This is a genomic window from Streptosporangium sp. NPDC048886 (genome assembly GCF_055586905.1).
This window is the reverse complement of record NZ_JBVJHH010000033.1, coordinates 1-57392: the sequence shown is the minus strand read 5'-3', so window position 1 is coordinate 57392 and position 57392 is coordinate 1. Positions and strand designations below refer to the sequence as shown.

Here is a 57392-nt window from a genome sequence, read left to right as displayed (position 1 = left end):
AGGGTCGCGTCACTGGCCGTGCCGATACCGGCGTCCAGGATCACCGGCACCTTCGCCGACTCCACGATGAGCTCGATGTTGTGCGGGTTGCGTACGCCCAGCCCCGAGCCGATCGGCGCGCCCAGCGGCATTACCGCCGCGCAGCCGGCCTGCTCCAGCCTGCGGGCCAGGGCGGGGTCGTCGCCGATGTAGGGCAGCACCACGAACCCGTCGGCCACCAGCCGCTCGGCCGCGTCGAAGGTCTCGATCGGATCCGGCAGCAGGGTGCGCTCGTCGGAGATGACCTCCAGCTTGACCCAGTCGGTCTCCAGGGCCTCCCGGGCCAGCCTGGCGGTCAGCACGGCCTCCCCGGCGGTGAAGCAGCCCGCGGTGTTCGGCAGGACCTTGATGCCGCGCCTGCGCAGCACGTCGAGGACCGAGCCCCGCGCCGACGGGTCCAGCCGCCGCATCGCGACCGTGGTCAGCTCGGTGCCCGACAGGGCCAGCGCCTGGTCCAGGACCTCAAGTGAGGGCGCGCCCCCGGTGCCCATGATGAGGCGGGAGGAGAACTTCTCCCCGCCGATGATCAGATCGTCGTCCATGCCCGTCAACCTCCCTGTACCGCGGTGAGCACCTCGACCCGGTCGGCCTCGGCGAGCGTGGTGGAGTCCCACGAGCCCCGCGAGACGACCTCGTCGTTCACCGCCACGGCCACGCCGCCGCTGAGCTCGGTCAGCGTCCGTACGGCCTGCGTCACGGTCGCCCCGGTGGGCAGTTCGCGCGCGGTGCCGTTGATGGTCACATTCATGGGTGCTCCTGGAAGCGCAGTGGCGAGCAGATCGTCGACAGTTCCCCGTCCGCCTCGTCGTCGCAGAGCTCGGCGGTGAGCGGGGCGAGCAGCACCCCGCCCCGGTGGTGCCCGGTCGCCATGGACAGGCCGGGCAGGAGGGTGGGGCCGACCAGCGGCAGGTTGTCGGGGGTGCCGGGGCGCAGCCCGGCGACCACGTCGGCGAGCTCCAGCTCCGTCACGCCGGGGACCAGCTCCCGGGCGTCGCGCAGCAGCTCCCACAGTCCCCCGGCGGTCACCCGGGTGTCGAAGCCCATCTCCTCCTGGGTGGCCCCGACGACGAGCTCCCCGTCGCCGCGCGGCACCAGGTAGACGTGCGCGCCGTGCACGACGCCCCGCACGCACCGCTGGAGGATCGGCGCGGGGGAGCGCAGCCGCATGATCTGCCCCTTGATCGGCCGCACCGGCGGCAGGACCTCGGGCGGCAGGCCCTCCAGCGATCCCGACCAGGCCCCGGCCGCCAGGATCACCCGTGCCGCCCCGACGGTCTCGCCGGTCGCCAGCCGTACGCCCGTGACCGCGCCGGCGGCCGTCTCCAGCCCCGTCACCCGGGCGCGCACCAGCGCGCCGCCCCGCCGTTCCAGGGCGGTCAGCAGCGCCCCGGTGACCCTCCTGGGGTCCACCCACGCGTCCGCGCCGGCCAGCAGGCCGCCGCGGACGGACGGCGCGAGCATCGGCTCCAGGCGGCGGCACTCGCGGCCGGTGAGCCGCTCGGCGGGCAGGCCCAGCTTGTCGACGAACACGGCGAGGTCGTCGAGCACCGCCAGGTCGTCGGCGCCGAAGGCGACCTCCAGCGTGCCGTCGGCGCGGTAGTCGAGGTCGTGGCCGCTGTCGGCGGTGAGCTCGGCCGCGAACGCGGGCCATTGCGCCAGGGAGGCCAGGCCCAGCCGGAGGAGGGGCTCCTCGGTGTAGGTGGCCTCGCTGACCGGGGCCAGCATGCCCGCCGCGGCGTGTGAGGCCCCCGAGGCCGGGGCGGGGTCGACCACCGCCACCGTCCGCCCCCGTTTGGCCGCCCGCCAGGCCACCGACAGCCCGACCACGCCCCCGCCGATGACGAGGACGTCGAAACCGTGCGCCATACGTGCTCCGCTCCCTTCGCCGGCATGATCCGGATCAGGTCCGTGGCGGTCGAGGGCCCGCTCGCGGTCGCGTCGGAACGCCGGCGGCCCCGTGCCGTGCCCGCCCGCGCCTGCTGCGCGAGCTTTCCGCACCTCACCTGGCCTACCGCGGTCCTCGTCGCCCGCAGCCCTCCTCTCAGCCCGGTGCGTCCCGGGCTCCCGCGCGTCTTGTAACTCCCACCCTAAGGGCTTCGACAACTCCCTCACCGCGCCGAATGTGCGGTAAATACCGTTTTCGTTATCAAACCGCGTTGGTAGCGGGTCGGCCCGGCCGCTTAGGCTCGTGAGTTGTGAATCATGTCGTGGTGGTTGGCGCCGGCCTGGCCGGCGTTCGGAGTGTCGAGGCGTTACGGGCCCGCGGGTTCGGCGGCACGATCACGTTGCTCGGTGAGGAGGCGCACCGGCCCTACGACCGCCCGCCGCTGTCGAAGAGCGTCCTGCTGGGCGAGACCGACTCCACGATCGTCGACTCCGACCTGGACGCCCTGGAGGTCGACTTCCGCGCGGGCGTGGCCGCCAAGGGGCTGCGCGAGGGCGTGGTGGAGACCACCGAAGGGGAGCTGGCCTACGACGGGCTGGTCATCGCCACCGGGGCGCGCCCGATCCGGCTGCGCGGCGACGGCGCCCAGCACGTGCTGCGCACCATCGACGACGCGCTCGAACTGCGCGCCCTGCTCACCGCCGGCACGAAGGTCGCCGTCATCGGCGCGGGCTGGATCGGCGCCGAGGTCGCCACCGCCGCCCGCAGGGCCGGCTGCGAGGTGACCGTCGTCGAGGCCGCCGCCGTCCCGCTGAGCGCCGCCCTGGGCGCCGTGGGCGCGCACACCGCCTCCTGGTACGGCCAGGCGGGTGTGGACCTGCGGCTGGGCACCGCGGTCGCCTCCGTGGACCAGGGCGGCCTGACCCTGGCCGACGGCTCCGCGGTCGAGGCCGGCGTGGTCGTCGCCGGCGTCGGGGTGCGGCCCGCGGTCGAGTGGCTGGCCGGCTCCGGCGTCGAGCTCGGCAACGGGGTCGTCACCGACGAGCACCTGCGCACCTCGCTGCCCGGCGTCGTCGCCGTGGGCGACTGCGCGGCCTGGTGGTCGCGCCGCTACGGCCGCCGCATGCGGGTCGAGCACTGGGACACCGCGCTGGGCGCCCCCGACGTGGCCGTGGCCGCGCTCCTGGGCGAGGAGGCGGTCTACGACCCGGTGCCCTATTTCTGGTCCGAGCAGTTCGGCCACATGGTGCAGTACGCCGGCCACCACGACGGCGAGCGGCTGGTCCTGCGCGGGGACCCGGCCACCGACGCCAGGTGGGGGGTCTGCTGGGTGTCGGAGGACGACAGGCTCACCGCGGTGCTCGCGGTCAACCGCCCCCGGGACCTGGTCCAGGGCCGCCGCCTCATCGAGCGCGGGCAGCGCCTCGACGTCGGCCGGCTGGCCGACCCTGCGGTAGCGTTGCGCGACTGTACTGCGGCGTAACCTCGCCGCCGGTGTTTGGCGAAAGGCCCGATGTGGTAGTGGTGGATTCGTGACGCTTTCTGTTGCGCAGATCGACCGGGAGACCGACGAGCTGGTGGGCGAGTGGCTCACCCTGACCGAGGTGGCCAGGCGGCTCAACCTCAGTGCCGGTCGTGCCAAGCAACTTCTCAAGGACCGCAAGCTCATCGGAGTGAGACGGGGAGGTGGCGAGCCCCAGGTCCCCGCCGCCTTCCTCGGCGCCGACGACGTCGTCAAGGGCCTGCCGGGCACGCTCACCGTGCTGCTCGACGCCGGATACAACGACGTCGAGTCGCTCCGCTGGCTGTTCACCCCGGACGAGACCCTGCCGGGTTCACCGGTGGACGCGATCGTCGCGGGCCGCCATACCGAGGTCAAGCGGCGTGCCCAGGCCCTCGGTTTCTGAGGCCCGCCTCTACCTGTGCACCGACGGGCGCCGCGATCGGGGGGATCTCGCCGATTTCCTCGACGCGGCCCTCGCGGGCGGGGTCGACATCGTGCAGCTCCGCGAGAAGGGCCTGGAAGCGCGCGAGGAGCTGGAGCTCCTTGAGGTCTTCCGCGCGGCCTGCGACCGCCACGGCAAGCTGCTGGCGGTCAACGACCGGGCGGACATCGCCTACGCGGCCCGTCCCGACGTGCTCCACCTCGGCCAGGACGACCTGCCGGTACCGGTCGTGCGCGACATGCTCGGCGACGACATCCTCATCGGGCGTTCCACTCACGCCGACGAGGAGGCGTCCGCCGCGGCGGTCGAGCCCGGCGTCGACTACTTCTGCTGCGGCCCGATCTGGCCCACGCCCACCAAGCCCGGGCGGCCGGCCCCGGGGCCCGGCCTGCTGCGGCACGCCGCGTCCCTGGACACCGACCGGCCCTGGTTCGGCATCGGCGGCATCGACCTCACCAACCTGGAGGAGGTCATGTCGTACGGCGTGCGCCGGGTCGTGGTCGTGCGGGCGATCACCGAGGCCGACGACCCGAAGGCGGCCGCCGAGGAGTTCCAGCGGCGGCTGACCGCCTCGGGCTGACCGTCCCGGGCGGCCGGGGTCAGGTGCGGCGCGCCGTCGCGGCCACGGCCAGATCGGCCAGGGCCGCGCGGGCCTCCGCGGTGATCGGGGCGTCGTCCAGCGACTCCAGGGCGTCTTCGAGGTAGCTCTTGATCATGTCCTCGCAGGCGACGAGCGCCCCGGTCTCCTCGATGATCTGGCGCAGCCGGTCGACCCCGGCCGAGTCCAGCGCCGGGTCGCCGAGGGTGGCGCGCACCGTCTCGGCCTGCGCCGCGGAGGCCGCGGCGAGCGTGCGGGCGATGAGCATCGTCCGCTTGCCCTCCCGCAGGTCGTCGCCGGCGGGTTTGCCGGTCTCGGCCGGGTCGCCGAAGACGCCGAGGATGTCGTCGCGGAGCTGGAAGGCGATGCCCACGCACCGGCCGTACTCCTCGCAGAGGCGGTCGATCCACGGGGCGCGCTCACGCGCGGCCAGCACCAGGCCGAGCCGGAGCGGCTGCTCCACCGAGTATTTGCCGCTCTTGAAGAGTGCGACCCGCAGCGCGCTGTCGAAGGTGTTCTCGCCGTGGGCCTGCTCCAGCAGGTCCAGATACTGGCCGCACATCAGCTCGGTGCGCATGTGGTCGTGGACCTGCTGGGCCGCCGCCAGCGAGGCGGGCGGCAGGCCGCTGCCGCGCCACATCTCGCCGGACCAGATGAGCATCAAGTTGCCCAGCAGGATGGCCGCGCCCTCGCCGAACTGCTCCGCCGAACCGTGCCAGCCGGCCTTCTCGTGCAGCGCCTGGAACCTGCGGTGCGCCGACGGCATGCCCCGGCGCAGGTCGCTGGCGTCCATCACGTCGTCGTGCACGAGGGCGCTGGCCTGCAGGAGCTCGAGCGACGCGGCGGCGGTGAAGAGCGCCGGGTCGTCGCCGCCGCCCGCGCCGCGCCAGCCCCAGTAGCAGAACGCCGGACGCAGCCGCTTGCCGCCCGCCAGGAACTCCTCGGCGGCGGAGATGAGAGGAGCCAGCTCGGGGGCGCTGACCTGAGGTCGCTGCCGCTCGACGAACTCTTTGAGAGAACGATCCACTTCAAAGCGGATGATGTCGAGCGCGGCGGCGGAAGTGGTCATGCACTGACATTATCTGGCCCGACCGACGGCTCCTATCTGTAGAGGTGGGTGTTTCGTCCCATGAGCATGATTGCGGGGGGTCAGCCGGCCGGGTGCCCAGTACCCTAGGGACATGGCTCTGGGTCGCCCGTCAATCCTTCCCGACCGCGTGCCCACCGTCCGCGAGCTCCTCGCCGCCGGTGGCCGGTCGTTCTCCTTCGAGTTCTTCCCGCCGAAGACCGACGAGGGCGAGCGGCAGCTCTGGCGCGCCATCCGGGAGCTGGAGGCACTGCGCCCCACGTTCGTGTCGGTCACCTACGGCGCCGGCGGCGGCACCCGCGACCGCACGGTCGAGATCGTCGAACGGCTCGCCCACGAGACCACGCTGACCCCGGTCGCCCACTTCACCGCCGTCAACCACTCCATCCGCGAGCTGCGCCACCTGGTGGGCCGCTTCGCCGGGGCGGGCGTGCGCAACATCCTCGCCGTGCGGGGCGACCCGCCCGGCGACCCGACGGGGGAGTGGGTGCGCCACCCCGAGGGCGTGCTCTACGCCGAGGAGCTGGTCCGGCTGATCCGCCAGGCCGGCGACTTCTGCGTCGGCGTGGCCGCCTTCCCCTACAAGCACCCCAGGTCGGGATCGGTGGAGACCGACACCGAGCACTTCGTGCGCAAGTGCCGGGCGGGCGCCGACTACGCGATCACCCAGATGTTCTTCCGGGCCGACGACTACCTGCGGCTGCGCGACCGGGTGGCGGCCCGGGGCTGCGACACCCCGATCATCCCCGGCATCATGCCCGTCACGCAGATGAGCACGATCGTCCGCTCCGAGCAGCTGTCCGGCGCGCCGTTCCCGGCCGAGGTGGCGGCGCGGTTCGAGGCCGTCGCCGACGACCCGGCCGCGGTGCGCCGGCTGGGCGTCGAGCACGCCGCCGAGCTCTGCCAGACGCTGCTCGACGAGGGCGTGCCCGGCATCCACTTCATCACCTTCAACCGCTCCAGTGCGACCCGCGAGGTCTTCCAGGCCCTCGACCTGGCGCCGGAGCGGAGCAGGCTGGCCGTCTAGCGCCGTGACCGGGGGCGGCGGGCGCCCCGGCGTGCCCATGGCGCGCGGCCGCCGTCAGGAGTCCTCGGCGGTCTGTTCCCTGAGCGGGAGCACGGCCCCGAGGATCGCGTAGCGCTCGTAGCCACCGGGGAAGACGAACTGGGTGAGCAGGTCCACGAAACCGGCGCTGCGGTAGAGGTGCCGGGCCGCGGTGGGCTGGTCGCGGGTGGACAGCACGGCGGTGCGCTCCGGCCGGCCGGCGCACATGCCGACGACGAGCGCCCGGCCGATGCCCTTGCCGTGATGGTCGGGGTGGACGTGGATCTCGGCGAGCTCCAGGGCGTCGCCGAGCCAGCCACGCGCGCTCCCCTCGCCGTTGCGCTCCGCCATGGCCCGGTGGACGACGTCGTGCCACCACTGCCCGGGGACCCCGTGGAAGCCGTAGGCCAGGCCCACCGGAGTCCCGTCGGAGCGCTCGGCGAACAGGCAGGCGAATCCCGGATGGAGGGCGTGGTTCCCCATGATCGTCCTGCGGCCGGGGAGCTGGTCGACCGGCGGGTTCATCGCCGCGGTGTAGATCTCCAGGACCGCGTCCAGCCGAGTGGTGAACTCATCGGGGCCGACCCGTCGCAGTCCGATCACGCCACGCACCCTAGCAGGGCAGACGTCGCCGAGGATGTCGAAAGGGGCGTAAGCGGTGTTTAGTATTTTTCATAAAATTACTAGAGCGCTTTTTGCCGGAGAACCGGCCGCGGGGCCCCGGGCGACGGTCATCGCTCCACCTCCACCGGGGTGCCGCCGGTGATGCGGACCAGCTCGGCGAAAGTGATGGGGAAGACCGTGTGCGGGTGGCCGGCGGCGGCCCAGACGGTCTCGTGCCGGTCGAGCCAGACGTCGACCAGGGTCCTGAGCGGTGCGGGGTGGCCGATCGGGGCGACGCCGCCGATGACCTGGCCGGTGGCGGCGCGCACGAAGTCCGGGGCGGCCCGCCGTACCTTCGCCGCGCCGACCGTCTCGGCGATCAGGTCGGTGTCCACCCGATGGGCGCCGCTGGTGAGCACCAGCAGCGGGTCCCCGTCGGCGTCGAAGACCAGGCTGTTGGCGATGGCGCCGACCTCGCAGCCGAGCTGCGCGGCGGCGGTCACGGCGGTCGGGGTGGCCTCGGCGAACACGACGATCTCGCCGGTGACGCCGTGCTCCTCCAGGACCGCGGCGACCTTCTCGATGTTGGGATGCAACTTTTCTGGCACGCGGCCACTCTAAACAGATTGACCATTGATTGCCGCTTCATCACCTCTGGCTGAGACAGGCGGTTCATACGCTATGGTCCCTTGGTTCGGGCATCGGTGATATGAGGGGATGATTTCACGTGGGGGTTGAACGGCAGCTCGGAGTGGCTGCGCTTATGACGGCGGGGGCCGTGCTCGTCGCCTCGCTCGGCTCGGTCGGCGTCGCGAACGCCCAGCCCGTGACCCCGGCGGCCCCGGCCGTCGTGGCGCAGGCCGGCGCGCAGGCCGCGGCGCCCGAGTTCGTCGCGCCCGGCAAGACGCTCAAGATCGGTGCCAAGGGCAACGAGGTCAAGGTGCTCCAGGGCCGGTTGAAGGAGCTCGGCTACGCGCCCGGCAAGATCGACGGCCGCTACGGCGGGGCCACCCAGGCCGCGGTCTGGGCCTTCCAGAAGGTCAACGGCATCTCGCCGACCAGCACCGTGGCGAGCAGGACCTGGAACGCCCTGGAGGCGCCCAAGGCGCCGAAGGTGCTGGTGCCCGGCGGCAAGCCGACCCGGGTCGAGATGAACCTCGCCAAGCAGGTCATGGTCCTCTACGTCAACGGGCAGGTGAAGCTGATCAGCCACACCTCCTCCGGCAGCGGGATCCCCTACTGCGAGACGGCGAACTGGAACGGCAAGGTCCAGCGCTTCTGCGGCGACGCCCGCACGCCGACGGGTGACTACAAGACGACCTGGCGCAGGAGCGGCTGGCACAAGTCCTACCTCGGTCAGCTCTACAACCCGATCTTCTTCAACGGCGGCATCGCCTTCCACGGCGCGCTGTCGGTGCCGCTGGCCCCGGCCTCGCACGGCTGCGTCCGGCTCCCGATGAACGTGGCGGGGATGCTCCCCAGCCTGCTGGGCAAGGACGTGCCGGTGCACGTGCGCGGCAAGTTCGTCCGATAGCCGCAGGTCGAAGCCCCGGGAGATCCTGATCTCCCGGGGCTTTGCCGTCTCCGCAGGGATCGAACCTTTGTTCGTCGCTTTACTTGACACTACGAGTGATCGAATTTATGTTCGATGTAATGACGTGAAACTCGCGGATCACGTCCAGGGTGGTCGATCGTGCCCACGCCGTCGTCGCGGACGGCCGGGCCAGGTCGGGACGGACGGGGAGAGGGGAAGCTCCTCGTCCGGCCGCCCGGGGAATTTGTCGGTGGGGTCTGCGAGTGTTGACACCACCGGTGAAAACGCCGGGAGCCGCTTGCGACCTAGGAGGCTGAAGCACATGACCCCTCGGCCCAGCGATCCCGGCGGGCCCCGGCTGTCGACCACAGCGCGGGCGCACCTGGCCGATGCCCGTGACTGCCTGGAAGAGGCGGCCGCCGCACGGACCCCCGCCACCCGTTACGTCGCCGCCCACCTGGCGGCCCTCCGGGCGGCCGCCGCCGTCCTCGCCGCCCGGCCGCGCCCCATGGACGGCCGCAGGCGCCGGCTGCGCAGCGCCTGGGAGCTGCTGCCCGAGGCCGAGCCCCGGCTCGCCGACTGGGCGCCCTACTTCGAGATCAGCGCGACCAAGCGGGCCGCCGCCGAGGCCGGGATGACCCGCATGGTCTCGGCGCGGGACGCCGAGGAGCTGATCTCCGAGGCGGAGCGGTTCGTCACCGCGGTGGAGAGCCTGCTCGGCGTGCCCACCCAGCCCACACTCCCCGGCCGCGTCCCCCTGGCCGGCTAGCGCCCCGGCCCGCCGTCCGGCCGGCGCTCCGGCCTGCCGGCGCACCCAAGGGAGGCGCACTGTCTGCGTTCCCGCCGGAGGCACACCCGCCTCCGGCCTGCCGCCCGGCGGTTCTCCTCGCCGTCCGGCGTGGGCCGATCAGGCCGCCGAGGAGGCCGAGGAGGTCGCCTGGCGGGCCGCGCGGTGGCGCAGCAGGAGCATGGCGGCGTCGTCGCCCAGCGGGCGGCCCACATGGCGCAGCAGGTCGGCGCGGAGGGCGTCCAGGGCGAGCTGCGGGTCGGCGCCGTTCAACAGGTGCGCCCTGGCCGGGAGCGGATAGAACTGGCCCGCTCCGTTGCGCGCCTCGATGACCCCGTCGGTGTAGAAGAGGACCTGGTCTCCCGGCTCGAACGGGATCTGGTGCGGCACCGGCTCGCCGGCCTTCAGCGGGCCCATGCCCAGGGGGAGCGCCTCGTCCGGGGGATCGGCGAACCAGTGCCCGCCGTCGGAGCCGAGCACCATGGGCGGCGGATGGCCGCAGTTGATCACAGTGATCGAGGCGCCGCCGGTGATCTCGGCGAGTATGGCGGTGACGAACTGCTCGCCGGACAGCTCCCGGGTCAGGGCGTTCTCCAGCCGGGCCACCAGGCCCTGGAGCTTCGCCTCGTCGTGGGCGGCCTCCCGGAAGGCGCCCAGCACCACCGCGGCGGTCTCCACGGCCTCCAGGCCCTTGCCCTGGACGTCTCCAACGATGATCCGCACCCCGTGCGGGGTGGTCACCACCTCGTACAGGTCACCGCCGATCCTGGCCTCGGCGGTGGCCGAGGTGTAGGAGACGGCCACGCCGATCCCCGGCCCGGCCCGGCGCGGCACCGGCCGCAGCAGCACCCGCTGGGCCGCCTCGGCCACCGAGCGGACGTCGGCTAGCTGCCGCTCGTGGCGGAGCCGTCCGGCGCTGGCCAGCACGCTGGCCATGGTGACGCCGAGGATGGCGCCCATGGTGATGTTGGTGCGGGAGGTCCAGAGGATGTCGTTGTAGAGGCCGAGCGCGACGCACAGCGCCAGGGCGATCACGCCGACCACCGTGGTCCGGGCCAGCCCGCAGGCCACGCTGGCGAAGGCCGGCCCCAGGGCCAGCAGGGGCAGGAGACCGGCCGTCGGACCGGAGCCGAAGTCGATCAGGGCCACCACGGCCATGACGATGAAGGGGAGCAGCTTCAGGGTGTCCTGGGTCCTGCTGCCTCCGACGGAGGTCAGCAGCCTCAGGAACGCGCGGGTCTTGGTCGACCCCAGTGACGCCATGATGGCGTCGAGGCGGCTTCTCGGGCGACGCTGAGAGTGATCGTGCCGACCCTCTCCCCCTGCCATGTCCACCACATCTCGTTAAATGCCATGTTTGCCTTTTCCTACCACAGGGATGGTCATCCGTGGCGCGATGCGGGCGATGTTCTAACGAGAGGGCGAGATTTCCCGGTGGGTGGGTGCGCCGGCCCCGGCGCACCCACAGCCGGACGGATCGTCAGAAGGACTCGACGGCGCGACGCGCCTCGGGGTCCAGGACGCCCCAGTTGATGAGCTCCTCGGTCAGCTCGGTGGGGGACTTGTCATAGATCACGGCAAGGGAGCGCAGGTCCTCCTGGCGGATGGACAGCACCTTGCCGTTGTAGTCGCCACGCTGGCTCTGGATCGTGGCCGCGTAGCGGGCGAGCGCGCCGGCCTTCTCCTTGGGGAGCTGGGCAAGACGCTCAAGGTCGATCACAAGCTTCGGCGTCGGGCCGAGCGGGCTGGGCGCGGCGCCACCCGGCAGCAACTCCGAGACCGGAACCCCGTAGAAGTCGGCCAGTTCGGCAAGCTTCTGCACCGTCACGGCGCGGTCCCCGCGCTCGTAGGAACCGACGACAACCGCCTTCCAGCGTCCACGGGACTTCTCTTCGACTCCGTGCAGGGACAGGCCCTGCTGGGTGCGGATGGCGCGGAGTCGTGCACCCAGCGACTTGGCGTACTCAGACGGCATCGTGTTGGCCCCCCGGCTCTGTTATGTACTGCTTTCACTTGATTGTGCTCCCTCGCAACATATGCCCCAACCACCGGATTGGTGCCTGGGGTAGGCACCTTCGGTGACCGGAGCGCCGGGGTTTACCCGATAACGCCGCGAGGTGTGGTTACGGACAGTGACGGTAAAGCTGTGGACGCCTAAGGTCAAGCTGATTGGAAAAAAGATGCTGAATCCGATCCGGTGTGCTCCTCCTCAAACGCCGTACTTGTCCGCTCCGGACAGTGAATCATCAGGGTTTCCCCTGCTTGTCACCGGATCCGGGCTTCTGGGGCGGGTTTCGGGGCAACATCATCACCGGGCACGGCGCTGCGCGTATGATCTTCGACGAGACGTCGCCGAGGAAGACCCGGCGCAACGGCCCCGTTTCGCTGGAGGCGCAGATCAGCATCGCCCCCTCGCAGTCGGTGCCGCCGAGCGCCGCGGCCACGTTCCGGCCCTCCAGCACCTCCACCTCCACCTGCACGCGCCGGTGCCCGCGCGCGGCCTCCTGGAGGTCGGCCGCGACCTTCTCCCGGAGCCGGTGGAGCATCTCCTCGGCCATCTTCGCCTGCCGCCCGCCGCTGACGACCAGAGTGATCAGGCGCAGCGGCAGGCCCATCTGCGTGGCGATCGTGACGGCCTGCCGCACCGCCTCGTCGGAGGCGGGATCGCGCCGGTAGGCCACGGTCAGCCGCCCGAGCTCGGGCGGGGGCTGCTCGCCGTACCCCTTGGGCGCCAGGGCCACGGGAACGGGGGAGGCGTGCAGGAGCTGGTCGGCGGTGCTGCCCAGGCGGATGCGGCCCCGGACGCCCCCGGGGGCCGAGCCGACGACCACCACGTCGGCCCTGATCCTGCCGGCGAGCTGCACCAGGCCGCGCCCGCTGCCCCGGTTGCCGTGCAGGACGTAGTCGATCGGCACGTCGCGCACCTCCGACAGCAGCCGCCGCGCCTGGGCGAGGGTCAGCTCGGCCTCCTCCAGCACGTACGCCCGCCATTCGGCGTCGATCTTGCCGGGGCCCGGGGTGGTCCAGGCGGGGGCGTGCACGTAGGCCACCGTCAGGCGGGCCCCGGTCTGCCTGGCCAGCGCCAGGGCCAGCATCAGCCCGTCCTTGCCGCGCGACTCGGGGACGAACCCGGAGAGGACATGCTCGATCTTCATCGGAGGCTCCGGTTGAGACGGGAGTGGCGGTAGCCGTACAGGAAGTAGGCCAGGAGGCCGACCAGCATCCAGAGCGCGAAGGCCAGCCAGGTGATCCCCGCCAGCCCGAGCATCACGATGACGCAGAAGATCACGCCGAGGATCGGGGTGATCGGGAAGAGCGGCGTCTTGAAGCTGCGGGGCAGGTCGGGACGGGTACGGCGGAGCACGAGCACGCCGACGTTGACGATGGCGAAGGCGAACAGGGTGCCGATGCTGGTGGCCTCGGCGAGCTGGCCCAGCGGGATGAACCCGGCGAGCACGGAGACGAACAGGGCCACGATGAGCGTGTTGGCCACCGGGACCTGGCGGCGCGGGTCCACCTTCTCGAAGATCCTCGGGATCAGGCCGTCGCGTGCCATCGCGAACAGGATGCGGGTCTGGCCGTACAGCACGGTGAGGACCACGCTGGCGATGGCGATGACCGCGCCGAAGGAGATGACGAGGCCCGGCCAGGTGGCGCCGGTGGCCCGGTCGGCGATCAGCGCCAGGCTGGCCTCGGTGCTCTCGGGGTCGAACTGCTGCCACGGCATGGCGCCGACGGCGGCCAGCGCCACCGCCACGTAGACGAGCGTGACGATGCCGAGCGAGAGCATGATCGCCAGGGGGAGGTCGCGCTTGGGGTTCTTCGCCTCCTCGCCGGCGGTCGAGGCCGCGTCGAAGCCGATGTAGGAGAAGAAGACCTGCGAGGCGGCGGCGGTGATGCCGGCGATGCCCAGCGGGGCGAAGGGCGTCAGGTTGCCCGTGCTGAAGGCGGTGAAGGCCACGACGCAGAAGAACACGAGCACCGCGATCTTGATCAACACGAAGATCGCGTTGGCGGTGGCGCTCTCGGAGGCGCCGCGCAGCAGCAGCCAGGTGGCGAGCAGGACGATCACGATGGCGGTGAGGTTGAACACGCCGCCCTGCTGGCCGGGGGAGTGGGTGATGGAGTCCGGCAGCTGCCAGCCGAACAGGTCCCGGAAGAAGTGGTTGAGGTATTCGCCCCAGCCGACCGCCACCGCCGCGACCGAGACGGCGTACTCCAGCATCAGGCACCAGCCGCACACCCACGCCACCAGCTCGCCCAGGGTGGCGTAGGCGTAGGAGTAGGACGAGCCCGAGACGGGGATCGTGCCGGCCAGCTCGGCGTAGGACAGGGCGGAGAACAGGGCGGTGATCGCCGCCAGTACGAAGGCGGCCACCACCGCGGGGCCCGCCTTGGGCACGGCCTGGCCGAGGATGACGAAGATGCCGGTGCCGAGCGTGGCGCCGACGCTGAAGAGGGTGAGCTGCCACAGGGTCATGGTCCGGCGCAGCTCGCCGCCCTCGCCGTGACCGCCCTCGGCGACGATCTCGTCGGCGGGTTTGGTGCGGAACAGCCGGTGCGCCACGGAAGCCATGTCTCGTTCTCCTTCGACTGGGCCTGTGTGGTGATGATCCGTCGTTGCGGGGGGACCGACCAGCCCCCGGCCGCCCTGCCGCGGGCCGGGCGCCCGATCAGAGTGTGCTGGCCAGCGGCCAGGTGGCGTTGGGGGTGACGATCGTGCCCGCCTTCCCCTCCAGGATCTGCTCGGCCTCGTCCAGTCTGCCGATCGCGGCCATGTCGCCGGTGGTCTCCACGAAGCGGCAGGCGGCCTCCACCTTCGGCCCCATCGAGCCGGCCGGGAACTCCTCGGCGCGTAGCTGGTAGGGGGTGGTGTGGGCGATCTCCTCCTGCCGCGGGGTGCCGAAGTGCCTGGCCACCCGCGGCACGTCGGTCAGCATCATGAAGACGTCCGCCTCCAGCGCCTCGGCGAGCACCGATCCGGTGAGGTCCTTGTCGATGACCGCCTCGACGCCCTGGAGCTGGCCCTTGTCGTTGCGGATGACCGGGACGCCGCCGCCGCCCGCGCAGATCGTCAGGATGTTGTCGCGGATCAGGCGGCGGATCAGCCGGGTCTCCACGACCCGCTGCGGGGCGGGGGAGGGGACGACCCTGCGCCAGTGGCGCCCGTCCTGCTTGACCGTCCAGCCGTACTCGCGGGCCAGCTTCTCGGCCTCGTCCTGGTCGTAGACCTCGCCGACGAACTTGGTCGGGTCCTCGAAGGCGGGGTCCACCGCGGAGACGAGCGTCTGGGTGACCAGCGCCGCGACCTGCCGGCCGGGCAGCGCGTTCTGCAGTGCCTGGAGCATCCAGTAGCCGATCATGCCCTGGGTCTCGGCGACGATCGTGTCGAGGGGGTAGGGCCTGGTCAGGTTGGGGTCCTGGGTGCTCTCCAGCGCCAGCACGCCCACCTGCGGGCCGTTCCCGTGCGTGATGATCAGCTCGTGCCGCTCGGCCAGCTTGGCCAGCGACGTGACCGACAGGCGCAGGTTCTCCTGCTGGGCGTCGGCGTCGGGTCTCTCACCGCGCCGCAGCAGCGCGTTGCCTCCGAGGGCCACCAGGACGCGCATCGGTCAATCTCCCAAGGTGGCCACCATGATGGCCTTGATGGTGTGGAGCCGGTTCTCGGCCTGGTCGAAGACGATCGAGCGCGGTGACTCGAAGACCTCCTCGGTGACCTCCAGCGCCTCCTGGCCGGTCTTCTCGAACAGGTCCTCGCCGACCTTGGTCTCCCGGTTGTGGAAGGCCGGCAGGCAGTGCATGAACCTCACCCCCGGGTTCCCGGTGGCCTTCACCGTCTCCGCGTTGACCTGGTACGGCATGAGCAGCTTGACGCGCTCGTCCCACACTTCCTTGGGCTCGCCCATGGACACCCACACGTCGGTGTAGAGGAAGTCCACGTCCTTGACGCCCTTGGCCACGTCGTCGGTGACGGTGACCGTGGCGCCGGTCCGCGCGGCGAGGTCCCTGGCCGGTTTGACGACGCTCTCCTCATCCGGCCAGAGCTCCCTGGGCGCCACCGTCCGCACGTCCATGCCGAGCATCGCGCCGGTGACCAGCAGCGAGTGGCCCATGTTGTTGCGGGCGTCGCCGAGGTAGGCGTAGGAGACGTCGTGCAGGGGCTTGTCGCTGTGCTCCTGCATGGTGAGCATGTCGGCGAGCATCTGCGTGGGGTGCCATTCGTCGGTGAGGCCGTTCCAGACGGGCACGCCCGAGTAGGCCGCGAGCTCCTCGACGTACGCCTGCCTGCTCCCGCGGTACTCGATGCCGTCGAACATCCGGCCCAGGACCCGCGCGGTGTCCTTCACCGACTCCTTGTGGCCCATCTGGGAGCCGCTCGGGTCGAGGTAGGTGACGTGGGCGCCCTGGTCGTGGGCGCCGACCTCGAAGGCGCACCGGGTGCGGGTGGAGGTCTTCTCGAAGATCAGCGCGATGTTCTTGCCGGTGAGCCTCGGGTTCTCGGTCCTGGCATACTTGGCGGACTTGAGGTCGGCCGACAGCCTGATCAGGAACCTGAACTCGTCGGGTGTGAAGTCGAGCTCCTTCAGGAAGCTGCGGTTGCGCAGGTTGAGTGCCATCGGTGTCCCCCGTAGTGTCCCCCGTGACGATGAAGCGGGTCAGATTCCGTCGCGTTCGAGCGGGCAGCTCATGCAGCGCGGGCCGCCCCGGCCCCGGCCGAGCTCGCTGCCCGCGGTGGTGATCACTTCGATGCCGTTGTCGCGCAGGTAGTTGTTGGTGGTGGTGTTGCGCTCGTAGGCGACGACGACGCCGGGTTCGACGGCCAGGACGTTGCAGCCGTCGTCCCACTGCTCCCGCTCGGCGGCGTAGACGTCCTGGGTGGGGGTGAGGACCTTGATGTCGTCCAGGCCGAGGGCGCGGGCGATGGCCTTGTGCATGTCCTCGGCGGGGTGATCGGTGATCTTGAGTTCCTTCTCGGTGTCGCCGGGCTCGACGGTGTAGGAGGGCAGCATGCCCAGGCCGGCGTATTTGGTGAACACGCCGACGTCCACGTTCGTCATCACGGTGTCCAGGTGCATGAACGCCCGGGCCTTCGGCATGTTCAGCGCGACGATCTTCTTGGCCGACCCCCGGGCGAACAGGCTCCGCGCGAGCATCTCCACCGCCTGGGGCTGGGTGCGCTCGCTCATCCCGACGAGCACCGCGTCGCGGCCGATGACGAGCACGTCGCCGCCCTCGATGGTGGCCGGCGCCGCCGCCAGGCCGGGCATCCAGACGTTGTAGCCGTCCGGTCCGGGCCTGTCGTAGCCGGAGGCGAACATCGGGTGGTAGCGGTAGACGGCCTCGTAGTTCACGGTCTCGTGCTGGCGGGCCTTCTTCTTCATGGCGTTGACGGAGACGCCGTCGTAGATCCAGCACGAGGTGTCGCGGGTGAACATGTGGTTGGGCAGCGGCGGCAGGATGAAGTCGTCGTACTCCAGGGTGTGGAAGGCCAGCCCCTTGGGGTCGGTGCCCCGCTCCAGCAGCTCGCGTTTGGTGATGCCCCCGGTGAGGTACAGCTGGAGCGTCGCGGCGTCCATCGCGTCGAGGGCGTTGCGGAGGGCGTCGACGGCCATCGGCCCGAAGTAGCGCTCGTCGACGACGCTGTCCAGGATGTGCTTGCGGGCGTCGGGGATGTCGATCGTCTCGCGCAGCAGGTCGGCCAGCATGTGGACGGTGACGCCGCGCTCGCGCAGCACCTGCTGGAACTGCTCGTGCTCCTCCAGCGCGCGTTGCACCCACAGCACGTCGTCGAAGAGGAAGTCGTCCTTGTTGGTGGGGGTGAGGCGCTTGAGCGCCAGTTCGGGCTTGTGCAGCAGGACCTGGTGGAGCCTGCCCACCTCGGAGCCGACATGAAAGGTCATCTCTCGTCTCCTTCGCCGTCCGTCGTTGTCAGCGGGGCTGTCCGGACGGCGCCGTCCGGGTCCCGCTCCTGGGGCCGTATTCGCCGCGTTTCGCCTTGGTCCAGATGTAGATCGGGATGCCCACGAGCAGCATCAGGAAGCCGGTGAAGACCGCTTCCATGCCGGCGCCGTACGTCATCCAGAAGGCGAACAGGATGGCCACGGAGGTGATGGCCAGGTCGCGGCCCAGGCGCGCTCCGCTGGTCTTCCTGGCCCCGGTGACCAGCCAGAACAGCTGGGCGCACGCGGAGAAGAAGTAGGGGATGACCGTGGTGAAGGTCGCGATCAGCAGGATCTTGTTGAAGCCCTCGGTGGTGCCGAAGTAGTTGTAGACCGCCACCAGCGAGGTCAGCGCGGTGCCCAGGACGATGCCCACCCACGGGGCGCCGCGGCGGTTCTCCCGGGCGAACGCCCGCGGGAACAGGCCGTCCCTGGCCGCGGCCATCGGCATCTCGGCCACGAGCATGGTCCAGCCGTTGATCGCGCCGATGCCGGAGATCACCGCGCAGGCCGCCATGATGCCGCCCCCGACGCTGCCGCCGAACATGTTGTTGATCGCGTCGGCGAACGGGGCGGGGGAGTCGACCAGCGCGTCGTGCGGGACGGTGCCGAAGATGGCGACGGTGCTGAGCATGTACATCGCGGCGCAGATCAGCACGCCGTAGACGCTGGCCCTGCCGATGTTGCGGGCCGGGTCCTTGATCTTCTCGGCCACGATGGTGACGCTCTCGACGCCGGAGTAGATGAACAGCGCGAGCGCGCCCGCGGTGGACAGGGCGCCGATCCAGTTGCCGGTGGTGGCGTTGAGCGGGCCGAAGTTGGCGCCCCGGACGAAGAACAGGCCGACCACGGAGACGAAGATCAGGGGGATGAATTTCAGCACCGTGGTGATCAGGGTGAACGCGCCGATGTTCCGCACGCCGCTCAGGTTGATCAGCGCCGGGATCCACAGGGCGACCAGCGCCAGCGCGATCTGGGCGGCGGGGGAGTCCCAGTGCAGGAAGTAGTTGGCGTAGTTGACCCAGACGACGGCGATCGCGGCGTTGCCGATCCAGGCGGTCAGCCAGAACGACCAGGCGTTCCAGAAGCCCGGGAACTCGCCGAAGGCGTCCTTGGCGTAGGCGTACGGCCCGCCTCCCGCGGGCACCCGCGCGCCGAGCCTGCCGAACACGACGGCGAGCGCGACGGCGCCGATCGACACCAGGGCCATCGACAGGATGCTGACGGTGCCGTAGGCGGCCAGGGAGGCGGGCAGCAGGAACACCCCCGTGCCCACGATGTTGCCGACGACGAGTGAGGTCGCCGCGGGGAGACCGAGTCTGCCGTGTTCGGCCGCTATCGCCTCGGCCGCCTCGTCACGGAGCACTCCCTCCTCGGCGGTGATCCGTCCTCGCGGACGCTCGCCAGAAGATTCCCCCATTTCGCGCCCCCCGGCACATATCCTCCGTATCGTCACATTTAGTGGCAATACCCAATGAGGTCCCCAGGGGTGGAGGGGATGAAACGCGTGCTACCAGGGCGGACGGCGCCCCGCCCCGGCGGGCCCGGACACGTTCCGTGAGGGCAGATCCGCTCCGGGGACGGCCCCCGGAGCGGCGCGCGCCCGCCTCAGCCGCGGGTCAGCGCGGTGGGGGCGGGACCCGGGTCGGCGCCGGTGCCCGAGATCGGGGGGAGCACCACGGCCATGATCGCCATGAGCGCGGCCAGCAGGACGACGGGGAGCAGGACGCCGGAGAACGGGCGGCGGCGGGCCGGCAGGGCCTCCGCGGTGATCAGGCCGGTGGCGAAGGACGACAGGGACTCCGCCAGGTCCGGATCCTCCGCGTAGAGCCGGTCGGCGATTCCGTCGAGGGTGCGCTTCTCGCGAGTGGACAGGCCCATGTTCTCGATCCCCCGGTGGCTGACGATGACGCGAAGGATTTTAATGGCATTTTGTCCGGTTTTGCCAAGCCGGTGAGGTAGATCTTCACCCCCGTGCCCTGGCCCTGGCCCTCCGGCCGCGCCCCGGCTACTCCTCGCCGCCCGGCCGCGACAGCGCCTCCGCGCCGCTCACGATCTCGGTGAGCTCGGTGGTGATCTCGGCCTGGCGCGCGGAGTTGGCCCGGCGGGTGAGCGCGCCGATCAGCTCGTGGGCGTTCTCGGTGGCCGACATCATCGCCTGCCGGCGGGCGGCGTGCTCGGCGGCGCTGGACTCCAGCAGCATGCTCCAGATCCGGCCCCGGACGTACTGCCTCAGCAGCGGGTCGAGCACGGCCCCCGCGGCCGGCTCGAACTCGTACGGCGGCAGGGGCCTGGGGGCCGAGCCCTCGGCGCCGCCGCCGATCTCCATCTCCTCCAGCTCCAGGGGCAGGATCCGGCGCACCCGGGTCCGCTGGGTCAGCATGGAGACGAACTCGGTGAACACGACGTGCACCTCGCCCACCCCGCCGTCCCGGGTGGGCCTGTCGAAGGCCTCCACCAGCGTCTGGCCGATCTCGGCGGCGACGTCGTAGGAGGGGTGGTCCGACAGCCCGACCCAGTCCCGCTCGCTGCGCCGGTGCCGGAAGCGGTAGAAGTCCACCGCCTTGCGGCCCGCGAGGTAGAACACCGGCTCCTTGCCCTGCCCGCTCAGGAGCGCCGCCAGCGCGTCCCCCTGGCGCAGCACGTTGTTGTTGAAGCCGCCGCAGAAACCCCGGTCGCTGCTCATCAGCAGCACCGCCACGCGCGAGGTGTCGGGCCTGCGGTTGAGCAGCGCGTGGTCCAGATGGATGTCGTGGCTGACGAGGATGGAGGCCGCCCTGGTGATCTCCATGGCGTACGGCCTGGCGGAGTCGAGGCGCTGGCGGGCCTTGGGGATCCGGGAGGAGGCGATGAGCTCCTGGGCCCGAGTGATCTTGGCCGTCGACGTGATGGAGCGGATGCGTGCGCGGATCGCGCGGAGCTCGGCGCCCATGCTGCCTCCCCGGGGTCTGCTGCCGGCCGGGATGCCGTCACGATGGGCCCTCCCCCCGGCGGTCCGCGGCACGGCCGGCGGGGCGAGAGTTTGCCAATTAATGATGCGTGTGTACCTCTGGAGGTCTTATGTAGGCTTATGTCAACGTTTGCCCCCGTTAGGGGATCAAGGGGGCGATTCCGAGTCATCGCCGCACGGCTGCTAACGTGAGGTCGCTGACTTCCTTTAAGACCCGTCCCGTGAGGCGGGAAAGGTGGTGTTTCTTTTGGCTGACGCCATTTCGCATGCCCACGGCAGCGCACGCGCGGTCCTCGAAGGACCCGACATCAACCGCGCGCTGATCCGCATCTCCCACGAGATCCTCGAGCGCACCAAGGGTGCCGAGGACATCGTCCTGCTCGGGATCCCCACGCGGGGTGTCCACCTGGCCCGGCGCCTGGCCGCCTGCATCAAGCAGTTCGAGGGCCGCTCGGTGCCCGTCGGATCCCTCGACGTGACGATGTACCGCGACGACCTGCGCCTGCGCCCGGCCCGCGCGCTGGGCCGCACCGAGCTGCCGGCCGACGGCATAGACGGCAGGATCGTCGTCCTCGTCGACGACGTCCTCTACTCCGGCCGCACCGTCCGCTCCGCGCTCGACGCGCTCAACGACCTGGGCCGCCCGCAGGCCGTCCAGCTCGCCGCCCTGGTGGACCGGGGCCACCGGGAGCTGCCCATCCGCGCCGACTACGTGGGCAAGAACCTCCCGACCTCCAAGTCCGAGATCGTCAAGGTCTACCTGGAGGAGAACGACGGCCGCGACGCGGTCCTGCTGCTGAAGGAGGACGACAAGTGAAGCGGCACCTGATCTCGGCGGCCGACCTGAGCCGTGACGACGCCCTGCTCATCCTCGACACCGCCGACGAGCTGGCGAAGATCTCCGAGCGGTCCATCAAGAAGCTGCCGACCCTGCGCGGCCGTACCGTGGTCAACCTCTTCTTCGAGGACTCCACCCGGACCAGGATCTCCTTCGAGGCCGCGGCCAAGCGCCTGTCGGCCGACGTCATCAACTTCTCCGCCAAGGGCTCCAGCGTCTCCAAGGGCGAGTCGCTCAAGGACACCGCGCTCACCCTGGAGGCGATGGGCGCCGACGCCGTCGTCATCCGGCACGGCGCCTCCGGCGCACCGCACCGCCTGGCCGGCTGGGTGCGCGGCAGCGTCGTCAACGCCGGCGACGGCACCCACGAGCACCCCACCCAGGCCCTGCTCGACGCCTTCACCATGCGCCGCCGCCTGGGCCCGCTGGAGGGCAGGAAGGTCACCATCGTCGGCGACGTGCTGCACAGCCGGGTGGCCCGCTCCAACGTGCTGCTGCTGAACACGCTCGGCGCCGAGGTGACCCTGGTCGCCCCGCCCACCCTGCTCCCGGTGACCGTGGACTCCTGGCCGTGCGAGGTCTCCTACGACCTCGACGCCGTGCTGCCCAAGTCGGACGTGGTGATGATGCTGCGCGTGCAGCGCGAGCGGATGAACGCCGCCTTCTTCCCCACCGAGCGCGAATACAGCCGCCGCTACGGCCTCGACCGCGACCGCGTCGCCAAGATGCACGACGACGCCATCGTGATGCACCCCGGCCCGATGAACCGGGGAATGGAGATCGCGGCCGAGGTGGCCGACTCTCCGCGCTCGACGATCGTCGAGCAGGTCGCCAACGGCGTGACCACTCGCATGGCCGTCCTTTACCTGCTGCTTGGCGGCGCCGACCTCGGGGGAGAGATCCAGTGACCACCATCGTCATCAAGGGCGCGAAGATCCTCGGCGGCGAGCCGGCCGACATCCTGATCCGCGACGGCGTCGTGGCGGAGGTCGGCCAGGGGCTGAGCGGCGACGAGACGGTCGACGCCCGGGGCCTCATCGCCCTGCCCGGCCTGGTCGACCTCCACACCCACCTGCGCGAGCCCGGCCGCGAGGACGCCGAGACCGTCGAGACCGGCACCCGGGCCGCCGCCCTGGGCGGCTACACCGCGGTGCACGCCATGGCCAACACCGACCCGGTCGCCGATACCGCCGGCGTCGTCGAGCAGGTCTGGCGCCTGGGCCAGGAGGCCGGCCACTGCGACGTGCGGCCGGTCGGCGCCGTCACCGTCGGTCTGCAGGGCGAGCGGCTGGCCGAGCTCGGCGCGATGGCCGACTCCGCCGCGCGGGTCCGCGTCTTCTCCGACGACGGCAAGTGCGTCTCCGACGCGGTGCTCATGCGCCGCGCGCTGGAGTACGTCAAGGCCTTCGACGGCGTGGTCGCCCAGCACGCCCAGGAGCCGCGCCTGACCAAGGACGCGCAGATGAACGAGGGCGCGGTCTCCGGCAGGCTCGGCCTGACCGGCTGGCCCGCGGTCGCCGAGGAGGCGATCATCGCCCGCGACTGCCTCCTCGCCGCGCACGTCGGCTCCCGCCTGCACGTCTGCCACCTGTCCACCGCGGGCTCCGTGGAGATCGTCCGCTGGGCCAAGTCGAAGGGCTGGAACGTCACCGCCGAGGTGACCCCGCACCACCTGCTCCTGACCGACGACTTCGTCGAGGACTCCCCGGTGGGCTCCTACAACCCGATCTACAAGGTCAACCCGCCGCTGCGCACCCGCGCGGACGTGCAGGCGCTGCGCGAGGCCCTGGCCGACGGCACGATCGACTGCGTCGCCACCGACCACGCCCCGCACCCGGTCGAGGACAAGGAGACCGAGTGGGCCGCCGCGGCCATGGGCATGATCGGCCTGGAGACGGCGCTGTCGGTGGTCCAGGAGGCGATGGTGGAGACCGGGCTGCTCGACTGGGCCGGCGTCGCCGAGCGCATGTCCCACGCCCCGGCCAGGATCGGCCGGCTCCAGGGCCACGGGCAGCCGATCGAGGCCGGCGCCCCGGCCAACATCACCCTCTACGACCCCGCCGTCCGCGCCGAGGTCGACCCGGCCGGCTACGCCTCCAAGAGCCGCAACACGCCGTACGAGGGCAGGACCCTCCCCGGCCGCGTCGTGGCCACCTTCCTGCGCGGCAGGCCGACCGTCCTGGACGGGAAGCTCGCGTGAGGACCCCCGCCCGCCGGGCGTGCCCGGCGGGCGTCCCACATCGTGGAGGCGCACTCCTCAAAGCGCCGGACATTTCATACTTTCTTTTGCGGAGCAATGACCGAGATGATCGGGGTGTTTGAGTGACCGCAGTGCTAGTTCTGGAAGACGGCCGTGTCTTCCACGGGGTCCCCTACGGCGCCGAGGGCGAGACCTTCGGCGAGATGGTCTTCAACACCGGGATGACCGGCTACCAGGAGACGCTCACCGACCCCTCCTACCACCGCCAGATCGTCGCGATGACCGCGCCGCACATCGGCAACACCGGGGTCAACGACGAGGACCCCGAGTCCTCGCGGGTCTGGGTCTCCGGCTACGTGGTCCGCGAGCCCGCGCGCGTCTCCTCCAACTGGCGCGCCAACCGTTCCCTCGACGACTACCTCAAGGAGCAGGGCGTCGTCGGCATCGCCATCGCCGGCACCCGCGCCCTCACCCGCCATCTGCGCGAGCGTGGCGCGATGCGCGCCGGGGTCTTCTCCGGCGCGTCCCTCGCCCCGGTGGAGGAGCTGCTGGAGCGCGTCCGGCGCAGCCCCGAGATGGAGGGCGCCGACCTGGCCGGCGAGGTCTCCACCGCGCAGCCGTACATCGTGCCGGCGGTCGGCGCCAAGCGCTTCACCGTGGCGGCCGTCGACCTCGGCATCAAGGCGATGACCCCGCACCGGATGGCCGAGCGCGGCTGCGAGGTGCACGTCCTGCCGGCCGACAGCACCGCCGCCGACATCCTCGCCCTGAACCCGGACGGGGTCTTCTTCTCCAACGGCCCCGGCGACCCCGCCACCGCCGACGGACCGGTCGAGGCGCTGCGCGGCGTCCTCGAGGCCGGCACGCCGTTCTTCGGCATCTGCTTCGGCAACCAGCTCTTCGGCCGGGCCCTGGGCCTGGGCACCTACAAGCTGCGCTACGGCCACCGCGGGGTCAACCAGCCGGTCCAGGACCGGCGTACCGGCAAGGTGGAGATCTCCGCGCACAACCACGGCTTCGCCGTGCAGGCCCCTCTGGAGGGGCGCTTCGAGACGCCGTACGGCCCGGCGGAGGTCAGCCACGTCAACCTCAACGACGACTGCGTCGAGGGACTGCGGCTGCTCGACCGCCCCGCCTTCAGCGTCCAGTACCACCCCGAGGCCGCGGCCGGCCCGCACGACTCCGCCGGCCTGTTCGACCAGTTCTGCGCGCTGATGGAAGCGGCGAGGGGACGGGCGGGCACGGTGGCCGGAGCGGGCGACGGGCCGGGCGTGACCACGGCGGGAGCCGCCACAGGACGGGCCGCGGGCCGGGAGCCGGGCGCCGAAACGGAGGGGAACAAGGATGCCTAAGCGCACGGACATCCAGTCGGTCATGGTGATCGGCTCCGGGCCGATCGTGATCGGGCAGGCCTGCGAGTTCGACTACTCGGGGACCCAGGCCTGCCGCGTGCTGCGCGCCGAGGGCTTCCGCGTGATCCTCGTCAACAGCAACCCGGCGACGATCATGACGGACCCCGAGTTCGCCGACGCCACCTACGTCGAGCCGATCACCCCGGACATCGTCGAGAAGATCATCGCCAAGGAGCGGCCCGACGCGCTGCTGCCCACCCTCGGCGGCCAGACCGCGCTGAACACCGCGATCGCCCTGCACGAGGCCGGCGTCCTGGCCAAATACGACGTCGAGCTGATCGGCGCCGACGTGGACGCCATCCAGGCGGGCGAGAACCGCGAGCTGTTCAAGGGCATCGTGGCCAAGGTCGCCGCCGAGCGCGGCCTCAACGCCGACTCGGCCCGCTCGTTCGTCTGCCACACCCTGGACGAGTGCCTGGCCGCCGCCGGCGAGCTGGGCTACCCCCTGGTGGTGCGCCCCTCCTTCACCATGGGCGGCGTCGGTTCCGGCTTCGCCCACGACGAGGAGGGCCTGCGGCGCATCGCCGGAGCCGGCCTCGACGCCTCGCCGACCACCGAGGTGCTCCTGGAGGAGTCCATCCTCGGCTGGAAGGAGTACGAGCTGGAGGTCATGCGCGACAAGGCCGACAACGTCGTCATCGTCTGCTCCATCGAGAACATCGACCCGATGGGCGTGCACACCGGCGACAGCGTCACCGTGGCCCCCGCCCTGACCCTCACCGACCGCGAATACCAGAACATGCGCGACGTCGCCATCGCGGTCATCCGCGAGGTCGGCGTCGACACCGGCGGCTGCAACATCCAGTTCGCCGTCGACCCGCGCACCGGCCGCATGGTCGTCATCGAGATGAACCCGCGCGTCTCCCGCTCCAGCGCCCTGGCCTCCAAGGCCACCGGCTTCCCGATCGCCAAGATCGCCGCCAAGCTGGCCATCGGCTACACCCTGGACGAGATCCCCAACGACATCACCAAGGAGACCCCGGCGTCGTTCGAGCCCTCGCTCGACTACATCGTGGTCAAGGTGCCGCGCTTCGCCTTCGAGAAGTTCGCCGGGGCCGACCAGACCCTGACGACCCACATGAAGTCGGTCGGCGAGGCCATGGCCATCGGCCGATCCTTCCCCGAGGCCCTGCAGAAGGCGCTGCGCTCGCTGGAGAAGAAGGGCGCGGTCTTCACCTGGGCGGGCGAGCCGGGCGGCAAGGACGACCTCCTCGCGGCCTGCCGCACGCCGCACGACGGCCGCCTGTTCACCATGCAGCAGGCCATCCGCGCCGGGGCCACGTCCGCGGAGCTGTTCGAGGCCACCGCGGTGGACCCGTGGTTCCTGGACCAGCTGTTCGCCATCGACGAGGTCGCCGCCGAGCTGCGCCGGGCGCCCCAGCTCACCGCCGAGGTGCTGACCCAGGCCAAGCGGTACGGCTTCAGCGACGTGCAGATCGCCGAGCTGCGCGACATGACCGAGCCCCGGGTCCGGGACCTGCGCCACGCGCTGGGCGTCCGGCCGGTCTACAACACCGTCGACACCTGCGCCGCCGAGTTCGCCGCCCGCACGCCCTACCTCTACTCCACCTACGACGAGGAGACCGAGGTCCCCCACGGCGAGCGCCCCAAGGTCCTCATCCTCGGCTCGGGGCCGAACCGGATCGGCCAGGGCATCGAGTTCGACTACGCGTGCGTGCACGCCTCCTTCGAGCTGTCGGCGGCCGGATACGAGACCGTCATGGTCAACTGCAACCCGGAGACGGTCTCCACCGACTACGACACCTCCGACCGGCTCTACTTCGAGCCGCTCACCCTGGAGGACGTCCTGGAGGTCGTCCACGCCGAGCAGCAGACCGGCCCGGTCGCCGGCGTCATCGTCCAGCTCGGCGGCCAGACCCCGCTCGGCCTGGCCCAGGCGCTCAAGGACGCCGGCGTCCCGATCGTCGGCACCTCGCCGGAGTCGATCCACCTGGCCGAGGAGCGCGGCGCCTTCGGCCGCGTCCTGGCCGAGGCCGGCCTGCCCGCGCCCAAGCACGGCACCGCGGTGACCGTGGAGGAGGCCCTGGCGATCGCCGAGGAGATCGGCTACCCGGTCCTGGTCCGGCCCTCCTACGTCCTCGGCGGCGCCGGCATGGCCATCGTCTACGACGACGAGACGCTGAGCACCTACATGTCCAAGGCCGGCGCGGCCAGCGACCACCCGGTGCTGGTGGACAAGTTCCTCGACGAGGCCGTCGAGATCGACGTGGACGCGCTGTTCGACGGCGAGGAGCTCTACCTCGGCGGCGTGATGGAGCACATCGAGGAGGCCGGCATCCACTCCGGCGACTCGGCGTGCTCGCTGCCCCCGATGACGCTCGGCAGCCACGACATCAAGCGCATCCGCACCGCCACCGAGGCCATCGCCCGCGGCGTGGGCGTGCGCGGCCTGCTCAACGTGCAGTACGCCATGTCGGCCAACATCCTCTACGTGCTGGAGGCCAACCCGCGCGCCAGCCGTACGGTGCCGTTCGTCTCCAAGGCCACGGCGGTGCCGTTGGCCAAGGCGGCGGCGCGGGTGATGATGGGCGCCACGGTGGCCGAGCTGCGCGCCGAGGGCATGCTCCCGGCCGAGGGCGACGGCGGCACCATGCCGCTGGACGCGCCCATCGCGGTCAAGGAGGCGGTGCTGCCGTTCAACCGCTTCCGCGGCGTCGACACCGTGCTGGGCCCGGAGATGCGCTCCACCGGCGAGGTCATGGGCATCGACGAGTTCTTCGGCACGGCCTACGCCAAGTCGCAGGCCGCCGCCTACGGCTCGCTGCCGACCGGGGGACGGGCGTTCGTCTCGGTGGCCAACCGGGACAAACGCGCGATGATCTTCCCGGTCAAGGCGCTCGCCGACCTCGGGTTCGAGATTCTCGCCACCGAGGGGACCGCCGAGGTGCTGCGCCGCAACGGCGTCCATGCCAAGATCGTGCGCAAGCAGAGTGAAGGAACGGGCCCGGGAGGCGAGCCGACCATCGGCCGGCGCATCCTGGATGGTGAGGTGGATCTCATCGTGAACACGCCCTTCGGCAGCCCCGGCCAGTCCGGGCCGCGGCTGGACGGCTACGAGATCCGCACCGCGGCCGTGTTGCGGGGAATCCCCTGCATCACGACCGTCCAGGGGCTCGCCGCGGCGGTCCAGGGCATCCAGGCCGTCGTCCGCGACGACATCGGCGTACGGTCGCTCCAGGAGCACGCGGAGCGGCTGCGGGGACAGGCGAGTGCGGTGGGCGGCGAGGAATGAGCCGCCCGCGGAGCGGATGAGGGGCCGGGCGTGACCACAGGCACGGCGGTTACGGGACGGGCGAGTGTGGCGGACGGCGGACAATGAGCCGTCCGCGGAGCGAGTGAGGAGCCGGGCACGACCACAGGCACGGCGGTTGCGGGGCTGAGGCCCCGGCGGAGGTGAGGGAGACGCCTGTTACTCCGGTACAGGTGACGGGCACGGTGCTGACGACGCGCCGGGTCGACGCCTACCATGCGCTGACCGTGGTCGCGCCCGGCATCGCCGAGCGGTTCCGGCCCGGCCACTTCGTCGCGGTGGCCGTCGGCGGGGCGCAGACGTCGATGCTGACGCGCCGTGCCTTCTCCATCCACGACGTCAAGCCCGACTACAGCGGCACGGTGGAGTTCGTCTTCACCGTGCGCGGCCCCGGCACGGCGTGGCTGGCCGAGCGCCGCGCCCGTGACACGCTGGACCTGGTCGGGCCGCTCGGCCGGCCCTTCCCGCTGCCGCGCGACCCGGTGACCTGCGTCCTGGTCGGCGGCGAGTACGGCTCGGCGACGCTGTTCGCCGTGGCCGACGTGCTCCAGCAGCGCGGCTGCCGCGTCGACTTCGTGCTGGGCGCGGCCTCGGCCGACCGGGTCTTCGGCGCGCTGCGCGCCCGCAGGATGGGGGAGACGACCACGCTGACCACCGAGGACGGCTCCCTGGGCCTGCGCGGCCGGGTGACCGACGTGCTGCCCGGCGTGATCGCCGACGTCCGGGCCGACGTGGTCTACGCCTGCGGCCCCATGTCGATGCTGCGCGGCGTCACCGCCGTGGCGGTCGAGTTCGACATCCCGGTCCAGGTGGCCGTGGAGGAGCGGATGGCGTGCGGGGTGGGCGTCTGCATGACGTGCGTGCTGCCGGTCATCGGCGACGACGGCGTGACCCGGATGGTGCGCTCGTGCGTGGAGGGGCCGGTCTTCCGGGGCGAGCGCGTCCGGTTCGACGACGTGGGAACGATCCCGTTCGACGCGCTCGGAGCGCCCGGTGGGGGATCGCGGAATGCCGGTTGACATGCGGACCTACCTGGGGCACGTGGAGCTGGTCAACCCGATCACCACGGCCGCGGGATGCGCGGCGTCGGGCTCCGAGCTGGCCCAGTTCTTCGATCTGGGCCGGATCGGCGCGCTGACCACGCGGTCGATCACGATGGCCCCCAGAGCGGGCCGTCCGACCCCCAGGATGGCCGAGACGCCCTCGGGCATGCTCAACGCCATCGGCCTGCAGGGGCCGGGCGTAGACGCCTTCCTGGAGCGTGAGCTGCCCTGGCTGGCCCAGCGGAACGTCAGGACCGTGGTCTCCATCGGCGGCGGCACCGTGGCCGAATACACCGCGCTGGCCCGCCGGCTCACCGACGCCCCCGGGGTGAGCGCCGTGGAGGTCAACCTGTCCTGCCCCAACATCGAGGACCGGGGGCGGGTCTTCGCCCGCGACGGGGCCGCCTCGGCCGAGGTGATCGCCTCGGTGCGCTCGGTGATGCGCTACGACGTGCCCGTGGTGGCCAAGCTCTCCCCGGACGTGGTGGACGTCGTGAGCGTCGCCCGCGCCTGCGTGGACGGCGGCGCCGACGCGCTCTCGATGATCAACAACCCGCTCGGCATGAGCATCGACACCGAGGCCATGCGCCCGTCGCTGGCGGCGGTCACCGGCGGCCTGTCGGGACCGGCCATCCGGCCGCTGGCCGTACGCTGCGTGTGGCAGGTCCACGCCGCGCTGCCCAGCGTGCCCATCATCGGCATGGGCGGCGTGCTGACCGGCAGGGACGCCTTCGAGCTCATCCTCGCCGGGGCCTGCGTCGTCGCCGTCGGCACGGCGCTGTTCCACGACCCCTACGCCTGCCTGCGCATCCTGCGGGAGCTGGAGGAGCTCCTGGCGGCGCGGGGCTTCCACCGGCTGGCCGACGCGGTCGGGCTGGCCCATCGCCCGCCGGGGGCGTCCACCCGGCACCGGATAGATCTAGAGGAGAGTTCCCTGTGACGCCCGCACCCATCGCCGTCGCCCTGGACGCACCCGACCTGGAGACCGCGGCCCACTGGGCGAGCCTGGTGACGCCACACGTCAGCACGGTCAAGGTCGGACTCGAACTCTACCTCCGCTACGGCCCCGAGGTGATCGCCTCGGTGCGCGGCGCGAGCGGCGTGCAGATCTTCCTCGACCTGAAGCTCCACGACATCCCGAACACCGTCGCGGGCGCGGCCAGGGCGGTGGCGCGGCTCAAGCCCGCGATCCTGACCGTCCACGCGGCCGGTGGCCCCGCGATGATCGAGGCGGCGGTGGAGGCCCTGCCCAGCACCCAGATCGCGGCCGTGACGGTGCTCACGTCGCTCTCCGAGGCCGATCTGGAGCGGATCGGTCTGAGGGGTCCCTCCGACGACGCCGTGCGCCGTATGGCGGTCATGGCCGTCGGCGCGGGCGCCCAGGCCCTCGTCTGCTCGCCGCGTGAGGTCGCCACGGTGCGGGCAGAGGTCGGGCCGGACATCACCCTGATCACTCCCGGCGTCCGCCCCGTCGGCGCCGAGAGTCAGGATCAGGCAAGGGTAGCGACTCCCGAGCGGGCACTCGCCGACGGGGCCGATCTTCTGGTGATCGGCCGCCCGATCACCGGCTCGGCCGACCCGGGGGCGGCCGCCGCGGGGATCGCCGCGGCGCTGCGGCGCACCCTCGCCGCCAGCGGGCGCGCGGTGTGATCCACGTCGCTTGAAAACACGGCGGTGAGCGCAGTTTCGTCGACGCTCGGCTACTTTTCGGCTACACAAGGTGACGAAGTAGATTTTTCAAGGGAAGAAACTGGTCTTGACGTTGCTTGGAGCGTCATGACCAGCTAGTTTCCCATCCCGTCCGAGTACATCGACAGGAAATTCGAGGTGACCCGGCGTGGCTCTTCCTCCCCTTACCCCTGAGCAGCGCGCCGCAGCCCTAGAGAAGGCTGCCAAGGCCCGCCGAGAGCGTGCCGAGGTTAAGAACCGCCTGAAGCATGGCGCGATCTCTCTGGCTGAGGTGCTCAAAGACGGGCAGGCTGACGACGTCATCGGCAAGATGAAGGTCTCGGCTCTTCTGGAGTCGCTCCCCGGCGTGGGCAAGGTCCGCGCCAAGCAGCTGATGGAGCGGCTGGGCATCGCAGAGTCCCGCCGCGTGCGGGGTCTGGGCGCCAACCAGCGCGCTTCGCTCGAGCGTGAGTTCGGCGGTGCCGAGAGCTAGTCTCGGTTCAGTAAGAACACGCTCACCCGCATCCGCGGGAAAGGCATCACGGGGGGTTTGGAGTGACCGGAACGTCGTGGCCCGACGAGAGTCGGACCCCGGAGGCAACCGCTGAGAGCGGGTCCGGTGGCTTCACCTCCCCGGTCGCAGGTCCGGCGACGGCGCGAGCCTTCGCCGGACCGACCGGCAATCGCCTGACGGTCCTCTCGGGGCCGTCAGGCGTCGGCAAGTCCACGGTCGTCGCCGAGCTCCGGCGGGCACACCCCGAGGTGTGGCTGTCGGTCTCGGTGACCACCAGGAAGCCGCGGCCCGGGGAGACCCACGGAGTCGAATACTTCTTCGCCGACGACGACGAGTTCGACCGGCTGGCCGCCTCCGGCGAGCTGCTGGAGTGGGCCGAGTTCGCCGGCAACAGATACGGCACGCCGCGCGGTCCGGTGCTCGACAAGCTCGCCGCCGGAGTGCCCACCCTGCTGGAGATCGACCTCCAGGGCGCCCGCCAGGTCCGGGCCAGCATGCCCGAGGCGGTGCTGGTCTTCCTGGCCCCGCCGACCTGGGAGGAGCTGGAGAAGCGCCTGCGCGGCAGGGGCACCGAGCCCGAGGACGTCATCGCCCGCCGGCTGGCGGCGGGCCGGATCGAGATGGCGGCCGAGCAGGAGTTCGACCTGACTCTTGTGAACACGTCCGTCCAGGATGTATGTCATCGGCTGATAGCCTTACTGGCTGATGCTCCCGAGGCTTCGAGCCCCGGTCGTTCACCTAGCTAGGGGAAATCACAACGTGGCAACGAACGCCGCCTACTCCGAAGGCATCACCAACCCGTCGATCGACGCGCTGCTGGACATCGTCGACAGCAAGTACAGCCTCGTGATCTTCGGCTCGAAGCGCGCGCGCCAGATCAACGCCTACTACTCCCAGCTCGGCGAGGGCCTGCTGGAATACGTCGGCCCGCTCGTGGAGACCCACGCGCAGGAGAAGCCGCTGTCCATCGCGCTGCGCGAGGTCAGCGAGGGCCTGCTCACCTCCGAGCCGATCGAGGGCTAGTCCCACCGATGCGGACGCCTGGCGAGGGTGCGACGGCCGACCGGCCCGTACGGCGGGCGGAGCCGGGTGAGGGAGAGGGCCACCGTCCCGGGCCCGCCGATCCGGACGACCCGGCCCCCGGCCACCCGCCCGGAGCGGACGTCCCGGGCCGCAGGCCCTCCGTCGTCCTCGGTGTGAGCGCGGGCATCGCCGCCTACAAGGCGTGCGAGCTGCTCCGCCTCCTGACCGAGTCCGGTCACGACGTCCGGGTGGTCCCGACCAAGGAGGCGCTGCGCTTCGTCGGCGAGCCGACCTGGGCGGCCCTGTCCGGCAACCCGGTGGCGGCCGACGTCTGGGACTCCGTGCACGAGGTGCCCCACGTCCGGATCGGGCAGAACGCCGATCTGGTGGTGGTCGCCCCGGCCACCGCCGACGTGCTCGCCAAGGCCGCCCACGGGCTGGCCGGCGACCTGCTCACCAACACCCTGCTCACCGCGCGCTGCCCGGTGGTCTTCGCCCCGGCCATGCACACCGAGATGTGGGAGCACCCGGCGACCCGGGCCAACGTGGCCACGCTCCGCGAGCGCGGCGCGATCGTCATCGACCCCGCCGTGGGCCGCCTGACCGGCGCCGACACCGGCCGCGGCCGGCTGCCCGACCCCAAGGAGATCTTCGAGGTCTGCCGCCGGGTCCTGGCCGGGCGCCCCGCCGACCTGGCCGGCCGCCGTCTGGTGATCTCCGCCGGCGGCACCCGCGAGGCGCTCGACCCGGTCCGCTTCATCGGAAACCGCTCCTCGGGCCTGCAGGGCTACGCGCTGGCCCGCACGGCCGTCGCCCGCGGCGCCGAGGTCACCCTGGTCGCCGCGAACGTCGCCCTGCCCGATCCGGCCGGGGCCACGGTGGTCCGGGTGGAGTCGGCCGCCGAGCTGCGCGCCGCCGTGCTGGGGGCGATGGAGGACGCCGACGCCGTGGTCATGGCCGCCGCCGTCGCCGACTTCCGGCCCGCGGCGCAGAGCGGCTCGAAGATCAAGAAAACCTCGGCCGACCCCGACCCCATCTATCTGGTGAAAAATCCCGACATCCTCGCGGAGCTGGGCGCGCGCCGCCGCGAGGGGCTCAAACCATACCCGTCGGTGATCGTGGGGTTCGCGGCCGAGACCGACGACGTCCTGGCCAACGGGCGGGCCAAGCTGGCCCGCAAGGGCTGTGACCTGCTCGTCGTCAATCAGGTCGGCGACAACCTCGCCTTCGGCACGCCGGACAACGCGGCGGTGGTCCTGGCCGCCGACGGCGAGCCGGTGGAGATCCCGCGCGGCCCCAAGGAGGACCTCGCCGACGTGGTGTGGGATCTCGTCGCCCAGAGGCTTGCCTGATCCGCTTGCCGGAGATTCTCTGGCGGCGGATACTGCGTCCGGAGTGACCTGCGACGTTGCAGCATGAAGGGAATTGACCATGCCGGTCCCCGCCGCTGTCAGGGCCCGCTGCCGCGCCCTGCTCCCCCCTGGGGAGGACATGCGTTACATCCTGCCCGCGCTGTCGGTGGGCTCGCCGGGGATGGCGACCTTCCTGATCGTGGTCACCGACCGGTCGATCTCCGTGCTGTCCACCAAGTTCTTCGACCAGGACGCGCCGACCTCGGTCTACGCCACCCACGCGCGCCGGACGAGGCTGGGCCCGGTGGAGTTCTCCGCGGGCGCGGCCATCGAGCTCGGCGACATGGTGTTCGAGATCGACGAGGAGTACGCGGCGGTGGTGTGCGCCGCCGACGCCGAGGTCTTCGCGCCCGAGACGCTGCCGCCCGATCCGCTGCCCGACCTGTGACTCCGCGGCGCGCCCGGGCGCGCCGCGCCCGGACACGGCCCTGCCGGCCCGCGTCCGGGCGGTGGAGGACGGATCGGCCCGGCGCGCGGAAAGAGAGCAAGATGGGATTTCACGTGGCCGCACCGGGTACGGCTAGACTTCGGCTCAGCGCTACTGGTGTCGTATAGACGCCAGAGCCCCCAGACGCCAGCAGCCGCTGCATGAGGAGCCACTGACTTGTCCCGTCGCCTGTTCACCTCCGAGTCGGTCACCGAAGGCCACCCGGACAAGATCGCCGACCAGATCAGTGACGCGATTCTCGACGCCATGCTCAAGGGTGACCCCAAGAGCCGCGTCGCGGTCGAGACGCTGATCACCACCGGTCAGGTCCACGTCGCCGGAGAGGTGACGACGGAGACCTACGTCGACATCCCCGGTCTCATCCGGGAGAAGATCCTCGAGATCGGTTACGACGCCTCTCACAAGGGCTTCGACGGCGCCTCCTGTGGCGTGTCGGTGTCCATCGGCGCGCAGTCGCCCGACATCGCCCAGGGCGTCGACGACGCCTACGAGGCCCGCGAGGGCGAGGACGCCGACGAGCTCGACCGCCAGGGCGCGGGCGACCAGGGCCTGATGTTCGGCTACGCCTGCCGGGAGACCCCCGAGCTGATGCCGCTGCCGATCCAGCTCGCGCACCGCCTGTCCGAGCGCCTGTCCCAGGTCCGCAAGGACGGCACCGTGCCCTACCTGCGCCCCGACGGCAAGACCCAGGTCACCATCGAATACGACGGCGACCGCCCGGTCCGCCTCGACACCGTGGTGGTCTCCACCCAGCACGCGGCCGAGATCGACCTCAAGGAGATGCTCGCGCCCGACATCAAGGAGCACGTGGTCGACCCGGTGCTCGCCGGCCTGGAGATCGAGACCGAGGGCTACCGCCTGCTGGTCAACCCGACCGGCCGCTTCGAGATCGGCGGCCCCATGGGCGACGCCGGACTGACCGGCCGCAAGATCATCGTCGACACCTACGGCGGCATGGCCCGCCACGGTGGCGGCGCCTTCTCCGGCAAGGACCCGTCCAAGGTCGACCGCTCGGCCGCCTACGCGATGCGCTGGGTCGCCAAGAACATCGTGGCCGCCGGTCTGGCCGACCGCGCCGAGGTCCAGGTCGCCTACGCCATCGGCAAGGCGCACCCGGTCGGCGTGTTCGTCGAGACCTTCGGCACCGAGAAGGTCGAGGCCGAGAAGATCCAGCAGGCCGTGCTGGAGGTCTTCGACCTGCGCCCGGCCGCGATCATCCGCGACCTCGACCTGCTGCGCCCGATCTACTCGGCGACCTCCGCCTACGGTCACTTCGGCCGCGCCGAATTCTCCTGGGAGGCCACCGACCGCGCCGACGCCCTGCGCGTCGCCGCCGGTCTCTGACCCCTCCGCCGCAGCCCCCCGTGAGCCGTCTCACGGGGGGCTGCGGCGTCTCCCGCCGGCCCCGGGGGAGGCTATGCCCCGGATGGTGAGGCGTAGCCCCCGCCTCCACCCGCCCTCCGTCTCGACGGTATCCCGCCGCCCGGCCGCAGCCGTACGGCACGGCCGTGCCCTGAGCTGACCACCACCCGCGGGCGTGGGACGTCGGACCCTGTGTAGCTTCTCTCTTTTAGAGATCTTGGGGGAGAGACGTGAGCAGGCGGTCGGGGACAGGCGGGCTACCGGCGGAGGTCACCAGTTTCGTGGGGCGCAAGGAGGAGGTCCGCCAGGTCAGGCGCCTGCTCCAGGTGTCCAGGCTGGTCACCGTCACCGGGGGCGCGGGCATCGGCAAGTCCAGGGTGGCCGTCAGGGCCGCGTCCGGGGTGCGCCGGGCCTTCGCCGACGGCGTCCGGCTCGTGGAGCTGGCCGGGGTGAGCGATCCCGGCCATCTGGAGGAGGCCGTGGCCCAGGCGCTGGAGCCGGCGGACCCCGCCGGCCGCCCGGACGCCGAGGCCCTGGCCGAGCATCTCCGCGACCGGCGGACCCTGCTGATCCTGGACACCTGCGAGCACCTCGTGGACGCCTGCGCCCGGCTGGCGCAGACCCTGCTGGAGAGCAGTCCCGGACTGCGGATCCTGGCCACCAGCAGGCAGTCGCTCGGCGTGCCCGGCGAACACCTCGTGGCGCTCGCGCCGATGCCCCTGCCCGGCCCGCGCGAGGCGGAGTCGGTGGCCGCGCTGTCGCGCTGCGACTCGGTCGCGCTCTTCCTGGAGCGCGTCACCGCCGTGGACCCGGACTACGCGCTCACCGCCGGGAACGCCCGGCAGATCGCCGAGGTCTGCGCCAGGCTGGACGGCATACCGCTGGCCATCGAGCTGGTCGCCGTCCGGATGCGCACGCTCCCCCTCGACCGGATCCTCGGCCTGCTCGACGACAGGCTCTGGCTGCTGTCGGGCCTCACGGCGGGCAGGCGGCACCCGACCGTCGGCGCCACCGTCGAGTGGAGCCACGAGCTGTGCACCGATGACGAACGGCTGCTCTGGTCGCGGCTGCCGGTCTTCGTCTCCACCTTCGACGCCGCCGCGGCCGAGAGCGTCTGCGCCGACGAGGCGCTGCCCGCCGAGCGGGTCCTGCCCGCGCTGCTCGGCCTGGTGGACAAGTCCATCGTGATCCCGGTCAGGCGGGGCGAGGGCACGGTCTACCGGCTGCTGGACATCATCCGGGAGTACGGCGCGGCGAAGCTGCTGGAGAGCGGGGACCGGGAGCGGCTGCGCCGCCGTCACCTGCGCCACTACCACGAGCTGGCGGTGCGGGGCAGGACGATCGGCCCGGACGCCGACCAGGTGGAGCTGTGGGGCCGGATCCGGCGCGACTGGCCCAACATCCGCGCGGCCCTCGACCTGTGCGCCGAGGACCCGGCCGAGCACGAGACCGGCCTGAGCATGGCGGTCGCGCTGTGGTATCTCTGGGTCGCCTGCGGGATGCTCCGGGAGGGCCACCACCATCTGGAACGGCTGCTCGCCCTCGCGCGCCCCGGGACCGAGCCGTGGTCGATGGCGACGCTCACCCTGGCCTACATCGCCATCGCCCGGGGCCACCTGGGCCAGGCGCGGCTGCTGCTGGAGCGGTGCGGGAGCCGTTCCGCGCCCGGCGACGACCTGGTCGGGCTCCTGCTGCTCAAGCTGAGCGGGACGCTGGCCGTCATCGAGGGCGACCTGAGCGGCGGGGAGGCCATGCTGGGCGCCGTGGTGGACCGGCTCGGCCCCGGCGGGCGGCTCCCCGAGGTGCTCCTGCCGGCGATGGTGGAGCTGGGCCTGAGCCTGATCTGGCGCGGCCGTACGGCGGCCTCCAGGGAGGTCTTCCTGCGCTGCCGAAAGCTGTGCGAGGAGCGGGGGAACGCGTGGGCGCGCGCCTACGCCGACTACGGGCTGGGGCTGGTCGCCAGGGCCGAGGGCGACGCGGACCGGGCGGCCGCGCACGCGCGTGACTCGCTGCGGGTCAAGCGGCACTTCTCCGACGCCATGGCGGTCGTGTTCTGCCTGGAGCTGCTGGCCGGTGCCGCGGCGGACCAGGGCGACCTGGCCAGGGCGGGGCGGCTGCTCGGCGCGGCCCAGGCCGGCTGGCGGGACAAGGGCCTGCTGCGGCAGGGCTATCCGATGATGGCCGAGGAGAGAGCCCGCTGCGCCGAGCTGGTCAGGCGGGGCCTGTCCCGCCGGGACTCCGACCAGGCGGCCCGGGAGGGGGCGGCCCTCGGCCTGGAGGGGGCGATCGCCTACGCGCTCGGCGAGGAGGCGGCCGGGGGACCGGCCGCCGGCCACGACTCCGGCTGGGCCCCGCTCACCCGGCGGGAGCGGGAGGTCGCCGAGCTGGTCGCCGAGGGGCTGACCAACCGGCAGATCGCCCACCGGCTGATGGTCCTCCAGCGGACCGTCGACTCGCACGTCGAGCACATCCTGGCCAAGCTCGGCTTCTCGGCGCGCGCCCAGGTCGCGGCCTGGGCGACCCGGCGGCGCCGGGAGGGGCCCGCCGCTCAGGGGAGCCTGTGACTACCGCCTGGTAACATTTCGGCGGACACGGGGGGCGGAAAATGGCGAGGCGTCCGGGGAATCTGCCCGTTGACCTGTCCAGCTTCGTGGGACGGGCCGAGGAACTGGCCGAGGGCCTGCGCCATCTCGCCGGCGCCAGGCTGCTGACCGTCACCGGCCCCGCCGGGGTGGGCAAGACCCGTACGGCCCTGCGCCTGGCCGGCACGCTGCGCCGTGGCTTCGCCGGCGGGGTCTGGCGGGCCGAGCTGTCCGGCGCCGACGATGCGGCGGCCGTCGTCGCCGGGACGCTGGCACCCGGCGGCCCCCTCCCGGTGCCGGAGCTCGCCGCCGCGCTGGGGGACCGGCGGCTGCTCGTCGTGCTCGACACCTGCGAGCACCTCCTCGGCCAGGCCGCCGAACTGGCGGAGACCCTGCTCGGCCAGGCGCGCAAGACCGTGGTGGTGGCCACCAGCCGGCAACCGCTGGGCCTGGCGGGGGAGCGGGTGCTGCGGCTGGCGCCGCTGCCGCTGCCGCAGGCCGTGCGGCTGTTCGAGGACCGGGCCGTGGCCGCCGACCCCGGGTTCGCCCTGACCCCGGCCGTCTCGCCGGTGGTCGCCGAGATCTGCGCCCGGCTGGACGGGCTGCCGCTGGCGATCGAGCTAGCCGCCGCCCGGATGCGGTCCCTGTCGGCCCGCGACCTGCTGGAGCGGCTGCGGCACCGCCTCACGCTGCTGACCGGGGTCAGCAGGACCGCGCTGCCGCGCCACCGCGACCTGCGGGCCTGCGTGCAGTGGAGCCACCGGCTCTGCGACGACGAGCAGCGCAGGCTCTGGGCGCTGCTGGCGGCGCTGCCCGGCCCCTTCGACCTGGCCGCCGCCGAGCGGGCCTGCGGCGCCGAGTTCGGGACGGACCGGGTCGCGCCGGTCCTGGCCGGACTGGTGGAGCGGTCGGTGGTGCTCCGCGAGCCGGGAGGCCGCCACAGGATGCTGGAGGCCTACCGGGAGGTCGGGCTGGGCCCGTCCGGGGGACGGTGGCGGCCGGCCGTACAGGAGCCGCTGCGGGGCGCGGGACGTGCCCCGTGCGCCCACCAGGCGGGCCGGGTCGCGCGGGCGGTCACCGGCACGCTGAGCGCCCGGGAGCTCCAGGTGGCAGAGTTGATCACCGAAGGGCTGTCGAACCCCATGATCGCCGCACGGCTGGACATCGCCAAGCGCACCGTGGACGCGCACGTCCGCAACATCCTCGCCAAGGGCGGCCTCGCCTCGCGCACCCAGGTGGCCGCGTGGGTGGCCGAGAACGACTGTCAGGCGCAGATATAGGCACATCGCCCGATGCGGGATGCCGGTGCCGGGGCCCATGATGGGGGCGGCCAGTGGGACACCGCGCGCTCCGGCGTTCCGCAGCGGTCAGCCGGTGCTGAGGGAGGGGTCCCCTTCCGGCTGACATGACACCGGGGCGTTCCCCGTGTCGGGCGTGACCCACTGGCCGATCGCCTCCGCCGCCCCGGGACCTGGCAGGACGAGGCCGCTCCCGGGATCTGGTAGGACAAGTGGGTGACCCACGCCAGCCCCTCACCAGACGACGGCGCCCTGCTGCCGCTCGACGCCGTCCGTGAGCGGCCCGCGCCGGTCCCGGCCGCGCCGGCCCGGGGGGTGCCGGAGCCGGCCGCCCTGCTGCCGGTCGCCCGGGTGGCCGTGGACACGCCCCTGCCGCACCTGGACCGGCCGTTCGACTACCTCGTCCCGGCCACGATGGACGCCGACGCGGTGCCGGGCTCGCGGGTCCGGGTCCGCTTCGCCGGCAAGCTCGTCGACGGCTTCCTGCTGGAGCGGGCGGACGCCAGCGAGCACCAGGGCAAGCTGGCCCGGCTGGAGAAGGTCGTCTCGCCCGAGCCGGTGCTGACCCCCGAGATCGCCGTGCTGGCCCGCGCCGTGGCCGACCGTTACGCCGGCACCCTGGCCGACGTCCTGCGCCTGGCCGTGCCGCCCCGCCACGCCAAGGTGGAGGCCGAGGCCGTCCCCCCGCCCGAGGAGACGGCGCAGCAGGCGCCGGGCGGCTCCGGGCCGGGCCCCTGGGCGGACTACCCGGACGGGGAGCCGTTCCTGGAGGCCCTCGCCGGGGGGCGCTCGCCGCGGGCGGTGTGGACCGCGCTGCCCGGGACGGAAGAGGGCGGGCCGGGGTGGGCCGCGGCGGTCGCGGTGGCCGTCCGGGAGACGCTCCGCGGCGGCAGGGGCGCGCTCGTGGTGGTCCCCGACGGCAAGGACGTGGCGCTGGCCGACGCGGCGCTGAGCGCCGCCCTGGGGCCGGGGGCGCATGTGGCGCTCACCGCGGACCTGGGACCGGCCGAGCGCTACCGCCGGTGGCTGCGGGTCGCGCGGGGGCAGGTGCGCGCCGCCGTCGGCACCCGGGGGGCGGCGTTCGCGCCGGTGCGGGACCTCGGGCTGGCGGTGGTCTGGGACGACGGGGACGACCTGCACTCCGAGCGGCTGGCGCCGTACCCGCACACCCGGGAGATCCTCGCGCTACGGGCCCACCAGAGCCGGGCGGGCCTGCTCATCGGCGGATACGCCCGTACGGCCGAGGCCACCCAGCTCGTCGCCGCGGGCTGGGCCGGCACCATCGCCGCCGCCCGCGAGACGGTCAGGGCCAGGGCCCCGAGGGTCCGGCCGGCCGGCGAGGACTCCGAGCTGGCCAGGGACGAGGCGGCGCGGGCGGCCCGGCTGCCCAGCCTCGCCTGGCGGGCGCTGCGGACCGGGCTGGACAGCGGCCCGGTGCTGGTGCAGGTCCCCCGGCGGGGCTACCTGCCCGCGCTGGCCTGCCAGAACTGCCGGGCCCCGGCCCGCTGCGGGCACTGCAGCGGGCCGCTGGCGCTGCGCGGCGGTCACGCCGCCCCCTACTGCCGCTGGTGCGGCCGGATCGCGGGGCAGTGGCGCTGCCCGGCCTGCGGAGGCGGCCGGGTGCGGGCGCAGGTGGTCGGCGCCCGCCGCACGGCCGAGGAGCTGGGGCGGGCCTTCCCCTCGGTGCAGGTCAGGACCTCGGGCAAGGACGGCGTCCTCGCCACGGTGGGCGCCGCCCGTGCCCTGGTGGTGGCCACCCCGGGGGCCGAGCCGGTGGCCGAGGGCGGTTACGCGGCCGCCGTGCTGCTGGACGGGTGGGCGCTGCTCGGCCGGCCGGACCTGCGGGCCGCCGAGGAGACGCTGCGCCGGTGGATGAACGCCGCGGCGCTGCTGCGGCCCCGGGCCGAGCTGGTCGTGCTGGCCGACTCCTCGGTGCCCGCCGTGCAGGCGCTGCTGCGCTGGGATCCCATCACCCATGCCGGACGGGAGCTGGCCGACAGGACAGAACTAGGTTTCCCCCCGGCGGTAAGGATGGCCACGCTGAGCGGCTCCCCCTCGGCGGTCAGGGAGATGCTCGGCGAGGTGGCGCTGCCGGACGGGGCTCAGGTTCTCGGACCCGTCCCGCTCGAGTCGCCCAGGGGCGACCAGGTGCGGGAACGCGCCATGGTCCGGGTCCCCAGAGGGGCGGGGGCGGCGCTGGCCGCCGCGGTGAAGGGGGCCGCCGGGGTGCGTTCCGCGCGCAAGGCTCCCGAGGTGGTCAGAGTATGCATTGACCCTCTCGATGTGATTTGAGGTGTTTCCCCGATTCGCGGTGCTGACAGTAAGCCGTTAATTTTCCCCTGTGTCGATCGAATGGGTGAATCGGGCCGTAGACGATCTACGTGCGTGGGGGCGCGCGCGCGGCCTGGACGTTGACGTGGACGAGGTGCGGCTGCTCTGCGACTACGCGAGCGATTATTTGAACGTGAACGAGCTGGGTGATTTCACCCCGGTCACATTCGAGGAACTGCTGCTCGACATCTACCCGCGCAAGGTCATCGCCCCGCCGGAAAGCGCCCCCGAGACCGTCGCCGCCGCCCGCACCCTGGTCGACTTCCTGCTGGCGACCGAGGAGATCGGCGGCAAGATGGCCGTCCGCATGCGGGTCGTCCTGGACCGGATCGAGCCCGAGATGCCGATCGCGCTCGCCGACACCTCCAAGTTCGGCATGGCCAAGAGCCTGTTCAGCGCGATGGGCGCCGACTCCCTGGAGCAGGGCGACGTCTCGGTGTCGGCGGTGGAGGAGCCCGCCGACACCGAGTCATGCGACTGCCCCGGCTGCTCCCCCCTGCCCCCGGTCCGGACCGCGCCCCGCGAGACGCTCGCCGGCAGCGCCTCCCGGGTGCCCCTGGTGACCGACGTCCGGCGGCTGGTCCAGTGGATGCTGGCCGGCGGCCGCACGCCGACCGTCAAGGGGCGGCTGCGGGTCCGCGACGCCGCCGAGGCGACCGCCCAGCTCGCGGTGGCCGACCCCGGCTTCCTGTGGGAGCTGGCGGTGCACACCGGCCTCGTCGAGGTCGAGGGCACCGCGATCTTCGACGGTGAGGACCCCGACCCGCTCGACACGTGGGCCGCGGTGGTGGAGTTCCTGGTGGAGAAGGAGACCGGCGGGGCCGTGACCGGCGCCGCGTCCCTCGACGAGGAGCTCTACGGCCTGTGCGACATGCTCTACCGCCTGCAGGCGCCGGTGCCGATCCCCCTGGTCATGGAATACCTGGAGGAGATCGGGCTGCTCGACGGCGAGGAGGTGGACATCGCCGAGGCCGTACGGGGGTTGGCCTACTGCGGGATCGCCGAGCGGAGCGAGGAGACCCTGGAGCTGAGCGCGCTGGCCGTCTGGGGTCTGCGGGAGCACTACACCGGCCTGGGCATCGAGGCGCCCGAGGCCGCCGACCTGACCGCCGCCGACGCCTCCGAGCTCATCGAGGGGCTGCTGTCGGGGATGCCCACCGAGCTGGCCGAGGCCGACATCGAGGGCTGGCTGCGGGGCAGGAGCCCGCAGGAGGCCGCCACCGAGCTGCTGAACGCCGCCTCCGGCGCGCCCTCGGTCGTGCGGGGCATCGCCGTGACGATCGTGGACCGGCTGGGCCCGGAGGCCGAGCCCGCGATCCGCCGGCACCTCGACGAGGCGGAGCTGCGCCCGCACGCCGTCCACTGGCTCTCCTCCCGGGGCCTGGCCGCCCCGGTGCTCTCCCAGGAGGAGGTGCTGTGGATGAGCGTCGACATGCTCGCCCTGGCCATCTCCGCCGCCGAGGACGACCCGGAGACCTTCGCCGAGAACATGGCCGCCTCCGGCCCGCCGGCGCACGTGATCGAGGAGATGTGGCGGGTGGACCATCCCGAGGTCGTCGAGGTCCTTGAGCTGCTGGGCCGCTCCCTGAACGACCAGAGCGTGGCCAAGGCCGCCCGCAAGGCCGCCTTCAAAGCCCGCTCCCGCGCTATCGGCTAGCCGTACACCCGTGGGGCTCCAGTGCAGTAAGTTTCACGGGTGGCAAAGAGCGGGAACACCACCGGCAACGTCTTCGATCTCGGCGAACTGCGCAGGCTGGTCGACGAGCTGGGATCGGGGCCCCGTGAGGCGCGCGCGGCCGTGCTCGACGCGGCCTCCGCCGACGACAAGGACTGCGACTGCCCGGACTGCGGCAGCGAGGTGCTGAGCTTCCCGCCGGTCGTGCTCGCCCCCGACGACGAGCTCGCCTCCGCCGTGCTCCGGGTCCCGCTGGTGCTGGACGCCCAGCGGCTGGCGGCGTGGACCGGCACCCGCGAGGTGACGCCCGAGGGCCTGCTGCCCGACCCCTACCTGCCCTGCGCCGTGCTCGGGGTGCCCAACCCGGCGCGGCTGCACCTGCTCTGGGTCGTCGCGGTCAACACCGGCATGCTGCGCATCTCCCGGGGCGTGGTGACGGCCGGCCCGCTGGCGCTCTCCGCCGAGCTGCCCTCCGCCGCGCTGCTGGGGTTCTGGGACGGCGTGGTGATGGACGTCCTCGACCGCGCCGACGAGAGCCTGACCGGTTCCTCGGTGGTGGACGACCACCTCGCCGAGATGCTCGCCACGATGTACGCCGTGAGCGACGGCCTGTCTCCCGCCACCCTGGTCAAGGGCATCCTCCAGTCGCACGAGGTGGCCTGCGAGGCCCGTCCCGCCGAGATGCGGGCGCTGGCCGCCGCGCTCCCGGGCGAGCTGGACGGCGCGCTGTCGCTGCTGGGTTACTGCGGGCTCATCGAGCTGTCGGAGGCGGGCTGGCCCCGGCTGACCCCGCTGGGCATGTGGGCGGTCCGCCAGGACCTGCTGCGCGAGGGCCACGACGCGCCCACCGGCGCAGAGGTCGCGGTCTTCGCCGACCTGGGCGCGGCCGAGCTGGTCAAGGCGATCACGGAGCGCTCCGCGGCCCCCAGCGCCGTCACCGTGTGGCTGGAGTCGCGCCACGCCGAGGCCGCCGCCCGCGAGCTGGTCAAGATCGCCGCATCCGGCACGGCCGGCCAGCGCGGCACCGTGGGCACGATCCTGGAGGAGCTCGGCCCCGAGGCCGAGGCGCCGCTGAGGGAGGCGCTCGCCGAGCCGGCCATGTGGCGCTACGCCGCCTCCTGGCTGCACATCCGCGACCTGCCGGCGCCCGCCCTCACGCCCGCCGACAGCACCTGGCTCGCGGTCGACACGCTCGCCTCGCTGATCCAGCTCGGCAACGCGCCCAAGGCGATGCACGAGTTCGACATGCTCGAACCCGGTGAGGACCTGATCCGCGTCGTCGAGGAGATGACCCTGGTCGAGCACCCCGACACCATCGCGGTGCTCGACGTGCTGGCCGCCCACCACCGCGACGCGGCGGTCGCCAAGGCCGCGCGGAAGGCGGCCATGAAGGCCCGTTCGCGCTAGCGCCGCCCTCCCGTGGCCGCGGCCGCGGCAGGAGAGATCCGAGGGACACTCCCTACGGCCCTTAGACTGTGGGGATCCCCCCGAAAAGCGTGAGGAGAGCCCTGTTGGCCATTCAGTCGATCCGTCTTTTCGGCGACCCCGTGCTGCGCACCCCGGCCGAGCCGGTGAAGGACTTCGACAAGGAGTTGCGCAAGCTCGTCAAGGATCTGACCGACACGATGATGGACGCCCCCGGTGCCGGGCTGGCCGCGCCGCAGATCGGGGTCGGCCTGCGGGTCTTCACCTATTACGTGGACGATCAGCTCGGGCACCTGATCAACCCCAACCTCGACCTCTCCGACGACAAGGACGAGGAGGGCCAGGAGGGCTGCCTGTCCTTCCCCGGCCTGTCGTTCCCCACGCCCCGGGCGATCCGGGCCGTGGCCAGGGGCTTCAACATGCACGGGGAGCCGGTCACCCTTGAGGGCACCGACCTGATGGCCCGCTGTTTCCAGCATGAGACCGACCACCTCGACGGGGTGCTGTTCATCGACCGGATGGACCCCAAGCAGCGCAAGCTCGCCATGAAGGAGATCCGCGAGGCCGAGTGGAGCGGGCTGTCGGCGCCCGCGTTCAAGTTCTCTCCGCACGCCACCCACGGGAAGGCTCTGTAACAACCTTGCGCCTGGTCTTCGCCGGAACCCCGGACACCGCCCTGCCCTCGCTGCGGGCCCTGCTCGACTCGCCCCGCCACGACGTCGTCGCCGTCGTCACCCGGCCGGACGCCCAGTCGGGCCGGGGCCGCAGGGTCCACCCGAGCCCCGTCGCCGAGCTGGCGGAGGAGGCGGGCGTGGAGGTCCTCAGGCCGCCGAAGGCGGGCGACCCCGAGTTCCTGGAGCGGCTGCGGCGGATCGACCCCGACTGCTGCCCGGTGGTGGCCTACGGCGCGCTCCTGCCGCAGTCCGCCCTGGACGTCCCGCGCCACGGCTGGGTCAACCTCCACTTCTCGCTGCTGCCCGCCTGGCGCGGCGCCGCCCCGGTGCAGCACGCCGTGCTCCACGGTGACGAGATCACCGGCGCGGCCACCTTCCGGATCGTCAAAGAACTGGACGCCGGCCCGGTCTACGGCGTCGTGACCGAGGAGGTCCGGCCCGCCGACACCAGCGGCGAGCTGCTCGCCCGGCTCGCCGAGTCCGGCGCCGGGCTGCTGGTGGCGACCCTCGACGGGATCGAGGACGGCGAGCTGGAGGCCGTCCCCCAGCCCGCCGAGGGGGTGAGCCTCGCACCGAAGATCAACGTGGACGACGCCAGGATCGACTGGTCCGCGCCCGCCATGCGGGTGGACCGCCTCGTCCGCGCCTGCACGCCCGCCCCGGGCGCGTGGACGGAGTTCCGCGGCCAGCGGGTCAAGATCGGCCCGGTACGGCCGGCACCGGACGCCCCGGCCCTGGAGCCCGGGCGGATCGCGGCCGCCAAGCACTCCGTCCTGGTCGGCACGGCCACCCATCCGGTCGAGCTGGGCGAGGTGCAGCCGCAGGGCAAGCGCCTGATGAGCGCGGGAGAGTGGGCCCGCGGCGTGCGGCCCGCAGACGAAGATCGGCTGGGCTAGAGATCATGAACGATCGGGGGAACGGCGGGCGTGGTCCCGGCGACCACTCACGCGGCGGCCAGAGCGCCGGCGGCGGCCGGGGCCAGGGGGGCGGCGGGAGCCGGGGCGCGGGCCAGCCGGGCGGGTCCGGCGGCCAGGGCTCCGGCGGTGGCCGGGGTGCTCAGGGCGGCGGGTTCAGCGGTGGCCGGGGCGCGGGTCAGTCCGGTGGGTCCGGCGGCCGGGGCTCCGGCGGTGGCCGGGGTGCTCAGGGCGGCGGCCGGGGGCAGGGCGGGGGCCGGGGCGGCCGTCCGCCCCGACCGGCCCGTGACGAGGCCCGCAACGCCGCCTACGACCTGCTGCGCGCCGTGGACGAGCGGGACGCCTACGCCAACCTGCTGATGCCCACGCTGCTGCGCGAGCGCCGCCTGTCCGGGCGGGACGCGGGCCTGGCCACCGAGCTGGCCTACGGCACCCTGCGTGGCCTGGGCACCTACGACGAGGTCATCGCGGCCTGCAGCGACCGCGCCCCCGAGGACCTGGACCCGCCGCTGCTCGACGCGATCCGCCTGGGCGTGCACCAGCTGCTCAAGACCCGGGTCCCCCCGCACGCCGCCGTGGGCACGACCGTCGACCTGGTGCGCCTGCGGGTGGGCACCGGCGCGTCGAAATACGCCAACGCCGTGCTGCGCAAGGTCGCCGGCCGCTCCCTGGAGCAGTGGCTGCCGATCGTGGCCCCCGATCCCGGCGAGGACCCGGTCGGCTACCTCGCCGTGGCGTACAGCCACCCCCGGTGGATCGTCACCGCGATGCGCGACGCCGTGGGCGGCGACTTCGACGAGACGGCCGCCCTGCTGGCCGCCGACAACGAGCGCCCCCGGGTCACCCTGGTCGCCCGGCCCGGCCGCGCGTCGGTCGAGGAGCTCCTCGCCTCCGGCGCCCAGCCGGCCCGATACTCCCCCTACGCGGCCTACCTGCCGGAGGGCGACCCCGGCTCCGTCCTCGCCGTGGCCGAGGCGCGCGCCGCCGTCCAGGACGAGGCCAGCCAGCTCGTCGCCCTGGCGCTGACCCGCGTCCCGGTGACCGGCGGCGACTCCCGCTGGCTCGACCTGTGCGCGGGCCCCGGCGGCAAGGCGGGCCTGCTGGACGCCATCGCCGTCCACGGAGCCGCTCTCCCGGCGGCCTCCCGGGAGCCGTCCGGCCCCGCGTCCGCGTCCGGTGAGCCGGGCGGGGCGTCGGGCGAGCCGGGTGGGCCGTCGGGAGCGGTCGCGGTGCCCGGTGGGCCGGGTGGAGGGGCCGCGGCGCCCGGTGGGCCGGGCGGGGCGTCCGGTCCCGCCGCCTTCCCGGGCGGGGCCAATCTCCTGGCCGCCGAGCTGCAGTACCACCGCGCCCGCCTGGTCCGGCAGACCACCCGCGAGGCCGCGGTGATCACCGCCGACGGCACGGTCCCCGCCTGGCGTCCCGGGGTCTTCGACCGGGTCATGGTCGACGCCCCCTGCACCGGCCTGGGCGCCCTGCGCCGCCGTCCGGAGGCCCGCTGGCGGCGCGATCCCCGCAGCCTCCCGGACCTGGGCAGGCTCCAGCGCGAGCTGCTCGCCTCGGCGCTGGAGGCCGTCCGTCCCGGAGGGGTCGTCGCCTACGTCACCTGCTCGCCCCACCTGGCCGAGACCACGGCGGTGGTCGGCGACGTCCTGCGCCACCGCGACGACGTGGAGACCCTCGACGCCCGGGCCTACCTCCCCGAGGTGGAGGGCCTGGGCGAGGGGCCCCACGTCCAGTTCTGGCCCCACCGTCACGGCACCGACGGGATGTTCCTCACGCTGCTGCGCCGCCGCTGACCGGCCGCCCGTCGCCCGGGCGACGGGCGGTTCCGGGAGACGACCAGGTCGTCCAAGGAGACCCTCAGCGAGGTTCCTCCGGTGGTTGCGCGCATCTCCGGGCAGGCGCGCCTCCCGGATCCGTCCGGCCACCGGCCGTCGGCCGCCTCCCGGATCGGCCGCCTCCCGGACCGGCCGGCCACCGGCCGCCTGCCGGTGACGGGCGGACGGCGGTCGCGCAATAGACTCGGCCGCATCATGGCCGTACAGATCTCGCCCAGCATCCTGTCCGCCGACTTCGCCCGCCTCGCCGAGGCGGCCGCGGCGGTCCCCAACGCCGACTGGCTGCACGTGGACGTCATGGACAACCACTTCGTGCCCAACCTGACACTCGGTCTGCCGGTTGTCGAGTCCCTGCTCAGGGCCACCTCGACACCGCTCGACTGCCATCTCATGATCGAGGATCCGGACCGCTGGGCCCCGGCCTACGCCGAGGCCGGGGTGGGCAGCGTGACCATTCACGCCGAGGCGTCCAAGGCCCCGGTCCGCACCCTGCGCCAGATCCGCGCCGCCGGGGCCCGCGCCGGCTTCGCGCTGAACCCGGCCACCCCGATCGAGCCGTACGAGGACCTGCTCGGCGAGATCGACATGTTGCTGCTGATGACCGTCGAGCCCGGGTTCGGCGGCCAGAAGTTCCTCGACGTGGTCCTGCCGAAGATCCGCCGGGCCCGCGCCCTGATCGACAAGCACGGCGGCCAGATCTGGCTGCAGGTGGACGGCGGGGTGTCGGAGCAGACCATCGAGCGCTGCGCCGAGGCGGGGGCCGACGTCTTCGTGGCGGGCAACGCCGTCTACGGCGCCGACGACCCGGCCCGCGCGGTGGACGGCCTGCGCTCCCTGGCGGACAAGGCCTGATCCCCCCGCCCCGCGCCGCCCCGTCCGGCGCCGGGACCTGTCCGGCCACGGGGCCGCGACGGGCACCCGGTTCCGCGACGGGGCCGTCCCGGTGATGTCATGGTTGTGTCACGTGTCGCTCCCGGCGGTTGGGGTAACCACCCACTTACAGAGGAGGTGGTTCATGGACCACGGACTGTTCGGGCCGGGTTCGGTGACCTGGCGGGTGATGGGAGAGCCGATCCTGCTGGTCGGGGGTTTCCGGGCGCTGCTCATGCAGGGGCTGCACCCGCGGGCGATGCGCGGGGTCGCGCAGAACTCCGCGCTCATGGACCCCTCCGAGGCGTGGTCCCGCTTCCTGCGCACCACCGAGTTCGTCCGGGTGCGCACCTACGGCACGCGTGCCGAGGTCGCCAAGGCCGGCGCCCGGGTCAGGAAGATCCACTCCCGGCTCACCGCGCTCGATCCCGACACCGGTGAGCGTTTCCGCCTCGACGATCCCGACGCGCTCCTATGGGTCCATGTCGGCGAGGTCGACTCCTACCTGTCGGTCGCCCGCCGGGCGGGGGTGCGTCTGACCGACGAGGAGGCCGACCGGTTCGTGGACGAATGGCGGCGTGCCGCCGAGGTCGTCGGCCTGCGCCCGCAGGACGTGCCCGGTTCGGTCGGTGAGATGCGCGACTACATCCAGGGTCGCCGTCCTGGGCTTTACTTCGTTCCAGAAGTGCCACATCCGCTCCGCCAATCTCTCAGTCAATCCCTCGGTGCGCCGCTGCCGCCGTACCTGCTCCCGCTCAAGCCGGTCATCCCGATGCTGACCGTGCTGGCCTTCGCGACCCTGCCGCGCTGGGCCCGCAGGCTGTACGGCCTGCCGGCCACGCCGCTCGGCGACCTGTGGGCGACGGCCACGCTGAAGGGTCTGCACGCCGGGATCGGCCTGGTGCCCGCCCCGGTCAGATACGCCCCGGACGCCCGCAGGGCGCGGCGGGTGACGGACGGCCGGGCCGCCTAGTCCGCCCGGCCGTGGAAGGCGTCCGTCCCGCCCGTCCCGCCCGGGGCGCTCCGTCGGTGGCCGGCTCCTTCCGGCTGTGCGGGGAGGGGGAGGCGCGCCGGCGTGGAGGAGTTTTCGGGGACCGCTCCACGCCGGCGGGAGGGGATGAACAGATCGTGCGACGCCTGGCCGACGGCTTCAAGCGGTCCGAACACTCCCGAACGGTCCCGAACGATCGCGGACACCCCTGAACGGCCCGTCCATCCCCTCCGGCCTGCGCATTCACTGATTTAACCAAGCGCTCGCTTGTTTTCCTGGCATAGGGGTGTTCCTCCCGTTTGCCGGACATGGCACACTGATGTACGGGGAGCCTCCCGTCAGGGGTGGCGAACCGCTGGCAAGAAGCGTGCTCCGGGGTCGGTGAAAGTCCGAACCGGCGGTTACAGTCCGCGACCCGGTCGAATCCATCGACCGGTTGACCCGGTGGAATTCCGGGACCGACGGTTAAAGTCCGGATGGGAGGAAGCGCGCGAGCGGAGTGTGTCTTCGGGCACCCTCCGCTGACTGGATGCATGCATCCGTGATCCCCCGGGGCCCGCCGTGGCAGAGAAAGCTACTGGCGAGTAGGAGACCCGGGTGACTGATCAGGCGCACATGCGCCGGGCGATCGAGCTCGCCGCGCGCGGGCGCGGCACCACCAGCCCCAACCCCGTCGTCGGATGTGTCGTCCTCGACGCCTCCGGCCAGGTCGCGGGGGAGGGCTTCCACGCCTACGCCGGCGGTCCGCACGCCGAGGTGGTCGCGCTGCGCGCCGCCGGGGAGCGTGCCAGGGGCGGCACCGCGTACGTCACCCTCGAACCCTGCGACCACACCGGCCGGACCGGGCCCTGCTCGCTCGCCCTGCTGGAGGCGGGCGTCGCCCGCGTCGTCGTCGCGGTGAGCGACCCCAATCCGGCGGCGGCCGGCGGCGCCGACCGGCTCAGGCGGCACGGCGTGGCGGTCGCCACCGGCGTGCTCACCGGGGAGGCCGAGCGCGGCAACGCCGAGTGGCTGACCTCGGTCCGGCTCGGCCGGCCACACGTCACCTGGAAGTACGCCGCCACGCTGGACGGCCGCTCGGCCGCCGCCGACGGCACCAGCCAGTGGATCACCTCTCCCGAGTCCCGCGCAGACGTGCACCGCCTGCGCGGCGAGGCCGACGCGATCGTCGCGGGCATCGGCACCGTCCTGGCCGACGACCCCCGGCTCACCGTCCGCCGCCCACCGGCGCCCTCCGCCGGCGAGGACCCCGCCCCGCCCGCCGGGCAGGGCGCGCCCGCCGCCAGGCCGCTGCTCCGCGTGGTCGTCGACAGCGACGCCCGCACCCCGCCCGCCGCCCGCGTCCTGGACGGCCGGGCGCCGACGCTGGTGGCGGTCGCCGCCGACGCCGACGCCGGCGCGCTCGCGGCCCGGACCGAGGTGGTGCGGCTCGCGCGGCGGCGGCCGTACGGGATCGACCTGGCCGGGCTCCTGGCCGAGCTGCACCGCCGCCAGATCGTCAGCGTGCTGCTGGAAGGCGGGCCGACCCTGGCGGGTTCCTTCCTGAAGGAGGGGCTGATCGACCGGGTCGTCGGCTACCTCGCCCCGGCGCTGCTGGGCGCCGGGCCGGCCGCGCTCGGCCCGGCTGGCGTCGCCACGATCGCCGAGACCCACCGACTGGAGTTCGAGGATGTCACCCCCACCGGGCCGGACCTGCGTCTGACCGCCCGGCCGGTACCTCTGAAGGAGTTGTGAATGTTCACCGGAATCGTTGAGGAACTGGGCGAGATCGCCGCGATCGAGCCCCTGCGGGAGGCGGCCCGGATGTCGATCCGCGGCAAGGTCGTCACGGCCGACGCCGGGCACGGCGACTCGATCGCCGTCAACGGGGTCTGCCTGACCGTGGTGGAGGTGGACGGCGAGGTGTTCACCGCCGACGTGATGAAGGAGACCCTGGACCGCAGCTGCCTGGGGGCGCTGCGGCCCGGCGACCGGGTCAACCTGGAGCGCGCGGTCCGCGCCGACCAGCGGCTGGGCGGCCACATCGTGCAGGGCCACGTGGACGGGACCGGGACGCTGCTGTCCCGCGAGCCCGCCGAGCACTGGGAGGTCGTCCGCGTCTCGCTCCCGGCCGAGCTGAACCGCTACGTGGTCGAGAAGGGCTCGATCGCGGTCGACGGCGTCAGCCTGACCGTGGCCGGCGTGGACGGCGACGGGTTCGCCGTCAGCCTGATCCCGACCACCCTGCAGCTCACCACCCTGGGCGCCAAGCAGCCGGGCGACCCGGTGAACCTCGAGGTCGACGTGATCGCCAAGCACGTGGAGAAGCTCGTGGGCGCCTACGGCCTGGGGGCGGGCCGTGAACTGGGCTGAGGCGGGGTTCGAGCTCTTCGGGACCAGGCTCCTCTGGACGGACCTGGTCGGCAACGTGGCCGCCCTGGCCACCGTGCTGCTGGCCATCCGCAAGTCGATCTGGACCTGGCCGGTCCAGCTCGCCGGCTCGGTGCTGCTGTTCATCGCCTCGGTCAACGCGCACATCACCGGCAACGCCCTCAAGCAGCTCATGTTCGGCGGCCTGGCCGTCTACGGCTGGTGGCGCTGGACGCGCGGCACCCAGAACGGCCGGGAGCTGGCCGTGCGCCCCGCGACGGTCCTGGAGCGGCTCGCGCTGGTCGGGGTCATGGCCGTGGGCACGGTCCTGGTCGCCGTCGTCTTCTACGTCACGCAGCTGTCCTGGGGCGCGTTCGTCCCGCCGCCCAAGGGATACCTCCTGGTCGCCGCCGACGCCTACATCTTCGTCGGCAGCGCGGTCGCCACCTGGGCCCAGGGGCGGGCGCTGGTCGACTTCTGGCTGATCTGGATCGCCGTGGACCTGGTCGGCGTACCGCTGGCCTTCAGCTCGGGACTGGTCGTCTCCGGGGCGGTGTACGGGGTGTTCTTCGTGCTCGTCCTGGTCGGATTCTTCAACTGGCTAAAGGAGTACCGGTCGAGGGCCGTACTCGTTCCCAAGGAGGCGGTGTGATCAAGCTGGACCCGATCGAGAGGGCGATCGCCGACATCCGTGAGGGCAGGCCCGTCGTGGTCGTCGACGACGAGAACCGCGAGAACGAGGGCGACCTCATCTTCGCCTCGGCGAAGGCCACGCCGGAGCTGCTGGCCTTCACCATCCGGCACACCAGCGGCGTGATCTGCGTGTCGATGCGCGGGGAGGACCTCGACCGCCTCGGCCTGCCGCTGATGGTGCACGACAACAAGGAACGCCTCCGCACCGCCTACACGATCAGTGTGGACGCCCGGGACGGGGTGAGCACCGGCATCTCGGCCGCGGACCGGGCCAAGACGATCCGCACCCTGTGCGACTCGGCGACCGAGCCGTTCGAGCTGGTCCGGCCCGGCCACGTGTTCCCGCTCCGCTACCGCGAGGGCGGCGTGCTGGTCCGGCGCGGCCACACCGAGGCGGCCGTGGACCTGGCCAGGCTCGCGGGGCTGAGCCCGTCGGGCTCGCTGGCCGAGATCGTCAACGACGACGGGACCATGAAGCGGCTGCCGGAGCTGCGCGAGTTCTGCGACGAGCACGACCTGGCACTGGTCTCGATCGACCAGCTCGTGGAGTTCAGGCGGCGCAGCGAGCGGATGGTGACCCGGGTCGCCGAGACGCTCCTGCCGAACAAGTACGGGATGTGGCGCGCCTACGGCTACGCGAGCGCGCTGGACGGCGGCGAGCATGTGGCACTGGTCTACGGCGACCTCGAGGACGGGGAGAACATCCTGGTCCGCGCGCACTCCGAGTGCCTGACCGGGGACGTGCTGGGGTCGCTGCGGTGCGACTGCGGGGTCCAGCTCGACCACGCGATGTCGGAGATCGCCGCCGAGGGCCGGGGCGTGGTCGTCTACCTGCGCGGGCACGAGGGGCGCGGGATCGGCCTGCTGGCCAAGCTCAAGGCCTACAGCCTGCAGGACGACGGCAGGGACACCGTGGACGCCAACCTGGAGCTCGGGCTGCCGGTGGACGCCCGGGAGTTCTCCAACGCCGCCCAGATCCTCGCGGAGCTGGGCATCAAGTCGGTACGGCTGCTGACCAACAACCCGGCCAAGACGCGGGGCATGGACGGATACGGCATCAAGGTGCTCGGCCGCGAGCCGATGCCGGTGGCGACGAACCCCTACAACGAGAAATACCTGGCGGCCAAGCGCGAGCGCCTCGGCCACGACATCCACGAGGAGAACGCATGATCAGGCAGGACGCGCCCGCCCAGGCGCACCCCGGACCCCTGGGTGGGGGGCCGGCATGAGCGGCACCGGCCGGCCGGCGGCGGCGGCCGTCGAGGCCGGGGGGCTGGCCGTCGGCATCGTGGCCGCCCGCTGGCACGAGAAGATCACCGACCAGCTCGTGGCCCGCGCCGTACAGGCCGGCGAGGACAGCGGCGCCGCCGTGACCGTGGTGCGCGTGGCCGGGACCCTGGAGATCCCGGTCGTGGCCCAGGCCCTGGCCAGGCGGTGCGACGCGGTCGTCGCGCTGGGCGCCGTGATCCGGGGGGAGACCGCCCACTTCGACTACGTGTGCGACTCGGTGACCTCGGGGCTGACCAGGGTCTCCCTCGACGAGGAGACCCCGGTCGGCAACGGTGTGCTGACCTGCGAGTCCCTCGACCAGGCCGTCGACCGCTCCGGGCTGCCGGGCAGCCACGAGGACAAGGGATACGAGGCCACCGTGGCCGCGCTGGAGACCGCCCTGCTGCTGAGGGACCTCCGGGGCTGACCGGCGGGACCGGAGGCGTGCCCTTCCCCTCCTCCGCCGCACCGCGTGCGGCCCGTCACGCTCCGCGGCGGAGGAAGGAAAGCGGAAAAGGTGGTATGTCCGGCCTTCCCGTGCGGAGTCAGGGCCGGCGGGGTGGTGCGGTAAATTTCATTCGGCACGGTGTCGGCAGTCACACCGGTTGTGACCGGCGATTTTCCCGAAGGAACGTGATCTCCAAGTGAGCCCCGAGAGCGTCTCTCCGCCTGAGCTGCCCGTTGTGTGGCGGCCGAAGAAGGGCCGGATCGTGGCGTACGGCTTCGCGGCGGTGATCGTGCTCGGGGCACTGCTGATGGCGGTCTTCCTGCCGCCGCCGTTCACCCTGGTCGACAGGGTCGCCATGGTGGTGCTCGGCGGGCTGATCGCCGGGCTGCTGCACCTGCTGGGGCGCTGCCGGGTGGAGGCCGACGAGCAGGGGGTCACCGTGGTCAACCCGCTGCGGGTGCACCGCTACGAGTGGCCGGAGGTGCTGGGGGTCACGCTGGTGCAGAACGAGCCCTGGGCGAAGATCGACTTCACCGACGGGGCGACGATCGGGGCCGTGGGGCTCCAGGGGTCGGAGAAGGACCGGACCGTACGGCAGGTGCGCGAGTTCGCCGCGCTCATCCGCGAACGCGGCGAGGCCGAGGAGACCCGGTAGGGCGCCATCCGGGCGAGCGCGGCGGGCGGAGGGCCCGCAGGGCGCTCCCCGGCTCCCGGCGCCGCCGGAGGCCGGCCTCCGCGGATCCGGTCCGCCGCGGACACGGCCGCGCCCCCACCCCGCAGGGGTGAGGGACACGGCCGCACGCGACGTGATCTCAATAGACAGATAGGTTCCGTTGTCGCCGCTCTGACTGCCGTCCTCCTGATCGCGGACGTCCTGGTTGCCTCTCCCGGGCTGCCGCCCCTCCGCGCCGCGGATCTCGCTCCGCCGGCTCGGAGGGCTTCCGTGAAGCAGCCGTGTCACCGTCGCCGGCCGCCGGGGTCTTCCGGATCCGGTGGACCCTCCCCTCGGCGTCCCGCGATGTCGGGAGCCCGATGACCTCTCAAGGCTGCCAGGGCGGCGGATAGCGAAACACTGCGGCGTCCCTAACGAATCGTTAAGACGCCGCCGGGGCGCCGCCCGCCCTGCCGTGCGGACGTGGCCGGGCCGTCAGGACGCCGCCGGGCCGAACTCCAGGGTGATCTCGGCCCCGCCCGACGGGGACGGGCCCGCCCGCAGCCGGCCGCCGGAGCCCTCCGCGGTACGGCGGGCGATGTCGAGGCCCAGGCCGGTGGAGGACCTGCCGCTCGTCCCGCGGTCGACCGGCACCGGGTAGGAGAACCCGGGCCCCTCGTCGGTGATCGTCAGCACCGCGCCCCCGTCCGGCCCGGACGCCAGCTCGACGGTGAAGGGCGTGCCGTCGGGGGTGTGGGCGAACACGTTCTCCAGCAGCAGGTCGGCGCAGGCCGCCAGGTCCTGCGCGCTGACCCCGGCGGGGAGCGGGGTGCCGGGGATGCGCAGCCGTACCGGCCGGTCCTGGTCCTCGGCGAGCGCCGACCAGAAGGTGACCCGGTCGGTGATCACCGCGGTGGCGTCGCAGCGGGCCACGCCGCCGCCGCGGAACCGGCGGGCCTCCCGGATGACCTGGGTGACCATGCGTTCCAGGGTGTCGACGGCCTCTCCCACCCGGGCCGCCTCGTCCTTGTCGCGCAGGGTCTCGGCCTCCAGCCGCAGCGCCGTGACCGGCGTGCGGAGCTGGTGGGACAGGTCGGCGACCGCCTCGCGCTCGCGGGTGAGCAGCTCGCGGATGCGCGTGGCCAGATGGTTGAGGGCGGTGCCGACGTCGCGGATCTCCGGTGGGCCCGCCGGGTCCACCCGCGCGTCCAGGTCGCCGCGGGCCAGCCGGCGGGAGACCCCGGCGACCTGCTTGACCGGCTGGGTCAGCGAGCGGGCGAGCCGGTCGGCGACGACGATGCCGACCACGAGCAGCGCCAGCCCGATCAGGCCGAGCACCAGCCACGCCCGCCCCACCCCCTGCCGGAGCTGCCAGGTGCTCACGAACGTACGGATGACCGAGGTGCCGCCGGCCCCGCCCTGGACGGCCACCAGGATCTCCCGGCCGGTCGGGGTCTCCACGGTGATGCTGCGCCCGCGCGCGGCCAGCTCGACCGCGTGGTCCCAGGGGGCCGGGACGCCGAGGGAGGTGCGGTCGGGCAGGAAGACCGTGATCGGCGTGCCGCCGGAGCCGTTGACCTGCCGCAGGGTGGCGTCGAGGCTGCCCCGGTCGCCGAGGGCGACCAGGGCGGCCAGGGACTGCGCCCGGACGGTGGCCTCGGCGGTGGCCCGCTCGGCGGCGACCGTGCTCACCAGCATGGCCAGCGGCACGAGGAAGGCGACCAGGACCAGCGAGGTGGTCGCCACCGCGAGCAGGGCCAGCCGCCGTCTCATCCGGC

53 protein-coding genes and 1 riboswitch (1 of these 54 running past the window's edge) are annotated in these 57392 nt (G+C 72.6%); of the genes, 36 read left to right on the top strand and 17 right to left on the bottom strand.

From position 1 onward, the window contains the following. The 3 genes in view from ACZ6R6_RS33795 to thiO are tightly spaced (at most 5 nt apart) and all read right to left on the bottom strand, a layout consistent with a single transcriptional unit that may run on beyond the window. Positions 1-581: the 5' portion of a thiazole synthase gene (locus tag ACZ6R6_RS33795; protein WP_470100270.1), read on the bottom strand. 178 nt of this gene lie to the left of the window's left edge; 581 of the gene's 759 nt are visible here — the first part of the coding sequence; it begins with the start codon at positions 579-581; its stop codon lies beyond the left edge, outside the window. A gap of 5 nt (positions 582-586) precedes the next feature. Next, positions 587-787: a sulfur carrier protein ThiS gene (gene thiS / locus ACZ6R6_RS33790; protein ID WP_470100268.1), complete on the bottom strand. Its 201-nt coding sequence runs from the start codon at positions 785-787 to the stop codon at positions 587-589. After that, positions 784-1905: a glycine oxidase ThiO gene (gene thiO, locus ACZ6R6_RS33785; RefSeq protein ID WP_470100266.1), complete on the bottom strand. Its 1122-nt coding sequence runs from the start codon at positions 1903-1905 to the stop codon at positions 784-786. Before thiO ends, thiS begins: the two co-directional genes overlap by 4 nt. Positions 1906-2234: 329 nt before the next feature. Here thiO and ACZ6R6_RS33780 point away from each other — a divergent pair, with 329 nt between their 5' ends. The 3 genes from ACZ6R6_RS33780 to thiE are packed head-to-tail and all read left to right on the top strand — an operon-like array spanning position 2235 to position 4450. Continuing rightward, positions 2235-3407: an NAD(P)/FAD-dependent oxidoreductase gene (locus ACZ6R6_RS33780; RefSeq protein ID WP_470100264.1), complete on the top strand. Its 1173-nt coding sequence runs from the start codon at positions 2235-2237 to the stop codon at positions 3405-3407. Positions 3408-3456: 49 nt separating this feature from the next. Then, positions 3457-3831, top strand: coding sequence for an Rv2175c family DNA-binding protein (locus ACZ6R6_RS33775; RefSeq protein ID WP_306857667.1), 375 nt, complete (start codon positions 3457-3459; stop codon positions 3829-3831). Next, positions 3809-4450 carry a thiamine phosphate synthase gene (gene thiE / locus ACZ6R6_RS33770; protein ID WP_470100262.1) on the top strand — a complete coding sequence of 214 codons (642 nt, stop codon included), beginning with the start codon at positions 3809-3811 and terminating at the stop codon, positions 4448-4450. The genes ACZ6R6_RS33775 and thiE overlap by 23 nt, the downstream gene beginning before the upstream one ends. 19 nt (positions 4451-4469) lie before the next feature. Here the strand turns inward: thiE and ACZ6R6_RS33765 are convergent, their stop codons facing one another. Beyond that, entirely contained in the window at positions 4470-5537 is a 1068-nt protein-coding gene (locus ACZ6R6_RS33765) for a polyprenyl synthetase family protein (protein ID WP_470100260.1), read from the bottom strand. Positions 5538-5649: 112 nt separating this feature from the next. Here ACZ6R6_RS33765 and metF point away from each other — a divergent pair, with 112 nt between their 5' ends. Beyond that, complete coding sequence (gene metF / locus ACZ6R6_RS33760; RefSeq protein ID WP_470100258.1) at positions 5650-6582, top strand: methylenetetrahydrofolate reductase [NAD(P)H]; 933 nt, start codon at positions 5650-5652, stop codon at positions 6580-6582. 54 nt (positions 6583-6636) lie between these two features. On the opposite strand, the gene ACZ6R6_RS33755 is transcribed toward metF, so the two are convergent. Further along, complete coding sequence (locus tag ACZ6R6_RS33755) at positions 6637-7203, bottom strand: GNAT family N-acetyltransferase (RefSeq protein ID WP_470100256.1); 567 nt, start codon at positions 7201-7203, stop codon at positions 6637-6639. Between the two features lie 128 nt (positions 7204-7331). Beyond that, positions 7332-7811: a YbaK/EbsC family protein gene (locus tag ACZ6R6_RS33750; protein ID WP_306857673.1), complete on the bottom strand. Its 480-nt coding sequence runs from the start codon at positions 7809-7811 to the stop codon at positions 7332-7334. A 119-nt stretch (positions 7812-7930) separates the two neighbouring features. Here ACZ6R6_RS33750 and ACZ6R6_RS33745 point away from each other — a divergent pair, with 119 nt between their 5' ends. Further along, entirely contained in the window at positions 7931-8737 is an 807-nt protein-coding gene (locus tag ACZ6R6_RS33745; protein ID WP_470100254.1) for a L,D-transpeptidase family protein, read from the top strand. 322 nt (positions 8738-9059) lie between these two features. Next, positions 9060-9506, top strand: coding sequence for an SAV_6107 family HEPN domain-containing protein (locus tag ACZ6R6_RS33740; RefSeq protein ID WP_470100252.1), 447 nt, complete (start codon positions 9060-9062; stop codon positions 9504-9506). A 138-nt stretch (positions 9507-9644) separates the two neighbouring features. Here the strand turns inward: ACZ6R6_RS33740 and ACZ6R6_RS33735 are convergent, their stop codons facing one another. The 10 genes from ACZ6R6_RS33735 to ACZ6R6_RS33690 all read right to left on the bottom strand — a co-directional run bounded on the left by ACZ6R6_RS33735 (position 9645) and on the right by ACZ6R6_RS33690 (position 20396). Continuing rightward, positions 9645-10787: a PP2C family protein-serine/threonine phosphatase gene (locus tag ACZ6R6_RS33735; RefSeq protein ID WP_470100250.1), complete on the bottom strand. Its 1143-nt coding sequence runs from the start codon at positions 10785-10787 to the stop codon at positions 9645-9647. A gap of 217 nt (positions 10788-11004) precedes the next feature. Then, complete coding sequence (bldD, locus tag ACZ6R6_RS33730; protein WP_012889498.1) at positions 11005-11499, bottom strand: transcriptional regulator BldD; 495 nt, start codon at positions 11497-11499, stop codon at positions 11005-11007. Between the two features lie 271 nt (positions 11500-11770). Next, entirely contained in the window at positions 11771-12679 is a 909-nt protein-coding gene (locus ACZ6R6_RS33725) for a universal stress protein (RefSeq protein ID WP_470100248.1), read from the bottom strand. Continuing rightward, positions 12676-14100 carry an amino acid permease gene (locus tag ACZ6R6_RS33720; protein WP_470100246.1) on the bottom strand — a complete coding sequence of 475 codons (1425 nt, stop codon included), beginning with the start codon at positions 14098-14100 and terminating at the stop codon, positions 12676-12678. Before ACZ6R6_RS33720 ends, ACZ6R6_RS33725 begins: the two co-directional genes overlap by 4 nt. A gap of 97 nt (positions 14101-14197) precedes the next feature. Then, a complete protein-coding gene (gene arcC / locus ACZ6R6_RS33715) occupies positions 14198-15133 on the bottom strand; it encodes a carbamate kinase (protein WP_470100244.1) in 936 nt (311 codons plus the stop codon). Between the two features lie 3 nt (positions 15134-15136). Beyond that, positions 15137-16141, bottom strand: a complete 1005-nt coding sequence (argF, locus tag ACZ6R6_RS33710) for an ornithine carbamoyltransferase (protein WP_470100242.1) — start codon at positions 16139-16141, stop codon at positions 15137-15139. A 39-nt stretch (positions 16142-16180) separates the two neighbouring features. Continuing rightward, positions 16181-17425 carry an arginine deiminase gene (locus ACZ6R6_RS33705; RefSeq protein ID WP_470100240.1) on the bottom strand — a complete coding sequence of 415 codons (1245 nt, stop codon included), beginning with the start codon at positions 17423-17425 and terminating at the stop codon, positions 16181-16183. Positions 17426-17453: 28 nt separating this feature from the next. Further along, on the bottom strand, positions 17454-18884 hold the full coding sequence (locus ACZ6R6_RS33700; RefSeq protein ID WP_470100238.1) for an amino acid permease: 1431 nt from the start codon (positions 18882-18884) through the stop codon (positions 17454-17456). A gap of 188 nt (positions 18885-19072) precedes the next feature. After that, positions 19073-19345 carry a DUF3040 domain-containing protein gene (locus ACZ6R6_RS33695; RefSeq protein WP_470100237.1) on the bottom strand — a complete coding sequence of 91 codons (273 nt, stop codon included), beginning with the start codon at positions 19343-19345 and terminating at the stop codon, positions 19073-19075. 127 nt (positions 19346-19472) lie between these two features. Next, the gene (locus tag ACZ6R6_RS33690; RefSeq protein WP_470100235.1) at positions 19473-20396 is read right to left on the bottom strand and encodes a F0F1 ATP synthase subunit gamma; all 924 of its coding nucleotides are present in this window, start codon (positions 20394-20396) and stop codon (positions 19473-19475) included. Between the two features lie 265 nt (positions 20397-20661). Between ACZ6R6_RS33690 and pyrR the strand changes: the two genes are divergently transcribed. The 30 genes from pyrR (at position 20662) to ACZ6R6_RS33540 (ending at position 55617) form a co-directional block, all read left to right on the top strand. Further along, the gene (pyrR, locus tag ACZ6R6_RS33685) at positions 20662-21231 is read left to right on the top strand and encodes a bifunctional pyr operon transcriptional regulator/uracil phosphoribosyltransferase PyrR (protein WP_306857687.1); all 570 of its coding nucleotides are present in this window, start codon (positions 20662-20664) and stop codon (positions 21229-21231) included. Continuing rightward, positions 21228-22160, top strand: a complete 933-nt coding sequence (locus tag ACZ6R6_RS33680) for an aspartate carbamoyltransferase catalytic subunit (RefSeq protein ID WP_306857688.1) — start codon at positions 21228-21230, stop codon at positions 22158-22160. The genes pyrR and ACZ6R6_RS33680 overlap by 4 nt, the downstream gene beginning before the upstream one ends. Further along, positions 22157-23452 carry a dihydroorotase gene (locus ACZ6R6_RS33675; RefSeq protein WP_470100232.1) on the top strand — a complete coding sequence of 432 codons (1296 nt, stop codon included), beginning with the start codon at positions 22157-22159 and terminating at the stop codon, positions 23450-23452. The genes ACZ6R6_RS33680 and ACZ6R6_RS33675 overlap by 4 nt, the downstream gene beginning before the upstream one ends. Positions 23453-23574: 122 nt before the next feature. Continuing rightward, positions 23575-24804, top strand: coding sequence for a glutamine-hydrolyzing carbamoyl-phosphate synthase small subunit (gene carA, locus ACZ6R6_RS33670; RefSeq protein ID WP_470100230.1), 1230 nt, complete (start codon positions 23575-23577; stop codon positions 24802-24804). Next, complete coding sequence (gene carB / locus ACZ6R6_RS33665) at positions 24797-28117, top strand: carbamoyl-phosphate synthase large subunit (RefSeq protein WP_470100228.1); 3321 nt, start codon at positions 24797-24799, stop codon at positions 28115-28117. The genes carA and carB overlap by 8 nt, the downstream gene beginning before the upstream one ends. Before the next feature lie 161 nt (positions 28118-28278). Beyond that, entirely contained in the window at positions 28279-29154 is an 876-nt protein-coding gene (locus tag ACZ6R6_RS33660; protein ID WP_470100226.1) for a dihydroorotate dehydrogenase electron transfer subunit, read from the top strand. Further along, complete coding sequence (locus tag ACZ6R6_RS33655) at positions 29144-30118, top strand: dihydroorotate dehydrogenase (RefSeq protein ID WP_306857693.1); 975 nt, start codon at positions 29144-29146, stop codon at positions 30116-30118. The genes ACZ6R6_RS33660 and ACZ6R6_RS33655 overlap by 11 nt, the downstream gene beginning before the upstream one ends. Next, positions 30115-30828 carry an orotidine-5'-phosphate decarboxylase gene (gene pyrF / locus ACZ6R6_RS33650; RefSeq protein ID WP_470100224.1) on the top strand — a complete coding sequence of 238 codons (714 nt, stop codon included), beginning with the start codon at positions 30115-30117 and terminating at the stop codon, positions 30826-30828. Before ACZ6R6_RS33655 ends, pyrF begins: the two co-directional genes overlap by 4 nt. Before the next feature lie 187 nt (positions 30829-31015). Next, complete coding sequence (gene mihF, locus ACZ6R6_RS33645) at positions 31016-31339, top strand: integration host factor, actinobacterial type (protein WP_012889515.1); 324 nt, start codon at positions 31016-31018, stop codon at positions 31337-31339. A gap of 194 nt (positions 31340-31533) precedes the next feature. Beyond that, positions 31534-32106 (top strand): guanylate kinase, encoded by a 573-nt coding sequence (gmk, locus tag ACZ6R6_RS33640; RefSeq protein WP_470100382.1) that lies wholly within the window; start codon positions 31534-31536, stop codon positions 32104-32106. 13 nt (positions 32107-32119) lie between these two features. Beyond that, positions 32120-32383: a DNA-directed RNA polymerase subunit omega gene (gene rpoZ / locus ACZ6R6_RS33635; protein ID WP_012889517.1), complete on the top strand. Its 264-nt coding sequence runs from the start codon at positions 32120-32122 to the stop codon at positions 32381-32383. A gap of 8 nt (positions 32384-32391) precedes the next feature. Then, entirely contained in the window at positions 32392-33735 is a 1344-nt protein-coding gene (gene coaBC, locus ACZ6R6_RS33630) for a bifunctional phosphopantothenoylcysteine decarboxylase/phosphopantothenate--cysteine ligase CoaBC (protein ID WP_470100221.1), read from the top strand. 139 nt (positions 33736-33874) lie between these two features. Further along, positions 33875-34183, top strand: a complete 309-nt coding sequence (locus tag ACZ6R6_RS33625; RefSeq protein ID WP_306857701.1) for a hypothetical protein — start codon at positions 33875-33877, stop codon at positions 34181-34183. Between the two features lie 216 nt (positions 34184-34399). Further along, positions 34400-35587, top strand: a complete 1188-nt coding sequence (gene metK, locus ACZ6R6_RS33620) for a methionine adenosyltransferase (protein WP_470100219.1) — start codon at positions 34400-34402, stop codon at positions 35585-35587. A 248-nt stretch (positions 35588-35835) separates the two neighbouring features. Then, positions 35836-38169 (top strand): ATP-binding protein, encoded by a 2334-nt coding sequence (locus ACZ6R6_RS33615; RefSeq protein ID WP_470100217.1) that lies wholly within the window; start codon positions 35836-35838, stop codon positions 38167-38169. Between the two features lie 41 nt (positions 38170-38210). After that, positions 38211-39467, top strand: coding sequence for a LuxR C-terminal-related transcriptional regulator (locus ACZ6R6_RS33610; RefSeq protein WP_470100215.1), 1257 nt, complete (start codon positions 38211-38213; stop codon positions 39465-39467). 234 nt (positions 39468-39701) lie between these two features. Next, positions 39702-41777, top strand: a complete 2076-nt coding sequence (locus ACZ6R6_RS33605; protein ID WP_470100213.1) for a primosomal protein N' — start codon at positions 39702-39704, stop codon at positions 41775-41777. A 49-nt stretch (positions 41778-41826) separates the two neighbouring features. Then, the gene (locus ACZ6R6_RS33600; protein ID WP_470100212.1) at positions 41827-43473 is read left to right on the top strand and encodes a hypothetical protein; all 1647 of its coding nucleotides are present in this window, start codon (positions 41827-41829) and stop codon (positions 43471-43473) included. A 39-nt stretch (positions 43474-43512) separates the two neighbouring features. Then, positions 43513-44898: a hypothetical protein gene (locus ACZ6R6_RS33595; protein ID WP_470100210.1), complete on the top strand. Its 1386-nt coding sequence runs from the start codon at positions 43513-43515 to the stop codon at positions 44896-44898. Positions 44899-45002: 104 nt separating this feature from the next. Beyond that, the gene (gene def / locus ACZ6R6_RS33590) at positions 45003-45551 is read left to right on the top strand and encodes a peptide deformylase (RefSeq protein WP_470100208.1); all 549 of its coding nucleotides are present in this window, start codon (positions 45003-45005) and stop codon (positions 45549-45551) included. Between the two features lie 5 nt (positions 45552-45556). After that, the gene (fmt, locus tag ACZ6R6_RS33585; protein WP_470100206.1) at positions 45557-46486 is read left to right on the top strand and encodes a methionyl-tRNA formyltransferase; all 930 of its coding nucleotides are present in this window, start codon (positions 45557-45559) and stop codon (positions 46484-46486) included. A 5-nt stretch (positions 46487-46491) separates the two neighbouring features. Then, positions 46492-48300, top strand: coding sequence for an RsmB/NOP family class I SAM-dependent RNA methyltransferase (locus ACZ6R6_RS33580; RefSeq protein WP_470100204.1), 1809 nt, complete (start codon positions 46492-46494; stop codon positions 48298-48300). A 237-nt stretch (positions 48301-48537) separates the two neighbouring features. Next, positions 48538-49194, top strand: a complete 657-nt coding sequence (rpe, locus tag ACZ6R6_RS33575) for a ribulose-phosphate 3-epimerase (RefSeq protein WP_306857721.1) — start codon at positions 48538-48540, stop codon at positions 49192-49194. Between the two features lie 163 nt (positions 49195-49357). Next, complete coding sequence (locus ACZ6R6_RS33570; RefSeq protein WP_470100202.1) at positions 49358-50185, top strand: oxygenase MpaB family protein; 828 nt, start codon at positions 49358-49360, stop codon at positions 50183-50185. A gap of 381 nt (positions 50186-50566) precedes the next feature. Further along, a riboswitch (FMN riboswitch) is annotated at positions 50567-50697 on the top strand. 103 nt (positions 50698-50800) lie between these two features. Beyond that, a complete protein-coding gene (gene ribD, locus ACZ6R6_RS33565; protein ID WP_470100200.1) occupies positions 50801-51937 on the top strand; it encodes a bifunctional diaminohydroxyphosphoribosylaminopyrimidine deaminase/5-amino-6-(5-phosphoribosylamino)uracil reductase RibD in 1137 nt (378 codons plus the stop codon). After that, positions 51938-52555, top strand: coding sequence for a riboflavin synthase (locus ACZ6R6_RS33560; RefSeq protein ID WP_470100198.1), 618 nt, complete (start codon positions 51938-51940; stop codon positions 52553-52555). Then, positions 52542-53204 carry a nicotinamide mononucleotide transporter family protein gene (locus ACZ6R6_RS33555; RefSeq protein WP_470100196.1) on the top strand — a complete coding sequence of 221 codons (663 nt, stop codon included), beginning with the start codon at positions 52542-52544 and terminating at the stop codon, positions 53202-53204. The genes ACZ6R6_RS33560 and ACZ6R6_RS33555 overlap by 14 nt, the downstream gene beginning before the upstream one ends. Beyond that, the gene (locus ACZ6R6_RS33550) at positions 53201-54415 is read left to right on the top strand and encodes a bifunctional 3,4-dihydroxy-2-butanone-4-phosphate synthase/GTP cyclohydrolase II (protein WP_470100194.1); all 1215 of its coding nucleotides are present in this window, start codon (positions 53201-53203) and stop codon (positions 54413-54415) included. The genes ACZ6R6_RS33555 and ACZ6R6_RS33550 overlap by 4 nt, the downstream gene beginning before the upstream one ends. A gap of 55 nt (positions 54416-54470) precedes the next feature. Next, complete coding sequence (gene ribH, locus ACZ6R6_RS33545; RefSeq protein ID WP_470100192.1) at positions 54471-54941, top strand: 6,7-dimethyl-8-ribityllumazine synthase; 471 nt, start codon at positions 54471-54473, stop codon at positions 54939-54941. A gap of 217 nt (positions 54942-55158) precedes the next feature. Next, complete coding sequence (locus ACZ6R6_RS33540; RefSeq protein WP_470100190.1) at positions 55159-55617, top strand: PH domain-containing protein; 459 nt, start codon at positions 55159-55161, stop codon at positions 55615-55617. 492 nt (positions 55618-56109) lie between these two features. On the opposite strand, the gene ACZ6R6_RS33535 is transcribed toward ACZ6R6_RS33540, so the two are convergent. Then, positions 56110-57392 (bottom strand): HAMP domain-containing sensor histidine kinase (locus tag ACZ6R6_RS33535; RefSeq protein ID WP_470100188.1); only part of this gene is annotated, 1283 nt, incomplete at its 5' end.

Coding starts and splice junctions, on each gene's coding strand:
- thiS (WP_470100268.1), bottom strand. CDS start 787: ATGAATGTGACCATCAACGGCACCGCGCGCGAACTGCCCACCGGGGCG.
- thiO (WP_470100266.1), bottom strand. CDS start 1,905: ATGGCGCACGGTTTCGACGTCCTCGTCATCGGCGGGGGCGTGGTCGGG.
- ACZ6R6_RS33765 (WP_470100260.1), bottom strand. CDS start 5,537: ATGACCACTTCCGCCGCCGCGCTCGACATCATCCGCTTTGAAGTGGAT.
- metF (WP_470100258.1), top strand. CDS start 5,650: ATGGCTCTGGGTCGCCCGTCAATCCTTCCCGACCGCGTGCCCACCGTC.
- ACZ6R6_RS33740 (WP_470100252.1), top strand. CDS start 9,060: ATGACCCCTCGGCCCAGCGATCCCGGCGGGCCCCGGCTGTCGACCACA.
- ACZ6R6_RS33735 (WP_470100250.1), bottom strand. CDS start 10,787: ATGGCGTCACTGGGGTCGACCAAGACCCGCGCGTTCCTGAGGCTGCTG.
- bldD (WP_012889498.1), bottom strand. CDS start 11,499: ATGCCGTCTGAGTACGCCAAGTCGCTGGGTGCACGACTCCGCGCCATC.
- ACZ6R6_RS33725 (WP_470100248.1), bottom strand. CDS start 12,679: ATGAAGATCGAGCATGTCCTCTCCGGGTTCGTCCCCGAGTCGCGCGGC.
- ACZ6R6_RS33720 (WP_470100246.1), bottom strand. CDS start 14,100: ATGGCTTCCGTGGCGCACCGGCTGTTCCGCACCAAACCCGCCGACGAG.
- arcC (WP_470100244.1), bottom strand. CDS start 15,133: ATGCGCGTCCTGGTGGCCCTCGGAGGCAACGCGCTGCTGCGGCGCGGT.
- argF (WP_470100242.1), bottom strand. CDS start 16,141: ATGGCACTCAACCTGCGCAACCGCAGCTTCCTGAAGGAGCTCGACTTC.
- ACZ6R6_RS33705 (WP_470100240.1), bottom strand. CDS start 17,425: ATGACCTTTCATGTCGGCTCCGAGGTGGGCAGGCTCCACCAGGTCCTG.
- ACZ6R6_RS33700 (WP_470100238.1), bottom strand. CDS start 18,884: ATGGGGGAATCTTCTGGCGAGCGTCCGCGAGGACGGATCACCGCCGAG.
- ACZ6R6_RS33695 (WP_470100237.1), bottom strand. CDS start 19,345: ATGGGCCTGTCCACTCGCGAGAAGCGCACCCTCGACGGAATCGCCGAC.
- ACZ6R6_RS33690 (WP_470100235.1), bottom strand. CDS start 20,396: ATGGGCGCCGAGCTCCGCGCGATCCGCGCACGCATCCGCTCCATCACG.
- carB (WP_470100228.1), top strand. CDS start 24,797: ATGCCTAAGCGCACGGACATCCAGTCGGTCATGGTGATCGGCTCCGGG.
- ACZ6R6_RS33655 (WP_306857693.1), top strand. CDS start 29,144: ATGCCGGTTGACATGCGGACCTACCTGGGGCACGTGGAGCTGGTCAAC.
- coaBC (WP_470100221.1), top strand. CDS start 32,392: ATGCGGACGCCTGGCGAGGGTGCGACGGCCGACCGGCCCGTACGGCGG.
- ACZ6R6_RS33625 (WP_306857701.1), top strand. CDS start 33,875: ATGCGTTACATCCTGCCCGCGCTGTCGGTGGGCTCGCCGGGGATGGCG.
- ACZ6R6_RS33610 (WP_470100215.1), top strand. CDS start 38,211: ATGGCGAGGCGTCCGGGGAATCTGCCCGTTGACCTGTCCAGCTTCGTG.
- ACZ6R6_RS33580 (WP_470100204.1), top strand. CDS start 46,492: ATGAACGATCGGGGGAACGGCGGGCGTGGTCCCGGCGACCACTCACGC.
- rpe (WP_306857721.1), top strand. CDS start 48,538: ATGGCCGTACAGATCTCGCCCAGCATCCTGTCCGCCGACTTCGCCCGC.
- ACZ6R6_RS33570 (WP_470100202.1), top strand. CDS start 49,358: ATGGACCACGGACTGTTCGGGCCGGGTTCGGTGACCTGGCGGGTGATG.
- ACZ6R6_RS33560 (WP_470100198.1), top strand. CDS start 51,938: ATGTTCACCGGAATCGTTGAGGAACTGGGCGAGATCGCCGCGATCGAG.
- ribH (WP_470100192.1), top strand. CDS start 54,471: ATGAGCGGCACCGGCCGGCCGGCGGCGGCGGCCGTCGAGGCCGGGGGG.